At 64.2% G+C, this 56732-nt stretch carries 47 protein-coding genes and 4 tRNA genes (2 of these 51 cut by a window edge); 35 read left to right on the top strand and 16 right to left on the bottom strand.

Translation table 11 applies throughout. The annotated features are described in order from the left end of the window. The 14 genes from truA to ACLEJW_RS14960 all read left to right on the top strand — a co-directional run. On the top strand, window positions 1–634 hold the 3' portion of the coding sequence (truA, locus tag ACLEJW_RS15025) for a tRNA pseudouridine(38-40) synthase TruA (protein WP_440777827.1). It extends 221 nt beyond the left edge of the window; the window shows 634 of its 855 coding nt (coding positions 222–855); its start codon lies beyond the left edge, outside the window; its stop codon occupies window positions 632–634. A 60-nt stretch (window positions 635–694) separates the two neighbouring features. Next, entirely contained in the window at window positions 695–1315 is a 621-nt protein-coding gene (locus ACLEJW_RS15020) for a phosphoribosylanthranilate isomerase (protein ID WP_440777826.1), read from the top strand. Between the two features lie 214 nt (window positions 1316–1529). Next, window positions 1530–2423 carry an acetyl-CoA carboxylase, carboxyltransferase subunit beta gene (gene accD, locus ACLEJW_RS15015; RefSeq protein WP_145193191.1) on the top strand — a complete coding sequence of 298 codons (894 nt, stop codon included), beginning with the start codon at window positions 1530–1532 and terminating at the stop codon, window positions 2421–2423. Next, window positions 2423–3709, top strand: a complete 1287-nt coding sequence (folC, locus tag ACLEJW_RS15010) for a bifunctional tetrahydrofolate synthase/dihydrofolate synthase (RefSeq protein WP_440777825.1) — start codon at window positions 2423–2425, stop codon at window positions 3707–3709. Before accD ends, folC begins: the two co-directional genes overlap by 1 nt. 4 nt (window positions 3710–3713) lie before the next feature. Then, window positions 3714–4367, top strand: coding sequence for an SPOR domain-containing protein (locus ACLEJW_RS15005; RefSeq protein WP_145193194.1), 654 nt, complete (start codon window positions 3714–3716; stop codon window positions 4365–4367). A 167-nt stretch (window positions 4368–4534) separates the two neighbouring features. Beyond that, window positions 4535–5092, top strand: coding sequence for a CvpA family protein (locus tag ACLEJW_RS15000; RefSeq protein ID WP_145193196.1), 558 nt, complete (start codon window positions 4535–4537; stop codon window positions 5090–5092). A 42-nt stretch (window positions 5093–5134) separates the two neighbouring features. Further along, entirely contained in the window at window positions 5135–6640 is a 1506-nt protein-coding gene (gene purF / locus ACLEJW_RS14995; RefSeq protein WP_145193198.1) for an amidophosphoribosyltransferase, read from the top strand. Window positions 6641–6656: 16 nt separating this feature from the next. Beyond that, the gene (locus ACLEJW_RS14990) at window positions 6657–7868 is read left to right on the top strand and encodes an O-succinylhomoserine sulfhydrylase (protein ID WP_145193200.1); all 1212 of its coding nucleotides are present in this window, start codon (window positions 6657–6659) and stop codon (window positions 7866–7868) included. Next, window positions 7868–8638: an SDR family oxidoreductase gene (locus ACLEJW_RS14985; protein WP_178108388.1), complete on the top strand. Its 771-nt coding sequence runs from the start codon at window positions 7868–7870 to the stop codon at window positions 8636–8638. The genes ACLEJW_RS14990 and ACLEJW_RS14985 overlap by 1 nt, the downstream gene beginning before the upstream one ends. A 200-nt stretch (window positions 8639–8838) precedes the next feature. Then, window positions 8839–8914, top strand: a tRNA-Val gene (locus ACLEJW_RS14980). Window positions 8915–8981: 67 nt separating this feature from the next. Further along, window positions 8982–9058 (top strand) — tRNA-Asp (locus ACLEJW_RS14975). 99 nt (window positions 9059–9157) lie between these two features. Beyond that, window positions 9158–9234: transfer RNA gene (locus ACLEJW_RS14970), tRNA-Asp, on the top strand. Window positions 9235–9371: 137 nt separating this feature from the next. Beyond that, a tRNA-Asp gene (locus ACLEJW_RS14965) sits at window positions 9372–9448 on the top strand. Window positions 9449–9639: 191 nt separating this feature from the next. Then, on the top strand, window positions 9640–10500 hold the full coding sequence (locus tag ACLEJW_RS14960; protein ID WP_313300921.1) for a DUF2242 domain-containing protein: 861 nt from the start codon (window positions 9640–9642) through the stop codon (window positions 10498–10500). A gap of 235 nt (window positions 10501–10735) precedes the next feature. Here ACLEJW_RS14960 and ACLEJW_RS14955 read toward each other — a convergent pair whose 3' ends face one another. Together ACLEJW_RS14955 and ACLEJW_RS14950 are read right to left on the bottom strand one after the other, a co-directional pair. Beyond that, window positions 10736–11821, bottom strand: a complete 1086-nt coding sequence (locus tag ACLEJW_RS14955; RefSeq protein WP_313300918.1) for an AraC family transcriptional regulator — start codon at window positions 11819–11821, stop codon at window positions 10736–10738. Between the two features lie 2 nt (window positions 11822–11823). Continuing rightward, window positions 11824–12942: a nitrilase-related carbon-nitrogen hydrolase gene (locus ACLEJW_RS14950; RefSeq protein WP_440777824.1), complete on the bottom strand. Its 1119-nt coding sequence runs from the start codon at window positions 12940–12942 to the stop codon at window positions 11824–11826. A gap of 184 nt (window positions 12943–13126) precedes the next feature. On the opposite strand from ACLEJW_RS14950, the gene ACLEJW_RS14945 reads away from it, so the two are divergent. Further along, entirely contained in the window at window positions 13127–15163 is a 2037-nt protein-coding gene (locus ACLEJW_RS14945; RefSeq protein ID WP_440777850.1) for an oxidoreductase, read from the top strand. Window positions 15164–15209: 46 nt separating this feature from the next. After that, window positions 15210–16109, top strand: a complete 900-nt coding sequence (locus tag ACLEJW_RS14940; RefSeq protein WP_440777823.1) for a 1-aminocyclopropane-1-carboxylate deaminase/D-cysteine desulfhydrase — start codon at window positions 15210–15212, stop codon at window positions 16107–16109. On the opposite strand, the gene ACLEJW_RS14935 is transcribed toward ACLEJW_RS14940, so the two are convergent. Together ACLEJW_RS14935 and ACLEJW_RS14930 are read right to left on the bottom strand one after the other, a co-directional pair. Next, window positions 16100–16645, bottom strand: a complete 546-nt coding sequence (locus tag ACLEJW_RS14935; RefSeq protein ID WP_313646665.1) for a cytochrome b — start codon at window positions 16643–16645, stop codon at window positions 16100–16102. The two genes, ACLEJW_RS14940 and ACLEJW_RS14935, sit on opposite strands and share 10 nt — an antisense overlap. Window positions 16646–16768: 123 nt before the next feature. Continuing rightward, window positions 16769–17704 carry a DUF1853 family protein gene (locus ACLEJW_RS14930; protein ID WP_440777822.1) on the bottom strand — a complete coding sequence of 312 codons (936 nt, stop codon included), beginning with the start codon at window positions 17702–17704 and terminating at the stop codon, window positions 16769–16771. An 86-nt stretch (window positions 17705–17790) separates the two neighbouring features. Between ACLEJW_RS14930 and ACLEJW_RS14925 the strand changes: the two genes are divergently transcribed. From ACLEJW_RS14925 to ACLEJW_RS14880, 10 genes are all read left to right on the top strand, one after another. Next, on the top strand, window positions 17791–18681 hold the full coding sequence (locus tag ACLEJW_RS14925) for an NAD(+) kinase (RefSeq protein WP_145181530.1): 891 nt from the start codon (window positions 17791–17793) through the stop codon (window positions 18679–18681). Continuing rightward, on the top strand, window positions 18681–19652 hold the full coding sequence (locus tag ACLEJW_RS14920) for a metallophosphoesterase (protein ID WP_145181532.1): 972 nt from the start codon (window positions 18681–18683) through the stop codon (window positions 19650–19652). The genes ACLEJW_RS14925 and ACLEJW_RS14920 overlap by 1 nt, the downstream gene beginning before the upstream one ends. Continuing rightward, window positions 19649–20515: a rhomboid family intramembrane serine protease gene (locus ACLEJW_RS14915; protein ID WP_145181534.1), complete on the top strand. Its 867-nt coding sequence runs from the start codon at window positions 19649–19651 to the stop codon at window positions 20513–20515. The genes ACLEJW_RS14920 and ACLEJW_RS14915 overlap by 4 nt, the downstream gene beginning before the upstream one ends. Before the next feature lie 13 nt (window positions 20516–20528). Next, window positions 20529–20789 (top strand): YeaC family protein, encoded by a 261-nt coding sequence (locus tag ACLEJW_RS14910; protein WP_313459411.1) that lies wholly within the window; start codon window positions 20529–20531, stop codon window positions 20787–20789. Continuing rightward, on the top strand, window positions 20786–21616 hold the full coding sequence (locus ACLEJW_RS14905; protein WP_440777821.1) for a DUF2797 domain-containing protein: 831 nt from the start codon (window positions 20786–20788) through the stop codon (window positions 21614–21616). Before ACLEJW_RS14910 ends, ACLEJW_RS14905 begins: the two co-directional genes overlap by 4 nt. Window positions 21617–21628: 12 nt before the next feature. Continuing rightward, window positions 21629–24286, top strand: coding sequence for an aminopeptidase N (pepN, locus tag ACLEJW_RS14900; RefSeq protein ID WP_440777820.1), 2658 nt, complete (start codon window positions 21629–21631; stop codon window positions 24284–24286). Window positions 24287–24512: 226 nt separating this feature from the next. Next, a complete protein-coding gene (locus ACLEJW_RS14895) occupies window positions 24513–25535 on the top strand; it encodes a WD40/YVTN/BNR-like repeat-containing protein (protein ID WP_409520681.1) in 1023 nt (340 codons plus the stop codon). Continuing rightward, entirely contained in the window at window positions 25532–27928 is a 2397-nt protein-coding gene (locus tag ACLEJW_RS14890) for an efflux RND transporter permease subunit (protein ID WP_313300886.1), read from the top strand. Before ACLEJW_RS14895 ends, ACLEJW_RS14890 begins: the two co-directional genes overlap by 4 nt. Before the next feature lie 60 nt (window positions 27929–27988). Further along, window positions 27989–28279 carry a DUF5629 family protein gene (locus tag ACLEJW_RS14885; protein WP_145181546.1) on the top strand — a complete coding sequence of 97 codons (291 nt, stop codon included), beginning with the start codon at window positions 27989–27991 and terminating at the stop codon, window positions 28277–28279. Beyond that, entirely contained in the window at window positions 28233–29375 is a 1143-nt protein-coding gene (locus tag ACLEJW_RS14880) for a lactonase family protein (RefSeq protein ID WP_440777819.1), read from the top strand. Before ACLEJW_RS14885 ends, ACLEJW_RS14880 begins: the two co-directional genes overlap by 47 nt. 15 nt (window positions 29376–29390) lie before the next feature. Here ACLEJW_RS14880 and ACLEJW_RS14875 read toward each other — a convergent pair whose 3' ends face one another. The 10 genes from ACLEJW_RS14875 to ACLEJW_RS14830 all read right to left on the bottom strand — a co-directional run bounded on the left by ACLEJW_RS14875 (window position 29391) and on the right by ACLEJW_RS14830 (window position 42258). Further along, window positions 29391–29990, bottom strand: coding sequence for a glutathione S-transferase (locus ACLEJW_RS14875; RefSeq protein WP_440777818.1), 600 nt, complete (start codon window positions 29988–29990; stop codon window positions 29391–29393). Next, the gene (locus ACLEJW_RS14870; protein ID WP_440777817.1) at window positions 29987–33631 is read right to left on the bottom strand and encodes an AAA family ATPase; all 3645 of its coding nucleotides are present in this window, start codon (window positions 33629–33631) and stop codon (window positions 29987–29989) included. The genes ACLEJW_RS14875 and ACLEJW_RS14870 overlap by 4 nt, the downstream gene beginning before the upstream one ends. Then, entirely contained in the window at window positions 33628–34863 is a 1236-nt protein-coding gene (locus tag ACLEJW_RS14865; RefSeq protein WP_440777816.1) for an exonuclease SbcCD subunit D C-terminal domain-containing protein, read from the bottom strand. Before ACLEJW_RS14865 ends, ACLEJW_RS14870 begins: the two co-directional genes overlap by 4 nt. Window positions 34864–34968: 105 nt before the next feature. Continuing rightward, a complete protein-coding gene (locus ACLEJW_RS14860) occupies window positions 34969–36594 on the bottom strand; it encodes a BatD family protein (RefSeq protein ID WP_440777815.1) in 1626 nt (541 codons plus the stop codon). Beyond that, entirely contained in the window at window positions 36591–38309 is a 1719-nt protein-coding gene (locus tag ACLEJW_RS14855) for a tetratricopeptide repeat protein (RefSeq protein WP_313645852.1), read from the bottom strand. Before ACLEJW_RS14855 ends, ACLEJW_RS14860 begins: the two co-directional genes overlap by 4 nt. Beyond that, window positions 38306–39382, bottom strand: a complete 1077-nt coding sequence (locus ACLEJW_RS14850) for a vWA domain-containing protein (RefSeq protein ID WP_145181561.1) — start codon at window positions 39380–39382, stop codon at window positions 38306–38308. Before ACLEJW_RS14850 ends, ACLEJW_RS14855 begins: the two co-directional genes overlap by 4 nt. After that, the gene (locus ACLEJW_RS14845; protein ID WP_145181563.1) at window positions 39375–39869 is read right to left on the bottom strand and encodes a DUF4381 domain-containing protein; all 495 of its coding nucleotides are present in this window, start codon (window positions 39867–39869) and stop codon (window positions 39375–39377) included. Before ACLEJW_RS14845 ends, ACLEJW_RS14850 begins: the two co-directional genes overlap by 8 nt. Continuing rightward, window positions 39866–40810, bottom strand: coding sequence for a DUF58 domain-containing protein (locus tag ACLEJW_RS14840; RefSeq protein WP_145181565.1), 945 nt, complete (start codon window positions 40808–40810; stop codon window positions 39866–39868). The genes ACLEJW_RS14845 and ACLEJW_RS14840 overlap by 4 nt, the downstream gene beginning before the upstream one ends. 3 nt (window positions 40811–40813) lie before the next feature. Beyond that, a complete protein-coding gene (locus ACLEJW_RS14835; RefSeq protein ID WP_145181567.1) occupies window positions 40814–41773 on the bottom strand; it encodes an AAA family ATPase in 960 nt (319 codons plus the stop codon). Between the two features lie 131 nt (window positions 41774–41904). Further along, window positions 41905–42258, bottom strand: a complete 354-nt coding sequence (locus tag ACLEJW_RS14830; RefSeq protein WP_145181569.1) for a hypothetical protein — start codon at window positions 42256–42258, stop codon at window positions 41905–41907. A gap of 278 nt (window positions 42259–42536) precedes the next feature. On the opposite strand from ACLEJW_RS14830, the gene ACLEJW_RS14825 reads away from it, so the two are divergent. Then, the gene (locus ACLEJW_RS14825) at window positions 42537–47402 is read left to right on the top strand and encodes an NAD-glutamate dehydrogenase (RefSeq protein WP_440777814.1); all 4866 of its coding nucleotides are present in this window, start codon (window positions 42537–42539) and stop codon (window positions 47400–47402) included. A gap of 85 nt (window positions 47403–47487) precedes the next feature. Here ACLEJW_RS14825 and ppsR read toward each other — a convergent pair whose 3' ends face one another. Then, window positions 47488–48306 (bottom strand): posphoenolpyruvate synthetase regulatory kinase/phosphorylase PpsR, encoded by an 819-nt coding sequence (gene ppsR, locus ACLEJW_RS14820; RefSeq protein ID WP_145181572.1) that lies wholly within the window; start codon window positions 48304–48306, stop codon window positions 47488–47490. Between the two features lie 190 nt (window positions 48307–48496). Between ppsR and ppsA the strand changes: the two genes are divergently transcribed. The 8 genes from ppsA (at window position 48497) to ACLEJW_RS14780 (ending at window position 56559) form a co-directional block, all read left to right on the top strand. Beyond that, window positions 48497–50872: a phosphoenolpyruvate synthase gene (ppsA, locus tag ACLEJW_RS14815; RefSeq protein ID WP_145181574.1), complete on the top strand. Its 2376-nt coding sequence runs from the start codon at window positions 48497–48499 to the stop codon at window positions 50870–50872. A 103-nt stretch (window positions 50873–50975) separates the two neighbouring features. After that, window positions 50976–51968: an alpha/beta fold hydrolase gene (locus tag ACLEJW_RS14810; RefSeq protein ID WP_440777813.1), complete on the top strand. Its 993-nt coding sequence runs from the start codon at window positions 50976–50978 to the stop codon at window positions 51966–51968. An 85-nt stretch (window positions 51969–52053) separates the two neighbouring features. Further along, window positions 52054–52545 (top strand): ribonuclease E activity regulator RraA, encoded by a 492-nt coding sequence (gene rraA / locus ACLEJW_RS14805; protein ID WP_145181577.1) that lies wholly within the window; start codon window positions 52054–52056, stop codon window positions 52543–52545. A gap of 27 nt (window positions 52546–52572) precedes the next feature. Further along, window positions 52573–53568: a zinc transporter ZntB gene (locus ACLEJW_RS14800; protein WP_145181579.1), complete on the top strand. Its 996-nt coding sequence runs from the start codon at window positions 52573–52575 to the stop codon at window positions 53566–53568. 69 nt (window positions 53569–53637) lie between these two features. Then, on the top strand, window positions 53638–53901 hold the full coding sequence (locus ACLEJW_RS14795) for a CrfX protein (RefSeq protein ID WP_145181581.1): 264 nt from the start codon (window positions 53638–53640) through the stop codon (window positions 53899–53901). 2 nt (window positions 53902–53903) lie between these two features. Then, window positions 53904–54728 carry a mechanosensitive ion channel family protein gene (locus tag ACLEJW_RS14790; protein WP_145181583.1) on the top strand — a complete coding sequence of 275 codons (825 nt, stop codon included), beginning with the start codon at window positions 53904–53906 and terminating at the stop codon, window positions 54726–54728. A gap of 113 nt (window positions 54729–54841) precedes the next feature. Further along, window positions 54842–55408: an RNA polymerase sigma factor SigX gene (gene sigX / locus ACLEJW_RS14785; RefSeq protein ID WP_145181585.1), complete on the top strand. Its 567-nt coding sequence runs from the start codon at window positions 54842–54844 to the stop codon at window positions 55406–55408. 110 nt (window positions 55409–55518) lie between these two features. Next, a complete protein-coding gene (locus tag ACLEJW_RS14780) occupies window positions 55519–56559 on the top strand; it encodes an OmpA family protein (RefSeq protein ID WP_145181586.1) in 1041 nt (346 codons plus the stop codon). An 87-nt stretch (window positions 56560–56646) separates the two neighbouring features. Here ACLEJW_RS14780 and ACLEJW_RS14775 read toward each other — a convergent pair whose 3' ends face one another. Next, on the bottom strand, window positions 56647–56732 hold the final stretch of the coding sequence (locus ACLEJW_RS14775; protein ID WP_440777812.1) for a protein kinase domain-containing protein. Its footprint extends 1570 nt past the window's final position; 86 of the gene's 1656 nt are visible here — the last part of the coding sequence; its start codon lies off the right edge, out of view; the stop codon is at window positions 56647–56649.

Here is a 56732-nt window from a genome sequence, read left to right as displayed (position 1 = left end):
TGGCCAAGTCGTGCATTTCGACACACGCGCCGTGCGTGACGAGCGTGCCTGGACACTGGGGACCAATTTCAACCTGCCGCACGATATCAGTGTGGTCTGGTCGCGGCCGATGCCCAGCGACTTCCATGCGCGCTTCAAGGCCTGTGCCCGGCGTTACCGCTACGTGATCTACAACGACCCGATCCGCCCGGCGCACCTGGCCGAAGAGGTGACCTGGAACCATCGCCCGCTGGATGTCGAGCGCATGGCCCAGGCCGCCCAGCACTTGCTCGGCACCCACGATTTCAGCGCGTTCCGCGCCAGCCAGTGCCAGGCCAAGTCGCCGATCAAGCACATTTACCACCTGCGCGTGACCCGCCACGGCCGAATGATCGTGCTGGATGTGCGTGCGACCGCATTCCTGCACCACATGGTGCGCAACATTGCTGGCGTGCTGATGACCATCGGCGCGGGCGAGCGCCCAGTGCAATGGGCCGCTGAAGTGTTGCTAGGCCGCGACCGCCGCGCCGGTGGCGTGACCGCGCATCCCTACGGCTTGTACCTGGTGCAGGTGGAGTACCCCGAGGCGTACCCCTTGCCCGAGCGTTACATTGGCCCACACTTTCTCAGCGGTTACGAGGCCCTGGCCGACTGACGCATCAGGCGTCATTTGTTACCATCTGGGCCCTCACTTGCCACCCAAGGTCTGTACTCCATGCACACTGTTCGCAGCAAGATCTGCGGCATTACCCGCATCGAAGACGCCCTGGCAGCCGCCGACGCGGGCGCCGATGCCATCGGTCTGGTCTTCTACGCCAAGAGTCCGCGAGCGGTAGATGTACGTCAGGCGCGGGCGATCATGGCCGAGTTGCCGCCGTTCGTGACCACCGTCGGCCTGTTCGTAAACGCTTCACGCTGCGAGCTTAACGAGATCCTCGAGGCGCTGCCGTTGGACCTGCTACAGTTCCACGGCGACGAGACACCGGCCGAGTGCGACGGTTATCAGCGCCCCTGGATCAAAGCCCTGCGTGTACGTCCCGGCGATGACCTGGAGGCCGCTTGCCAGCACTACGCCAACGCCCGTGGCATCCTGCTCGACACGTATGTGCCGGGTGTGCCGGGGGGGACTGGCGAGGCCTTCGACTGGTCCCTGGTGCCGCAGCGGCTGAGCAAGCCGATCATTCTCGCCGGCGGCCTTTCGGCCGCCAATGTCGGCCAGGCGATCAGTGAGGTTCGGCCTTTTGCGGTGGATGTCAGTGGCGGGGTCGAACAGGCCAAGGGCGTCAAGGATGCAGCCAAGATCGCAGCCTTCGTTCGGGCCGTGAAGCAGGCGTGATGGCAGATGTGACGGCTGGCGGCGCGCCATCGTCCATAGCTTGCGCAGCCCTGCGGGGTGGCCGGCGGCACGTTCCGCGGCCTGCACACATATTGAAGACGGCGCGCTGCGCAGGCATGCCCTGCAGCCGGGCCGTCATCGTTTCATAAAAGAGTTAAGGGCAGGGCATGGCCGGCCGACCGGCCCCCGTCCGCCAATACTGGAGAGAGAAAGCATGAGCAACTGGTTAGTCGACAAACTGATCCCTTCGATCATGCGTTCCGAGGTGAAGAAGAGCTCGGTGCCGGAAGGTCTGTGGCATAAATGCCCAGCGTGCGAGGCCGTGCTGTATCGTCCGGAGCTGGAAAAGACCCTCGATGTCTGCCCCAAGTGCAATCACCACATGCGCATCGGTGCCCGCGCGCGCATCGACATCTTCCTCGATGAAGAAGGCCGCGCCGAGCTGGGCGCCGACCTGGAACCGGTCGACCGCCTGAAGTTCCGTGACGGCAAGAAGTACAAGGACCGCCTGACCGGTGCACAAAAGCAGACCGGCGAAAAAGACGCCCTGATCTCCATGAGCGGCACCCTGATGGGCATGCCGATCGTGGTCAGCGCCTTCGAATTCTCCTTCATGGGCGGTTCCATGGGCGCCGTGGTCGGCGAGCGCTTCGTGCGCGCGGCCAACTATGCGCTGGAAAACCGCTGCCCGATGATCTGCTTCTCGGCCTCCGGCGGTGCGCGCATGCAAGAAGCGCTGATCTCGCTGATGCAGATGGCCAAGACCTCGGCAGTGCTGGCGCGCCTGCGTGAAGAGGGTATTCCGTTCATCTCCGTGCTTACCGACCCGGTGTATGGCGGCGTCTCCGCCAGCCTGGCAATGCTCGGTGACGTCATCGTCGGCGAGCCGAAGGCACTGATCGGCTTCGCCGGCCCTCGGGTGATCGAACAGACCGTGCGCGAGAAACTGCCCGAAGGCTTCCAGCGCAGCGAATTCCTGCTCGAGCACGGCGCGATCGACCTGATCATCTCCCGTGGCGAACTGCGCCCGCGTCTGGCCCGCCTGCTCGCGCAGATGACCGGCCAGCCGACGCCAGAGCAGGCCCGCGAGGCGGCTGCGGTCGCGTGATGAGCCAACGCACCCTGGGCGAGTGGCTCGCCTACCTCGAGCAACTGCATCCCTCGGCCATCGACATGGGGCTTGAGCGCTCGCAACAGGTGCTGGCCCGGCTGGCGCTGGGCAAATTGGCGCCGCGCATCGTGACGGTGACGGGCACCAACGGCAAGGGGTCCACCTGCGCCTTCGTGGCCTCGTTGTTACGCGCCCAGGGCTTGAAAGTGGGCGTGTACAGCTCGCCGCACCTGCTGCGCTACAACGAGCGGGTGCTGATCGATGGACGAGAAGCCAGCGACGCGCGCCTGTGCGAAGCATTCGCCGCCGTCGAAGCGGCGCGTGGCGATACTTCCCTGACCTACTTCGAAATGGGCACCTTGGCTGCGTTCTGGCTGTTCGAGCAGTCGCAACTCGATGTCGTGGTGCTCGAGGTGGGTCTGGGTGGCCGGCTGGATACCGTGAATGTGGTCGATGCCGATATGGCCCTGGTGACCAGCATTGGCGTCGATCACGTCGATTATCTGGGCGATACCCGGGAAAAGGTGGCGTTCGAAAAAGCCGGGATCTTCCGCCCCGGCAAGCCTGCACTGTGCGGCGACCTTGATCCACCCAAGCCATTGCTGGACAAGGCCAAAGCACTGGCGGCGCCACTGTCGCTGCGCGGCCGTGATTTCGAGCTGAGTGTTGCCGAAGCGGCCTGGCACTGGCGCGGGACCGCCGCCGACGGCACCGAGGTCGCGTTGCGCGATCTGCCGTTGCTGGATCTGCCAATGGAAAATGCGGCCCTGGCCTTGCAAGCCTATCTGTTGATGGGCCTGTCCTGGGACCCGGTCCAGATCAGCCAGGCACTGCGCGACACCCGCATCGTCGGGCGTCTGGATCGGCGCCAGGTGATGTGGCAGGGCAGGGCGGTGGAGTTGCTGCTCGACGTGGGGCACAACCCGCATGCGGCGCAGTATCTGGCTCGCCGTCTGGCGGCTCGGCCGCTGAAGGGGCGTCGCTTGGCGGTGTTCGGTCTGCTGTTCGACAAGGACCTCGACGGGGTCATCGAACCGTTGCATGGGCTGATCGACGACTGGGCGGTTGCACCGCTGGACACGCCGCGCAGCCGCACGGCCGCCGAGCTTGCCAACGCCTTGACGAACCATGGCGCAACCGTGAAGTCTTATGCCAGCGTCGACGCGGCCCTAGAAGGGCAATGCGCGCTGGCGACGGCGGATGACCAGATCCTGCTGTTCGGTTCGTTTTTCTGCGTCGCCCAAGCCCTGGAATGGCTGGAGCGGCAAGCCCTGGAGGGGTGATCAAATGGCAGTGCTGGACAAAGGGGTGAAGCAGCGCATGGTCGGTGCGTTGGTGCTGGTGGCGCTGGCGGTGATCTTCCTGCCCATGTTGTTCACTCGCCAGGACGAAATGCGCCAGGTACAGGTCGATGCGCCGCAAGCGCCGGCCATGCCCAGCTTGCCAGAAGTCAAGGTCGACCCGGTTGCCGTTCCTGAGCCCCAGCCATTGCCAAGCGAGCCTGAGCAAGCGCCGGTGGTCGTCGATGAGTCCAGTGCGCCTGCAACTCGGCCTAGTCAGCCGATCACGCCATCGCCACAGACCCAGGCGCAAGCTCCAGCTCAACCGCAGGCGCAATCCCAGCAAGCTGCGCCATCCGCGCCCAAGTCCACGGCAGCCACCGCCACAGCGAATGCGCCGTCGAAGATCGATGCCAATGGCCTGCCGGTCAGCTGGTCGGTCCAACTGGCCAGCCTGTCCAGCCGCGCGGGTGCCGAAAACCTGCAGAAAACCCTGCGCAGCCAAGGCTACAACGCCTACATTCGCACTGCAGGTGGGCTCAATCGGGTGTTCGTAGGGCCGCTGATCGAGCGCGCCGAAGCGGACAAACTGCGCGAAACGCTCAATCGCCAGCAGAAACTCAATGGCTTCGTGGTGCGTTTCCAGCCGGAAAAAGGCTGACGTACCGGTTGCGCCACACCGTTGGCACTGGCAGATCAGTGCCAACACCTTCACCTAGCTGAGTGAGCAGGATCTGCATGACGGCGAGCAAACCAGCCGACATTCCGCTTACTCCCAGCCTTTCCCTCTGGTAAAATGCGCCGCCTCAAATACCTGCAGGCAGCACCGTGGCCTTTACCCTGGTTGATTGGGCGATCATTGCGATCATCGCCGTCTCCACACTGATCAGTCTCAAGCGCGGCTTCGTCAAAGAAGCGCTGTCGCTGCTTATCTGGATCGTTGCGGGCGCGGTCGCCTGGATGTTCGGTGGCTCGCTTTCGGTGTACCTTGAGAGCTACATCCAGACGCCGTCGATGCGGGTCATCGCCGGTTGCGCCATTCTTTTCGTCGCCACCTTGCTGGTCGGCGCCATGCTCAACTTCCTCATCGGTGAGTTGATCCGGGTGACGGGCTTGTCGGGTACCGATCGTTTCCTGGGCATGGCCTTCGGTGCTGCGCGGGGTGCGTTGCTGGTGGTAGTGGCGGTTGGCCTGCTCAGTCTGGGGCCTGTGCAACAGGATGCCTGGTGGCAGGAATCGCGGCTGATTCCACAGTTTCTTCTGATCGCTGACTGGTCGAAAAACCTGATCCTGGGTTTCACCGGTCAGTGGGCTTCCAGTGGGGTGATCAGCGCTCCGGCTGATCTTCCATTCAAGGAGCAGTTACTCGGGCCGGCTAAGCCCTGAGCACTGTTCGTTCAAGTTTCATCAAAGTAGGGGTTGCGTCGCATGTGTGGCATCGTCGGTATCGTCGGTAAGTCGAACGTCAATCAGGCGCTGTATGACGCGCTTACGGTCCTCCAGCACCGCGGCCAGGATGCTGCCGGTATCGTGACCAGCCACGACGGCCGGTTGTTCCTGCGCAAGGACAATGGCCTGGTGCGCGATGTCTTCCAGCAGCGTCACATGCAGCGCCTGGTGGGCAACATCGGCATCGGCCATGTGCGCTACCCAACGGCAGGCAGTTCCACCTCGGCCGAGGCGCAGCCGTTCTACGTCAACTCGCCGTACGGCATCACCCTGGCGCACAACGGCAACCTGACCAACGTCGAGCAGCTGGCCAAGGAGATCTACGAGTCCGACCTGCGCCACGTCAACACCAATTCCGATTCGGAAGTGCTGCTCAACGTGTTCGCCCATGAACTGGCGGTACGCGGCAAGCTGCAGCCGACCGAGGAAGACGTATTCGCTGCGGTGTCCCATGTGCACAGCCGCTGCGTCGGTGGCTACGCGGTGGTGGCCATGATCACCGGTTACGGCGTAGTCGGTTTCCGTGATCCGAACGGCATTCGGCCAGTGGTCTTCGGTCAGCGCCACACCGACGAAGGCGTGGAATACATGATCGCTTCTGAAAGCGTGGCCCTGGACGTGCTCGGCTTCACCCTGATCCGCGACCTGGCGCCTGGCGAAGCCGTCTACATCACCGAAGGCGGCCAGCTGCACACCAAGCAGTGCGCGAGCGCCTCGAAACTGCAACCGTGCATTTTCGAACACGTATACCTGGCCCGTCCCGACTCGATCATCGACGGCATCTCGGTATACAAGGCGCGTCTGCGCATGGGTGAAAAGCTTGCCGACAAGATCATGCGCGAGCGCCCTGAGCACGACATCGACGTGGTCATCCCGATTCCGGATACCAGCCGCACGGCCGCACTGGAACTGGCCAACCGGCTGGGCGTGAAATTCCGCGAAGGCTTCGTCAAGAACCGCTACATCGGCCGTACCTTCATCATGCCTGGCCAGGCCGCACGCAAGAAATCGGTGCGCCAGAAGCTCAATGCCATCGAACTGGAATTCCGCGGCAAGAACGTGATGCTGGTGGACGACTCGATCGTCCGCGGTACCACCTGCAAGCAGATCATCCAGATGGCGCGCGAAGCCGGCGCCAAGAATGTCTACTTCTGCTCCGCTGCCCCTGCGGTGCGTTACCCCAACGTCTACGGCATCGACATGCCGAGTGTCCACGAACTGATCGCCCACAACCGTACCACCGACCAGGTGGCCGAGTTGATCGGCGCCGACTGGCTGGTCTACCAGGATCTGCCGGACCTGATCGATTCGGTCGGTGGCGGCAAGATCAAGATCGATCACTTCGATTGCGCAGTGTTCAACGGTGAATACGTCACCGGTGACATCGACGAGGCTTACCTCGATCGTATCGAGCAGGCCCGTAATGATCTGGCCAAGGTCAAGAACCAGGCTGTCAGCGCGATCATCGACCTCTACAACAACTGATTTTGGGAGCGACGGCATGACGGACCAATGGGATGCCGGTCGACTGGACAGCGACCTCGAGGGTGTCGGCTTCGACACCCTGGCGGTGCGCGCCGGTCAAAACCGTACACCGGAAGCAGAGCATAGCGAAGCGCTGTTTCTGACCTCCAGCTATGTATTCCGCACGGCAGCCGACGCTGCAGCGCGGTTCGCCGGTGATACGCCGGGCAATGTCTACTCGCGCTACACCAACCCCACGGTGCGCGCCTTCGAGGAGCGTCTGGCAGCGATGGAGGGCGCCGAGCAGGCCGTGGCAACCTCCACCGGCATGTCGGCATTGCTCGCCGTGGTGATGTCGCTGTGCAGTGCCGGCGATCATGTGCTGGTCTCGCAAAGCGTGTTCGGCTCGACCATCAGTCTGTTCGAGAAATACCTCAAACGCTTCGGTTTGCAAGTGGACTACGTGCCGCTGGTCGAGCTTGGCGGTTGGGAAAAAGCGATCAAGGCCAACACCAAGCTGCTGGTCGTCGAATCGCCGTCCAACCCGTTGGCAGAATTGGTCGATATCGCCGGGCTCGCCGAAGTCGCTCACGCCCGCGGTGCCATGCTGGTGGTGGACAACTGCTTCAGCACTCCGGCGCTGCAACAGCCGCTCAAGCTGGGCGCCGACATCGTGTTCCACTCAGCCACCAAGTTCATCGACGGCCAAGGTCGTTGCATGGGCGGGGCGGTGGCGGGCCGCGCCGAGCAGATGAAAGAAGTGGTTGGTTTTCTGCGTACTGCGGGGCCGACCCTCAGCCCGTTCAATGCCTGGATCTTCACCAAGGGTCTGGAAACCCTCAAGCTGCGCATGCGCGCGCATTGCGAGAGCGCCCAGCGCCTGGCCGAATGGCTGGAGCAGCAACCGGGCGTCGAGAAAGTGCACTACGCCGGCCTGCCGAGCCACCCGCAACACGAGCTGGCCAAGCGCCAGATGAGTGGTTTCGGTGCGGTGGTGAGCTTCGAGGTCAAAGGTGGCAAGGAAGGCGCCTGGCGCGTCATCGACGCCACCCGTGTGGTGTCGATCACGACCAACCTGGGCGACAGCAAGACCACCATTGCCCACCCGGCAACCACCTCCCACGGCCGCCTGTCGGCGCAGGAGCGTGACGCCGCAGGCATTCGCGACAGCCTCATCCGCGTTGCCGTAGGCCTGGAAGACGTTGCCGACCTGCAGGCGGACCTCGCCCGTGGACTGGCCGCGCTGTGATGGAAATCAGGGGCGGGGCGCCAGGCCATAACGGACGGGTCGCCCTGGTCACCGGCGCCGCTCGCGGTATCGGCCTGGGGATCGCCGCCTGGTTGATCTGCGAGGGCTGGCAAGTGGTGCTCAGCGACCTTGATCGCCAACGCGGTGCCAAGGTAGCCAAGGCGCTGGGTGACAATGCCTGGTTCATCAGCATGGACGTTGCCGAAGAGGCCCAGGTCAGTGCCGGGGTGTCGGAGGTGCTGGGCCAGTTCGGTCGCCTGGATGCGCTGGTGTGCAATGCGGCCATCGCCAACCCGCATAACCAGACGCTGGAGAGCCTGAGCCTGGCACAGTGGAATCGGGTGCTGGCAGTCAATCTAAGTGGCCCGATGTTGCTGGCCAAGCATTGCGCGCCGTACCTGCGTGCGCACAATGGGGCCATCGTCAACCTGACCTCGACCCGAGCGCGGCAGTCGGAGCCGGACACCGAGGCCTACGCAGCCAGCAAGGGCGGCCTGGTGGCATTGACCCATGCCCTGGCCATGAGCCTGGGCCCGGAAATCCGAGTCAATGCGGTGAGCCCCGGCTGGATCGATGCTCGTGACCCTGCGCAACGCCGTGCCGAGCCCTTGAGCGAAGCCGACCACGCCCAGCACCCGACGGGCAGGGTAGGGACGGTAGAAGATGTCGCTGCCATGGTCGCTTGGCTGCTGTCGCGCCAGGCGGCGTTCGTCACCGGCCAGGAATTCGTGGTCGACGGCGGCATGACGCGCAAGATGATCTACATGTAAGCCACAAGCTGCAAGTTGCAAGAGGGGACCGCAGGGTCCCTTCGTTATTTTCAGGCTTTCACGACCGCGCAAGCCCTGCGCGCTTTTTTCTGGCAGCTTGCAGCTCCTAGAAAAAAATCCAATGGGGCTATTGACTTAGCGCTGACACCTGCGTAAATTTCGCGGCCTCAGGGAAGCAAACGCAACAAGCAACATCGCGAGGGTGATTAGCTCAGCCGGGAGAGCATCTGCCTTACAAGCAGAGGGTCGGCGGTTCGATCCCGTCATCACCCACCACTTCCTGAGACTGTTTCTAGTGTCGCGGTCTTTTGATGAAGACTACGGCCGGAGAGAAACGCACTGCGCAGCGGTAGTTCAGTCGGTTAGAATACCGGCCTGTCACGCCGGGGGTCGCGGGTTCGAGTCCCGTCCGCTGCGCCATTTTTCAGTACCAGATGGGTGCCTGGCACCGGTCTGTAGCCAAGGGCGAAATGCCCGAGGCTGATCCCAGTTTCAATCAGGCGCAAGCCTGAACGATACGCAGCGGTAGTTCAGTCGGTTAGAATACCGGCCTGTCACGCCGGGGGTCGCGGGTTCGAGTCCCGTCCGCTGCGCCATCTTCGTTTCAAGGTCCCAAGAACACTTTGAAGCACACACAAATGACGCGATCTATGTCGTTTCTTTTGTGCCTGCCCTGGGCTTGTTTGCCACAGGGGAGACCCAAGTTTCAATTGGGCGTAAGCCCGAATGATACGCAGCGGTAGTTCAGTCGGTTAGAATACCGGCCTGTCACGCCGGGGGTCGCGGGTTCGAGTCCCGTCCGCTGCGCCATCTTCGCCTCGAGGTACCTGAACGCCTCGGAGCTACAAAAAAGCGACCTTTGGGTCGCTTTTTTCGTTTCAGCGGTTTGCTTGTTTACCGTTTTACTCGAACCTAACAGCCTCTTCACCGATCTACGGTTCCTGTGACCGGCTGCTGTGTTGCACAATAGGCGCCCTCTCTTGACTCAACCGGAATTCGCAATGGCCAGATCATCCGTCTTCGCTGCGCTCGGGGTAGCCCTGATGCTGGCAGGCATGACCGGCTGCTCTTCGAAAAAAGCCGCCATCTACGAGCACGAGAACTTCGACGACTCGGGCACCTACTCGCGCAGCTTCCCGGTGAACGACGCCGGTTCCTGTGAGGCTGCCCGACGCGCCTTGCTCAGCCAAGGCTACATCATCACCAGCAGCGGTCCCAACCAGGTGATGGGTAACAAGAGCTTTCAGCAGAACAGCGACAATCACCTGCAGATCAGCTTCAACGTGACATGTGCGCCTGACGTGAACGATGACCAGCGTTCGACCATGTTCGCCAACGCCCTGCAGGACCGCTATGGCCTGAAGAAATCCAATAGCTCGGCGAGTCTGGGGGTTGGCGTGCTCGGCTCGGTCTCGATGCCGATCGGCTCGAGCGACGATTCGATGGTCAAGGTCGCCAGCGAGACCGTGACAGCGGCGCAGTTCTACGACCGCTACTTCGCCTTGGTGGAAAGCTACCTGCCTAAAGCCCGCAAGGCTGCCAAGGCCAAGGTGGAACAGCCAGCCGCCAAGCCTGAGCAAACCGCGCCCGCGTTGGGCTTGCCTGAGCAGGCGTTGGTCGCCCCTGCCGCTGCGGCGCCAGCGCTGCAAGCGCCTGCGTCGGCTGAGGCCGCAATGCCAGAGTCAACGTCGGCCACGCCTGGCGCAATGACACCCGCAGCGTCTGCACCCGCCAGCGAGGCAGGTGCACCGGTGCTCGATGACAGCCAAGGCTCGCAGCCAATCGCCCCGCCAGCGGAAGCGGCGCCAATCGAGGTGCAGCAGCAAGCCCAGCCATTGGAAACTCCACCTCCAACGCCGTAAGCAGCTTGCAGCGTTTCCTGGCGCTGAATTGCGCACCTCACCCAAGGTGCGCACACGCTCTGTTACAGACGCACCCGCATAACTTCCTGAACGCCTGCTACGTTTACCACTCATAAGCTTGTCATCATCGCTTCACACGCCACCCCTAGGCTCAAGCGATGACGATTGAAGATCAATGAGAAACAGGACGCAGGGCTATGGACGACTATCAGGAAGAGCTGCTCGAATTTCAGGCTTACGAGCTGGATCCACCGGAGCCGGCTGAAGACGCCACCGAGCTTTGACCCTCTCGCCGCTGGCTGCGGCGAAACTCCCCCGGTGTGAGGCTGGTCCAGCGCTTGAATGCGCGCTGGAAGGCCTCGGCCGATGCAAATCCTAACAAATAGGCGATCTCGCCGAACGTCAGCTCCGTATCGCGGATGTAGGTCTCGGCGAGATCGCGTCGCGTGTCGTTGAGCAGGTCGCGAAAACGCGTGCCTTCTTCGGCCAGTTTGCGCCGCAAGGTCCAGGGCGGCAGTTGCAGGCGCAGAGCGACTTCTTCGAGGTCCGGCTCGCGCCCACCGCTGAGCAGCGGGCCGAGCAGGTGAGTGATGCGCTCGCCCACGCTGCGCACGCGGGTGCGTTGCGACAGCTCGCTTTCGCAGAGCTGCAGCAAATGCTGGTAGGTGCTCGGGCAATGTTGCGGGTTGTTCAGTGACAGGGTGGCGCGGCTCAAGCGCAAGCGGTTGGCCTCGGCGCCGAACTGTACGGGGGAGGTACACAGCGGCTGGTAATCGTCGGCGTAGGCGGGGGCGGTGAATTCCACCTCGAGCCGTTCGGCGAGCACCGGGCGATCGACCATCGCCGTGAGTTGCGCCAACCAACCTGACAGCAGCGAATCGACCACGAAGCGGTTGTAGGCGTTGTAAGGGCTGATCGAATAGAACGCCAGCCAGGCGCCGTGAGCGTCTTCCTGGTAGCGAGAATGGCCCCGGTAGTTGGCGGCATACAGCGCCTCGAAGCGCAATAGCGTGCGCGCTGCCTCGCCCAGGGTTGGCGCCTGGGCAGCGGCGACGCCGGCAAGGCCTGCCTGCGACAGCAGGCTCCAGCGCCCCATGCGCAGCCCTAGCGCAGGCTCTGCGCAGAGCTCGATGGCCGCGTGGCCCAGATGCATGTAGCGTGGAATCGACAAGCGCGCACCCGCTTCGGCCAAGCGCGCCTCATTCAGGCCATAGCGCGTAAGCAGCGGCGCTGGATCGTGGCCCAGTTCGCGCAAAGCCTGGGCCAGCGGTTGGACAAAGCCTACCGACAGCTCGCCGAGGCGCACGCGCGGGCGGGTCATGCCTACAGCCACACATTCAATAGACGGGCGCCGGGGCTAGGCGGCCCAGCCAGCAGTTCACCGCCCTGGTGAGCGAAACCCTGTCCGTCGCCGGCCTGTTCCCAAAATTGTCCGCGCATGAACACGCTCAAGCTGCTGACACCAGCAGCCACAGGCTGAGTCAGCTGTTGCCAAGCCGTCTGCTCATCGACCTGGCCGCGCGCAAGCGGCAGGAGCTGCGCCGCATCCTGGTGGCGATTGCCTCGCCACGGTGCCGCCCAGCTGTGCTTGCCGCTGAGAAATACGGGATTGACGATCAGTTGCGCCTGCTGCTGCTCAAGCTGACGCTGATTCCGTGGATACCAACTGTCACTGCCGATCAATACACCCAGGCGCCCGGCCGGGGTCTGCAGCACTTGCAATGGGGCCTGGCGGCCGTGATGCACATAGCGGCGCACCTCGCTGTCCGGATACTGCTGGCGCTGCGGCTGGCCCAGCACCGAGCCATCGCCTGCGAACACCAGGCTGCTGTTGAACAGCGGCCCGCGCCCGACGCGCAGCACGCCGTGTTCGACATACGGCGCCGGTAACACGATGGAGCCGGCTACCAGGGTCACGCCGAACTCTTTGGCCAGGCCGCCGAACACCTCCTGGTAGTCGCTGGCCATCTGCTCGGCCTTCATGCGCAGGTGGGCATCGGCGCGGCGGTCATCGCCAGTGGCAGCGAGCATCGCCAGGCCATAGCGCAGCGGGTTGCTCAGTTCCAGCCACTGTTCGGCCTCGCGGCTACGGGTGACCTGGTACAGGGCGTTCTTCTCACCACGCGCCCACAGCCAGGTGCCGATGTGCTCCGGGAGCACCACGACCGTTCGTGGCCCCACCAGGCCCTGCTCGCGAGCCTGTTGCAGGTAGGCGGACAACTTGCGGTGCAGGCGCTGCAGGTTTTGGTAATCGCTTGGGAACAACAGCGGCTCCACGCCCAACACGTTGCCATGCTCGCCTGGGGCGCCGTGGTTGAGCGCCAGCTCGATGCGCAAGTCGGAAAGGTAGTGGCCTTCTGGGCGCTGTTGGGTCCAGAAGCCGTAGCCGCAGAGCGCGGCGATCATCACCAGCGCCAGCGCGCTTGCCAGTAGTTTTCGCATGTAGCGGTGCAGCGCCTTGGCAACAAAGATTTTCTAGGGTAGTCCGGCTGTACGCCAGGATCAATAAGTTGTCAGTTTCGATCATTGAGCGCGTTCGAACGGCTGTTTAATGTCGCCTACAGACAAACGACGGGACCCGCCGAGGCGCCCGCATTCCGTGATCACGCTACCTGAGAACCGTACCATGGCTGCCGACCGTTACCCGCATTTGCTGGCCCCGTTGGATCTGGGCTTCACCACCTTGCGCAACCGCACCCTGATGGGTTCGATGCACACGGGGCTGGAGGAGCGTCCCGGCGGTTTCGAGCGCATGGCGGCGTACTTCGCCGAGCGCGCCCGGGGCGGTGTCGGTCTGATGGTGACCGGCGGCATCGCGCCGAACGATGAAGGCGGCGTCTATTCCGGCGCCGCCAAGCTCAGCACCGCCGAGGAAGCCGAGCAGCACCGTATCGTCACCCAGGCCGTGCACCAGGCTGGTGGCAAGATCTGCCTGCAGATCCTGCATGCCGGGCGCTATGCCTACAGCCCCCGGCAGGTCGCACCCAGCGCGATTCAGGCACCGATCAACCCGTTCACGCCCAAGGCGCTGGACGAGGCGGGCATCGAGAAGCAGATCGCCGACTTCGTCAACTGCGCCGTGCTGGCGCAGCAGGCGGGTTACGACGGCGTCGAGATCATGGGTTCGGAAGGTTACTTCATCAACCAGTTCCTCGCCGCTCATACCAACCACCGCACCGACCGCTGGGGCGGCAGCTACGAAAACCGCATGCGCCTGGCGGTACAGGTCGTCACCCGCGTGCGCGAGGCGGTGGGGCCGAACTTCATCGTCATCTTCCGGTTGTCCATGCTCGACCTGGTCGAGGGCGGCAGTACCTGGGACGAGATCGAGTTGTTGGCCAAGGCCATCGAGGGCGCCGGCGCGACCCTGATCAACACCGGGATCGGCTGGCATGAAGCGCGGATCCCGACCATCGCCACCAAGGTCCCGCGCGCGGCCTTCAGCAAGGTCACCGCCAAGTTGCGCGGTGCGGTCAGCATCCCGTTGATCACCACCAACCGCATCAACACCCCTGAAGTGGCCGAGGCCGTGCTCGCCGAAGGCGATGCCGACATGGTGTCGATGGCCCGGCCGTTCCTGGCCGATCCAGACTTCGTCAACAAGGCGGCCGCTGGCCAGGCCGAACTGATCAACACCTGCATCGGTTGCAACCAGGCCTGCCTGGACCACACCTTCGGTGGCAAGCTGACCAGTTGCCTGGTCAACCCGCGGGCCTGTCACGAAACCGAACTCAACTACCTGCCCGTGCGCGCGGTCAAGCGCATTGCCGTGGTCGGTGCCGGCCCCGCAGGGCTGGCTGCGGCCACGGTTGCGGCCGAACGTGGGCATACGGTGACGCTGTTCGACGCCGCGAGTGAGCTTGGCGGGCAGTTCAACGTCGCCAAGCGCGTCCCGGGCAAGGAAGAGTTCTACGAGACCCTGCGCTATTTCCGCCACAAGGTCGAAAACACCGGCGTGCAGCTGCGCTTGAATACCCGGGTGGGCGTTGCCGACCTGCTCGAAGGTGGCTTCGACGAGGTTATCCTGGCCACCGGCATCGCTCCGCGCACGCCGGCCATTGCCGGCATCGAGCACGCCAAGGTGTTGAGCTACCTGGATGTGTTGCTCGAACGCAAGCCGGTGGGTAGCGCGGTTGCGGTGATCGGGGCTGGCGGCATAGGTTTCGATGTGTCCGAGTACCTGGTGCATCAGGGCACGGCGAGCAGCCAGGACCGTGACACGTTCTGGAAGGAGTGGGGCATCGACACTGACCTGGAGGCGCGCGGCGGCGTTGCCGGGATCCAGCCCCAGCCGCATGCGCCTGCCCGCCAGGTTTACCTGTTGCAGCGCAAGGCCAGCAAGGTCGGCGACGGCCTGGGCAAGACCACCGGCTGGATTCACCGTACCGGGCTCAAGAACAAACGGGTGCAGATGCTCAACGGCGTCGAGTACCTGCGCATCGACGATGCTGGCCTGCACATTCGCGTGGGCGGCGGCGAACCGCAGGTGCTGGCGGTAGACAACGTCGTGATCTGCGCCGGCCAGGAGCCGCTGCGTGAGTTGCACGATGGCCTGCTGGCAGCCGGTCAGTCGGTGCACCTGATCGGCGGTGCCGATGTGGCGGCCGAGCTCGATGCCAAACGCGCAATCAACCAAGGCTCGAGGCTCGCCGCCGAGCTTTGAGCGCGACGCCATAGGGCCTGCAGCGGTTGTCGGGTAAGCTTGGGCGATGCGCACTTCATTCCTGACCCTCCCGCAGGCACCTCTGCAAGCTTTCAGGCTGCCCTGGCTTGCCGCCGCGCAAGTCGAGGCGGCCATCTTGCGCCTGGACCTGATCGATCCGCTGATCAGCGGCAACAAGTGGTTCAAGTTGCGCGGCCACCTGGCGCACGCCCACGCCAACCGGGCGCCGGGCCTGATCAGCCTGGGCGGCAATCACTCCAATCACCTGCACGCCCTGGCCGGTGCCGGCAAGCGCTTCGGTTTCGCGACCGCAGGGCTGCTGCGTGGCGAGCCACAGGACACGCCGACGGTGCGTGATCTGCAGCGTCTGGGCATGACCCTGCACTGGTTGGGTTATGGAGGCTACCGGGCGCGGCACCAGGCGGATTTCTGGGCGCCGTGGCAAGCGCGCTATCCGGGCTGGCAGTGCATTCCCGAAGGCGGTGGCACGGCCGATGGGGTCCAAGGCTGTGCATCGATCGTCGAGCAGGCACAGGCGCAGCTTGCGGCATTGGGCTGGGCGGACTACGACGCCTGGTGGCTGGCAGCCGGCACCGGCACTACCCTGGCCGGGCTGGTAGTGGCCGAGGCCGGGGCGCACGCCGTGCATGGTGCGCTGGCGGTGCCGCGCGGGCACGGGGTAGGGCAGACTGTCGAGCAGCTTGCCGGCTCCGTCGGTTACCAATTGCACGACGCCTGTCGTGGCGGCTTTGGCAGATTCGATGACGAACTACTGGCCTTCGTCGCGCGCAGCGAGCGACACAGCGGCGTGCCGCTGGAGGCGCTGTACACTGGCAAAGCCTTGCTCGCGCTGCACGAACAGGTCGAAGCCGGGGCGTTCGCGCCAGGCACCCGGCTGATCTTTCTGCACACCGGCGGGCTGCAAGGGCGTCGCGGCTACTTGTAGGGCAGCATGCGCAGCAGTGTGTTGTCGCGCCGCACATAGTGGTGGTAAAGCCCGCCGATGGCGTGCAGGCCGATCAACCAGTAGCCCCAGGTGGCGATCCGTTCGTGCCAGCCCTTGATGAACTTGGCCAGGTCCGGGTCGGGCGCGATCAGGTGCGGCAGTTCCAGGCCGTAGAACGGCACTGGCTTGTCGGCGGCGCTTAGAATCGACCAGCCGGCCAGGGGCAAGCCGATCATCAGCAGGTACAAGGCCAGGTGCACAAGATGCGCAAGGCCGGTCTGCCAGGCCGGCGGGCGCGGCACGATCGGTGGTGTCGGGCGGCTCAGGCGCACCGCCAGGCGCAGCCATACCAGGACGAAGACGCTCAGCCCAAGCATGAAGTGCAAGTCTTTCATCAGGTTGCGTTCAGCGCTGTCCTTGGGAAACACGCCGCGAAGTTCGATGCAGGCGTATACGGCGGCGAGCAGCACCAGCATCAGCCAGTGCAAGGCGATCGACAAGCGTGCGTAATGGGGCGTTGAGGTCGACAAGACCATGGCAGTTCCTCGTCATCAGGTCGAAGTGGCGCTCTGGGGGCGCTGTTCCTTAACTGTATGCGCTTTGGCGATGCGCGTTTTGCTCCAGGTCGATGAAAGGGGTTTTGCTGACCCAGGGCCACCTCAACGCTCGGGCAGATGCGGCCACCGATCGGCGACCAGGAACACCCGCTCGACTTCCTGCCAGGCACCGCTGCCGTCCGGCTCGAGCCTGGCCAGCAACTGCGCCGGCGCCTGCGCATCGAGCGCTGCCAGCCAGGCCTGGAACTGCCCCGCGCTCCAGGATTGGCCTGCCTCGACACGCGCCGGTGCCAGCCAGGCGTGACGCGCTAACGGCTGCCATCGCTGCTGCCCGGTCACCGGCCAGTCGCGTCGGCGTATCCAGCGCCCGCGCAGGTGTGCAGGGTTGGCGCCTGTCGGGCTGTCACTGTGGCCTGGCCAGGGGTAGAACAGATAGCCCGCGAGCCACAGGTGCGCCTGCACCGGGCCTACGCCCAAGGCCGCCAGCGCCTGGGCACCGTCGCTGGCGGCCGACATCGGCAGTTGGTGACCGCTCAGGTGCGCAAGCTTGCTGCCCAGGCGGTCCTCGCAGCCTGGCCCCAGCCACTGCGCAGGGTCGCGTGCAGCCTGACTGACCGGGCCCAGGTACAGCTTGATGGCCAATTCCAGATGATGGGTGCCGTGCGCGTCTTGCAGCACGATATCCAACTCGCCCAGGGTGCGCCCGCCTGCCCGGATGGCCAGGTTCGAGGCCAGCAGCTCGACGCCCGGCGCATGCTGCAAGGCAAACTGCCAAAGGCTCTCGTAATACAGCCCCAGACGGCGACTGGTGCGTGTTGCCAGCCATTGCTGCAGTGCCCGGTCGTCGCCGTCGAGCGCTTGCAGCCAGGCCTGCAAGCGCTGCGGGTCGTCGGCCCAGGCGCTGCCTGCCAGGGGGTGACGCTGGGGGCACGGCGGGGCGCTCAGCAGCGGCGGCGACAGCAGCGTCCAGGCCAGGTCACGCACGGCGGGGCTGCTCAGCTGGCGTGGCAGCCTGTGGAGTTCGGCAAAAGGCGTCATGCTGCGAGCATAGCCGGTTTGCCGCTGCCCGGCGGTTTCGCCATAATCGCGCCATAGTCACCGCCGCAACGCTTTGCAGGAGCCCCATGGAGCAATTTCGCAATATCGGTATCATCGGCCGCCTTGGCAGCTCCCAGGTGCTCGACACCATTCGCCGACTGAAAAAATTCCTCCTCGAACGCCACCTGCACGTGATCCTCGAGGACACCATCGCCGAAGTGCTGCCTGGCCACGGCCTGCAGACATCGACGCGCAAGCTGCTGGGCGAAGTCTGTGACCTGGTCATCGTGGTCGGCGGCGACGGCAGCCTGCTCGGTGCCGCTCGCGCCTTGGCCCGGCACAACGTCCCGGTGTTGGGGATCAACCGCGGCAACCTGGGCTTTCTCACCGACATCCGTCCGGATGAGTTGGAACAGAAAGTCGCCGAGGTGCTGGACGGCCACTACCTGGTGGAAAACCGCTTCCTGTTGCAGGCCGAAGTGCGGCGTCATCATGAGGCCATCGGCCAGGGCGATGCGCTCAACGACGTCGTTCTGCACCCCGGCAAATCGACGCGCATGATTGAATTCGAGATCTACATCGACGGCCAGTTCGTCTGCAGTCAGAAGGCCGACGGCCTGATCGTCGCTACCCCGACCGGCTCCACTGCCTACGCCCTGTCGGCTGGCGGCCCGATCATGCATCCCAAGCTCGATGCCATCGTCATCGTGCCGATGTACCCGCACACCCTCTCGGGCCGCCCGATCGTGGTCGATGGCAACAGCGAGCTGAAGATCGTGGTGGCCAAGGACCTGCAGATCTACCCGCAAGTGTCCTGCGATGGCCAGAACCACTTCACCTGTGCGCCTGGCGACACCATCACGGTGAGCAAGAAGCCGCAGAAGCTGCGCTTGATCCACCCGCTGGACCATAACTACTACGAGGTGTGCCGCACCAAGCTCGGCTGGGGCAGCCGCCTGGGCGGCAGGGACGACTGATGCTCGATCCGGCGCGTAGTTTCGACATCATCGGCGACGTGCACGGTTGCGCACAGACCCTCGAACGCCTGCTCGACGCCCTGGGCTACCAACGCATCAAGGGCGTATGGCGTCATCCGCGGCGCCAGGCGCTGTTTCTTGGCGACATCGTCGACCGTGGCCCGCGCATCCGCGAGGCCCTGCACATCGTGCACGACATGGTCGAAGACGGGCAGGCGTTCTGCATCATGGGCAATCATGAATACAACGCCCTGGGTTGGGTCACCCCAGCCTTGCCTGGCAGCGGCAAGTCGTTCGTGCGCGAGCACACGCCACGCCACGCCCGCCTGATCGACGAGACCCTCACGCAGTTCGCCCAGCACCCTGCGGACTGGCATGACTTCGTGCAATGGTTCTTCGAGCTACCCCTGTTCCTTGACGCAGGTCGCTTTCGCCTGGTCCACGCCTGCTGGGACAAGCAACTGATCGAGCCGCTGCGTCAGCAGTATCCAGACGGGCGCATCGACGCGCACTTCCTGCAGGCCTCGGCGGTTTCCGGCAGTTTCGCTGCGAACGTGTGCAACCGCTTGCTGCGCGGCACCGACATGCGCCTGCCCGATGGCCTGACCCTGACCGGGGGCGACGGGCTGACGCGCGCGTTCTTCCGCACCAAGTTCTGGGAAGACGATCCGCAGACTTACGGCGATATCGTCTTCCAGCCCGATGCGTTACCCGACGACGTCGCCCGTACCCCGCTGAGCCATACCGAGAAAAATGCCTTGTTGCGCTACGCCGAGGACGAGCCGCTGCTGTTCGTCGGCCATTATTGGCGCAGCGGGCGTCCGGCGCCGATCCGCGCGAACCTCGCCTGCCTGGACTACAGCGCCGTGCTGTACGGCAAGCTGGCAGCCTATCGGCTGGATCATGAAACCTGCATCGACCCGCGCAAGTTCGTCTGGGTCGATGTCGAACGCCCGCAGGCCAATCCATGACGATCATCGAGGTGATGCGCTTGCCGCTGTCGGTCGACCTCAGCGGCTTCGTCGACCTGTTGCAGCGCCTGCAGGTCCCGCACAGGGTCAGCGAGGAGGGTGACGAGCAGGTGCTCTGGGCGCCCGCTGACCTGGCCGGGGACGTGCGCGAGCTTTACCAGCGGTTCCCCGATGGCAACGCCGAAGTCGCCGCCGAGCAGCCCGCGCCTGCGCCCGCTCAATCATCCCTGGCCGAGCAGGCCAAGGCCTGCAAAGTCACTGCTGGCGTTTTACTGCTCTGTGTGATCGTCGCCGGCCTTACCGGCCTGGGTGACAACCTCAACGCCATCAGCTGGTTCACCTTTCTGGATTTCCGCGTGCAGGGTGAATACCTGCATTTCACCCCGTTGGCCCAGGGCCTGGCCGAAGGCCAGTGGTGGCGCCTGGTGTCGCCCATGCTGCTGCACTTCGGCGTGCTGCACCTGGCCATGAACGGCCTGTGGTATTGGGAACTGGGCAAGCGCATCGAGCTGCGCCAGGGCCCTTGGCAGTTGCTGGGCCTGACCCTGCTGTTCAGCCTGGTGTCCAACCTGGCCCAGCACTACACCAGCGGCCCAAGCCTGTTCGGCGGCCTGTCCGGGGTGCTGTACGGCCTGCTCGGCCACGTCTGGCTGTACCAGTGGCTGGCGCCGAACCGGCATTTCACGCTGCCCAGGGGCGTCCTGGCGATGATGCTGGTCTGGCTGGTGGTGTGCCTGACCGGCGTGGTGGGCCAGCTCGGCCTTGGCCAGATCGCCAACGCCGCCCACGTGGGCGGTCTGCTCATCGGATGCCTGACCGGGCTCTTGGGTGGGGCGCTGGCCCGGCGTAAACTGTCGGCTTGAATCAGGAGACACTATGTCCACTTTCGCGCAAATGATCGAAAACATCACACCCGAGATCTACCAGAGCCTGAAGCTGGCGGTAGAGATCGGCAAATGGTCGGATGGGCGCAAGCTCACCGCCGAGCAGAAGGAGCTGTCCTTGCAGGCGCTGATCGCCTGGGAGATGAAGAACCTGCCCGAAGAGCAGCGCACCGGTTACATGGGCCCGCAGGAATGCGCCTCGAAGTCCGCACCGATCGCCAACATTCTGTTCAAGTCGGACTCGGTACATTGATCGAACTCGCTCGTGGCTCTCTGAGCAAGATGGCCGTCAGCCTGCAGGCGCCGGTGGTCCAGTACAGTTTTCGCCTGGGTGAAACCCAGGTTCCGGTGAACCCGCTGATCGGCCAGCGCCTGCGCCTGGAATACCTTGGCGCGATTCATTGCAGCCATTGCGGCAAGCGCACCAAGACCAGCTTCAGCCAGGGTTATTGCTACCCTTGCATGACCAAGCTGGCACAGTGCGACATGTGCATCATGGCCCCGGAACGCTGCCATTACGATGCAGGCACCTGCCGCGACCCGGCCTGGGGCGAGCAGTTCTGCATGACCGACCATATCGTCTACCTGGCCAACTCGTCCGGGATCAAGGTCGGCATCACCCGCGCCACCCAGCTGCCCACGCGCTGGCTGGACCAGGGCGCCAGCCAGGCGCTGCCGATTCTGCGCGTGTCCACTCGCCAGCAATCGGGCCTGGTCGAAGACCTGCTGCGCAGCCAGGTGCCAGACCGCACCAACTGGCGCGCCTTGCTCAAGGGCGATGCGCAAGCGCTCGACCTTGCCGCCGTGCGCGATCAGATCTTCGATGCCTGCGCCGAAGGCCTGCGTTTGCTGCAAGGCCGCTTCGGCCTGCAGGCGGTCCAGCCGCTGCCAGATGCCGAGGTGGTGCAGATGCGCTATCCAGTCCAGGCCTACCCGACCAAGATCGTCAGCTTCAACCTCGACAAGAATCCCGTCGTCGAAGGCACGTTGCTGGGTATCAAGGGCCAGTACCTGATCTTCGATACCGGCGTGATCAATATTCGCAAGTACACCGCCTATCAATTGGCCGTGCTCCAGTAAAAGGATCTGCACATGCGTACCGAACAACCGCAAGTGATCTACCTCAAGGATTACCAGGCGCCCGAGTACCTGATCGACGAGACGCACCTGACCTTCGAGCTGTTCGAGGACCACACGCTGGTCCACGCGCAACTGGTGATGCACCGCAATCCGGCGCGCGGCGCCGGCCTGCCACCCTTGGAACTCGACGGTCAGCACCTTGAGCTGCTGCGCGCCGCCCTGGACGATCAGCAACTGCAAGCGGGCGACTACCAGCTCGATGCCGACCGCCTGATCGTGCAGCCCAAGGCCGAGCGTTTCACCCTCGATACCAGCGTGAAGATCCACCCCGAGCGCAACACCGCGCTCGAGGGCCTGTACAAGTCGGGCAAGATGTTCTGCACCCAGTGCGAGGCCGAGGGCTTTCGCAAGATCACGTATTACCTCGACCGTCCCGATGTGATGAGCACCTTCACCACCACGGTGATCGCCGAACAACATCGCTACCCGGTGCTGCTGTCCAACGGCAACCCGATCGGCAGCGGCCCGGCCGAAGACGGCCGGCACTGGGCGACCTGGGAGGACCCGTTCAAGAAGCCGGCCTACCTGTTCGCCCTGGTCGCCGGCGACCTGTGGTGCGTGGAAGACCGCTTCACCCGCCAGTCCGGACGCGACGTGACCCTGCGCATCTACGTCGAGCCGGAGAACATCGACAAGTGCGACCACGCCATGGTCAGCCTGAAGAAGTCCATGCGCTGGGACGAAGAAGTCTATGGCCGCGAGTACGACCTCGACATCTTCATGATCGTCGCGGTCAATGATTTCAACATGGGCGCCATGGAAAACAAGGGCCTGAACATCTTCAACTCGAGCTGCGTGCTGGCCCGCGCCGAGACCGCCACCGATGCCGCCCACCAGCGCGTCGAGGCGGTGGTAGCCCATGAGTATTTCCACAACTGGTCGGGCAACCGGGTCACCTGCCGCGATTGGTTCCAGTTGTCGCTCAAGGAAGGCTTCACGGTGTTCCGCGACGCTGAATTCAGTGCCGACATGAACTCGCGCACGGTCAAGCGCATCGAGGACGTCGCCTACCTGCGCACGCATCAATTCGCTGAAGACGCAGGGCCGATGGCGCACCCGGTACGCCCGGACAGCTTCATCGAGATTTCCAACTTCTACACCCTGACGGTGTACGAGAAGGGTAGCGAAGTGGTGCGCATGGTGCGCACGCTGCTGGGCGCCGAAGGGTTCCGCAAGGGTAGCGACCTGTACTTCGAGCGCCACGATGGCCAGGCGGTGACCACTGACGACTTCATCAAGGCCATGGAAGACGCCAACGGTGTCGACCTGACGCAGTTCAAGCGCTGGTACAGCCAAGCCGGTACGCCGCGCCTGGAGGTCAGCGAAGCCTACGACGCGGCCGCGCAGACCTACAGCCTGACCTTGCGCCAGAGCTGCCCGCAGACCCCTGACAAAGCCGAAAAATTGCCATTCGTGATCCCGGTGGAGCTGGGCCTGCTGGATGCCGCCGGGAACGACCTGCCGCTGCAACTGGCTGGCGAGAGCTCGGCTGGCGGCACCAACCGCGTGCTGTCGGTGACCGAAACCGAGCAGACCTTCACCTTCCAGGGCATCGCCGCCAAGCCGCTGCCGTCGTTGCTGCGCGGTTTCAGTGCGCCGGTCAAGCTCAGCTTCCCCTACGACCGCGACCAGTTGATGTTCCTCATGCAGCACGACAGCGACGGTTTCAACCGCTGGGAAGCGGGCCAGCAGCTGTCGGTCCAGGTGCTGCAGGAACTGATCGGCCAGCACCAGCGCGGCGAGGCGCTGAAGCTCGACCAGCGCCTGATCACCGCGCTTGGCACCGTGCTGGGCAACCAGTCGCTGGACCCGGCCATGGTCGCCGAAATGCTCTCGCTGCCAGGTGAGGCCTACCTCACCGAGATCAGCCAGGTGGCCGACGTGGATGCGATCCACGCTGCCCGCGAGTTCGCTCGCCAGCAGATCGCCGAACAGCTGTTCGACGCCCTGTGGGCGCGTTACCAGGCCCACCGTGAGGTGTCGCGCACCACCGCCTACGTGGCCGCCGCCGAACACTTCGCTCGCCGCAGCCTGCAGAACATCGCCCTGTCGTACCTGATGCTGAGCGGCAAGCCGCAGGTGCTGGAAGCGACCCTGGAGCAGTTCGAGCACTGCGACAACATGACCGAGCGCCTGACTGCGCTGGCGGTGCTGGTCAATTCGCCGTTCGAGGCCGAACGTGCCAAGGCGCTGGAAATCTTCGCCGAGCACTTCAAGGATAACCCGCTGGTCATGGACCAGTGGTTCAGCGTGCAAGCCGCCAGCCCGCTGCCGGGCGGGCTGGCGCGGGTCAAGGCGTTGATGCAGCACCCGGCCTTCACCCTGAAGAACCCGAACAAGGTTCGAGCACTGGTGGGTGCATTCGCCGGGCAGAACCTGGTCAACTTCCACGCCGCCGATGGTTCAGGCTATCGCTTCCTGGCCGACCTGGTCATTGAGCTGAATGGGTTGAATCCGCAGATCGCCTCGCGTCAACTGGCACCCCTGACCCGCTGGCGCAAATATGACGCGGCGCGCCAGGCGTTGATGAAGGCCGAGCTGGAGCGGATTCGCGCGTCCGGCGAGCTGTCCAGCGACGTCTACGAAGTGGTCAGCAAGAGCCTCGCCTGAGCCTCAAGCGGCAAGCTGCAAGCTGAAAGCAAAAGCAGATCTGCTTCTGCTTGCAGCTTGCAGCTTGCAGCTTGCCCCCCAGGGCGGTTAACAAAACATAACGTGCAGCGCGTTGTCATCGCGCAACGTTCCCCGATACGATCCCTCCAGGCCTCTAACGCAGGCTTTTCACAGCACAGACCCACCAACAAGAACACAACAGGGGATGGTCATGATGGAGCGGGTGATGACGCAGGCCAGGCGTGCGGCCTGGCCGTTGGCGGCCGGCGCGATGCTGGCGCTGGCATTGGGGATGGCAAGCGGGGTGCAGGCCGCGCCAGCCGACGAATATTCGACCGAATCGGCCAAGGCCAGTCAGAGCCTGTTGATCGACGCCGTCCACGCCGGTAAACGGCTCGTGGTGGTGGGCGACCGGGGGCATATCCTGTTTTCGGACGACCAGGGCCACACCTGGACCCAGGCACGTGTGCCGACCCGGCAACTGCTCACCGCAGTGTTCTTCCTCGACGACAAACGCGGCTGGGCCGTCGGTCACGATGCGCAGATCCTCGCCAGCACCGATGGCGGTGCCACCTGGACCAAGCAGTTCGAAGACCTCGCCCGCGAAGCGCCGCTGCTCGACATCACCTTCCTCGACGCCCAGCACGGCTTTGCCGTGGGCGCCTATGGCGCACTGCTGGAAACCCGCGACGGCGGCCAGCATTGGCAAGACGTCGCCGAGCGCCTGGACAACCCTGATCAGTTGCACCTCAATGGCATCAACAAAGTCCGTGATGCGGGTTTGTTCATCGTCGGCGAGCAGGGCGGCATGTTCCGCTCCAGCGACGACGGCCAGACCTGGGACAGCGTCCAGGGCCCCTACGAGGGCTCACTGTTCGGTGTGATCGGCACCGCCCAGGCCAATACGCTGCTGGTGTATGGCCTGCGCGGCAACCTGTTCCGTTCCGGCAACTTCGGTGACACTTGGCAGCCCATCGCCCTCACTGCAGCGCGCGGGACGCTCGAATTCGGCCTGGCAGGCGCAACCCTTGCAGACGATGGCAGCCTGATCCTGGTGGGCAACGGTGGCAGCGTGCTGCGCAGCGACGATGATGGTCAGACCTTCAGCATTTACAACCGCAGCGACCGCATCGCCTTGGCCGGTGTCAGTGGCCTGGCCGATGGCGGACTGCTGTTGGTCGGGCAGGGCGGTATTCACCTGGCTGATGCGAAAGGCGCCGATCAGCCTGCCCAGGAGGTGCGTCCATGACCAGCCGGGAGAGCATCGACATGCCCCACAACCAGGACAAGGCGACCCTGCTCGAACGCCTGATCTTCAACAACCGCCCGGTCGTCATCGCCTTGTGCGTGTTGGTCAGCATTTTCCTGTTCTGGCAGGCCACCCAGATACGGCCCTCCACCAGCTTCGAGAAGATGATCCCGCTGGAGCATCCCTTCATCGAGCAGATGATGGAGCACCGCAATGACCTGGCCAACCTGGGCAACACCATCCGCATCTCGGTCGAAGCGGTGGATGGCGACATCTTCGACAAGCACTACATGGAAACCCTGCGCCAGATCCATGACGAGGTGTTCTACATCCCCGGTGTCGACCGCGCCGGCCTCAAGTCGCTGTGGAGTCCCAGCGTGCGCTGGAGCGAGGTGACCGAAGAGGGTTTCTCTGGCGGTGAAGTCATCCCCAATACCTACGACGGCTCCCAGCAAAGCCTCGATACCTTGCGCGACAACGTGCTCAAGTCTGGCCAGGTCGGCCGTCTGGTGGGCAACAACTTCAGGTCCAGCATCGTCGATGTGCCGCTGCTGGAAAGCTTCCCCGACCCGCAGGACCCCGGCAAGCAGGTCAAGCTGGATTACCAGCAGTTTTCCCACCAACTGGAAGAAAAGATCCGCGACAAGTTCCAGGCGCAGAACCCCAACGTGAAAATCCACATCGTCGGCTTCGCCAAGAAGGTCGGCGACCTGATCGACGGCCTGGTGATGGTGGCAATGTTCTTCGGCGTGGCCCTGATCATCACCTGGATCCTGCTGTACTGGTTCACCTGGTGCATCCGCAGCACCATCGCCGTGCTCATCACCACCCTGGTCGCGGTGGTCTGGCAGCTGGGCCTGATGCATGCGGTCGGCTTCGGTCTGGATCCCTACTCGATGCTGGTGCCGTTTCTGATATTCGCCATTGGCATCTCCCACGGTGTACAGAAGATCAACGGCATCGCCTTGCAGTCCAGTGACGCCGACAACGCCCTGACTGCGGCGCGGCGCACCTTCCGCCAGTTGTTCCTGCCGGGCATGATCGCCATTCTGGCCGATGCCGTAGGCTTCATCACCTTGCTGATCATCGACATCGGCGTGATCCGCGAACTGGCCATCGGCGCTTCGATCGGCGTAGCGGTGATCGTCTTCACCAACCTGATCCTGCTGCCGGTGGCGATCTCCTACGTCGGCATCAGCAAGAAAGCCATCGAGCGCAGCAAGAAAGACGCGACCCGCGAGCATCCGTTCTGGCGCCTGCTGTCGAACTTCGCCAGCGCCAAGGTCGCGCCGGTGTCCATTGCCCTGGCCCTGATCGCTTTTGCTGGCGGCCTGTGGTACAGCCAGAACCTCAAGATCGGCGACCTCGACCAGGGCGCTCCGGAGCTGCGTCCGGATTCGCGCTACAACCAGGACAACAACTTCATCATCAGCAATTATTCGACCAGTTCCGATGTGCTGGTGATCATGGTCAAGACGCCTGCCGAGAGCTGCTCGATTCACTCGACCATGGCGCCGATCGACGAGCTGATGTGGACCATGCAGAACACCCCCGGGGTGCAATCGGCGATCTCACTGGTCACGGTGTCCAAGCAAGTGATCAAGGGTATGAACGAGGGCAACCTGAAGTGGGAAACCCTGTCGCGCAACCCGGACATCCTCAACAATTCCATCGCCCGTGCCGACGGCCTGTACAACGGCGACTGTTCACTGGCGCCGGTGCTGGTGTTCCTCAACGACCACAAGGCCGAAACCCTGGAGCGCGTCACGGCAGCAGCCAAGGCGTTCGCCGACAGCCACAACAAGGACGGCTTGCAGTTCCTCCTGGCAGCGGGCAACGCCGGTATCGAGGCGGCCACCAACGAGGTGATCAAGTCGGCAGAGCTGACCATCCTGGTATTGGTGTACATCTGCGTGGCGGTGATGTGCATGATCACCTTCCGCTCATTCGCCGCTACCCTGTGCATCGTCCTGCCATTGGTGCTGACCTCGGTGCTGGGCAACGCGCTGATGGCGTTCATGGGCATTGGCGTCAAGGTCGCTACCTTGCCAGTGGTGGCCTTGGGCGTGGGGATCGGGGTGGACTACGGCATCTACATCTACAGCCGCCTGGAAAGCTTCCTGCGTGCCGGCCTGCCGTTGCAGGAAGCCTATTACCAGACCCTGCGCTCGACCGGCAAGGCGGTGCTGTTCACCGGTCTGTGCCTGGCGATCGGCGTCTGCACCTGGATCTTCTCGGCCATCAAGTTCCAGGCCGACATGGGCTTGATGCTGACCTTCATGCTGCTGTGGAACATGTTCGGTGCGTTGTGGCTGTTGCCGGCCCTGGCGCGGTTCCTGATCAAGCCTGAAAAGATGGCCGGCAAGCAGGGCGGTTCGATCTTCGCCCACTGACTGCACGTGCTTGCCAATGAGCCGGCTATACTGCCGGCTCATTTTTTTCACGGTATCGCCATGTCTCCTCTCGCCACTGCGCTCGCCTCCTGCGACATGCTCCTGATCGATGGCCTGCACGCCTTCGACTTCACCTGCGACGAATCCGGCCTCAGCATCGAGTGCATGGACGGCCGCCAACTGCGGCGCTGGTCGTTTACCCCCGAGCAGATCGCTGCCGCCGTTGGCGAGCACGACCAATGGCAACTCGCCGATGAACAGGGCGAGCATCGGCTAGTCTGTATGAGTGCCTTTCGCGCCCCGGATGAAGATGATGAAGAAGTGGACCCAAACCTGCCTGCTGAGCGTTAGCCTGATGAGTACGATGATCCCCGCGCAGGCTGCAACCTTGCTGGTGGGCAGCTACACCGATGGCCAGAGCCAGGGCATCTACCGCTACCAGTTCGACAGCAAGCGCGGCAAGATCGAGCCGACGCCGCTGCAGGTGGTCAAGAGTGTCAGCCCGTCGTGGCTGGTGCTGTCGGCCGACCAGCGCCAGCTGTTCAGTGTCAATGAAACACCCGACGGCAAGGTGAGCAGTTTCAGCCTCAGCAGCAACGGCGAGATCAAGCCGCTCAACCAGGTCGGCAGCCGCGGCGACGAGCCCACCCACGCCAGCCTCAGCCGCGATCAGCGTTACCTGTTCGTCGCCAACTATGCCGTTGCGCCCGATCCGGGTGGCAGTCTGGTGGTGATTCCGGTGGCCAAGGACGGCACGCTCAAGCCAGCGGTCCAGCAGCTGCGCCATACGCCCAGCGGCGTGAACCCCGAACGCCAGGCCAGCGCCCATGTGCACTCGTTGGTGCTCTCACCCGATGGCCAGCATGTCTATGCCAGCGACCTGGGCGCTGACAAGGTGTTCATCTACCGCTATGACGGAGCCAGTGCCGATCGCCCGTTGAGCCCTGCCATCCCGGCTTCGGTCGACTTGCCGCCAGGCAGCGGGCCGCGCCATCTGTTGTTCGATGCCAAGGGACGCCATGCTTACCTGACCCTCGAGATGAGTGGCGAAGTCGTCATGTTCGAGGTCAAGGACGACGCCCTGCAGCAGCGTCAGCGCCTGGCCTTGACCGACCAGGCGGATGCGGCTGCCAAGGCGTCCGGTGGCCTGCACCTCTCGGCGGATGGGCGGTTCCTGTACGTCAGCAACCGCGGCACGGCCAACGAAATCGTGGTGTTCAGCGTAGGCCAGGACGATGGCCAGCTGACCCTGTTGCAACGGCGCACGGTCGAGGGCGATCATCCCCGCGAGTTCGCCCTGGATCCCACTGATCATTTCGTCCTGGTAGCCAACCAGAAGAGCAACCAGATCGTCGTCATGCGCCGTGATCCGCGCACCGGCAAACTGGGGGAGACGGTACAGACCTTCAATCAGCCAGCACCGTCGGATTTGAAGTTTCTCGACTGAGTCGGCCTGCGCACGTCACTGGGGTTTCGCCATCACCGCGGTGAACAGGGGCGAGGCCAACCAGGCCTGCAACCAGTCGCGCAAGCGCGGGTAGGGGGCCTGGGCGAACCACTGCGGTTCCACCCCGGCGAATTGGCGCATCAACGGCAGCAGCGCTGCGTCGGCCAGGCTGGGATGCTCGGCCAGCAGGTAGGGGCGCGCCGCCAACAGCTGCTCCAGTTCCGCCAGCCAGGCTTCTGCCTGCTGGCGGTAAAACCCGCGGCTGTGCTGGGGGTGGCGCTCGGCATACTTGTAGAGGTTCACCTGCGCCTTGAACGTGCTGTCGTTGCGCGCGATCAGCGCATCACCCTGTTGCGCTGCCTGCGGGTCGCCGGTCAAGCGCCAGTCCTGCGGGTCGTTGCATGCCAGCGCCCAGCGCATGATATCCAGGCTTTCCTCAAGAACTTCGGTGCCGGTGTCGAGCACCGGCACCGTGCCCTTGGGCGAGAGGGCCAGCAAGTGCGCCGGCTTGTTCTTCATCGCCACCTCGCGAATCTCGACCTCACAGCCGGCGTAGCGCAGCGCCAGGCGCGCGCGCATGGCCCACGGACAGCGGCGGAACGAATAGAGGATCATCCACACACCTGTACATCGCTCAGGCCGTTGCCTTGACGGCGCACCTGGATCTGCACCGGAATACGCTCATGCATCTCCTGCACGTGAGAGATCACCGCGACCTTGCGGCCTTGGGCCTGCAGGCCGTCCAGCGCGTCCATGGCCAACTGCAGCGACTCCGGGTCCAGGCTGCCGAAGCCTTCATCGATGAACAGCGACTCGATGCGCAGGGTGCTCGACGCCATCGACGCCAGGCCCAGGGCCAATGCCAGGGAAACCAGGAAGGTCTCGCCACCCGACAGCGAATGCACCGAACGCAGCTCATCGCCCATCTCGGTATCCAGCACCAGCAGGCCCAGGGCGCTGCCGCCGCGTTTGAGGCGATAGCGGCGGGCCAGCTGGCGCAGTTGGGCATTGGCATGGTGCAGCAGCAGATCGAGGTTATAGCCCTGGGCGATCTTGCGGAATACATCACCCGACGCTGAGCCGATCAGCGCGTTCAGTCGCGCCCAGCGTTGCCACTGCTGATTGGCCTGTTCGATGTGCGCCGCCAGTTCCTCGCTGGCTTGCTGTCGGCGCTGATCATCGGCTTGTTGGGCGCGCAGTTCGGCGCAGTGCTGCTCTTGGCTGGCGAGCCGCTCACCCAGCGCGAGCAGTGCCTGTTCGAGGTCTTCGACCGAAGCTTCGACGTTCATCTGGGCCGCATGTTGCTGCACGCGCTGCTCGCGCTCCGCGAGCAGCACACGGCCTTGCTCGATGGCTCTTTCGGCGCCCTGCAGGTGCTGGCGCAAGGTGACCATCTGCTGCTCATCGATAGCCAGCAGCCGATCGAGCCCGGCGTCATCGAGCTCAGGATGCGCTGCACGCCATCGCTCGATGTCGCCCTGTAGCTGCTGGCACTCAGCGCCCAGCGCTTGCAGTTGCTGGGTGTTGGCCTTGAGCTCGCTGCTCAGCTGTACGCCGTCGGTCTGCAGCGCTTGCAGGCGCTGGGCGGTATCGGCCTCCAGGGCGCGGGCCTGCTCGAGCTGGCTGTCCAGGTGCAGCTGCCAGGCGTCTGCGCTGGGCTGCTCGCCCAGCAACTCGGCAAGCGACGCCTGGGCGTGCTGGCGCTGGCCGTCGAGTGTGGCCAGCTGCTGCTGCAGCTGCTGCAGCTGCTGATCGCGGGCCTGCTGTTGATCGCGCAGCTTGTCCAACTGCAGCTGGCGGGCTTGTTGCTCCTGGGCTTCGTCACGGCGCTGCTGCAACTGCTGCAGGCGCTGGGCAATCTGCTGATCGAGGGCCAGAAACGCGGTGGTAGGATCGTTGCTCAGCGCGTCGAGGACATCGGCCGGCAATACCTCTGCCAGATCGGCCAGCCCGCGCTCGAGCTGCTGCTGATCGCTGGCCAAGGCTTGATGCTGCTGCTCGAGTTGGCGCTGCGCCTGCTGCTGCGCTTGCTCTGCTGCCTGCAGCTGCTGAGCCAGGCGCGCGGCGTCTTTTTGCAAGGTGAGCAGGGCGCTTTGGCGTTTTTCGTCCGCGCCGATCTCTTCGTCAAGGCGCCGCAGCTGGCTATCGAGCCAGGCGTTGCGGCCCTGGTCATCCTGCGTGGCGAGGGCAGGCCAGAGGCTGTGAGCCTGCAATTGCGAGGTCGCCGCCTGCAACTGCTCGCTCAGGTGCTGCTGATGCTGCTGGGCATCCTTGAGCTGGGCGTTGACCACGCCCAATTGGGTGCGCAGTTCGACCAAGTTGCCGTTGAGCGTTTGCACCTGCTGCTGCGCCGCCTGCTCTTCGGCCTGGTCGTGCCGGCCGAGGCTCTGCAGCAACGCTTCAGGTTGATGAAACGGGTGCTCGGCGCTGCCGCACACCGGGCACGGTTCGCCATCGCGCAACTGGCTGCGCAGTTCTTCGACACTGGTGTTGCGCGCCAGGCGCTGGCGTTCCAGCAGCTGGCGCGTGAGCTTGAGGGCCTGCTCGGCCGTCTCGAGCTCGGCCTTGGCCGCGGTGCCTTGGGCGATCAGTTGCTTACGTTGCTGCATGCCCTGCTGCTGGCGCTGCTGCAGGGCGTCGAGCTGCTGGCGCAGTTCGAGTTCGCGCCCATGCAGGCGCGAAGCCTCTTCGACGGCGCGATGCTGCTTGCGGTTGTCCTGCAACATGCTGCCCAGCAGGTCGATCTGTTCGGCCAGCGCTTGCGGTTCGGCCTTGGCCTCGCGAAACAGCACATCGAGTTGGTCGCGCTGGGCCTGCCACTGGGCATTGGCCTGGCTGGCGCGCGCTTGCAGGCTCGGCAGTTCCTCGCGACCCTTGGCCAGGCGGCCGCCCACCAGCATTACCTGTTTGAGCTGCGGCAGATAGGCTTGCCAGGCGTTGGCCAGTTCCGCCAGGTGCTGGCTGTCGGCCAGGGCGGTGTCGATCTGCAACAGCTGCTGTTCGCTGCGCTGTTGTTGCTGTTCGGTGCCCTGCACGTGCTGCTGAGCCTCGGCCAGTGTCGCCTGCGCCTGCTCGACGCGGCTGCGCTGGCTCGCCAGCTCCTGCTCCAGACGCGCCAGCGTGTCCTGCGTGGCGAAGGCCTGACGCAGCCGTGGCGCGTTTTCGCCCTGCATGGCCTGGCACTGCGCCAGGGCTGCGCGGGCGGTTATCAGCGCCTGTTCCGACTCGTGGCTCTGGCCTTGCAGCGTGGTGAGCAGGCGCTGCTGCTCGGCAATGTGCGCGGCCAAGGGCGTCATTTGCGCGGTGAGCACCTGCTGGCGATGGAGCTGATGACGCTGCGGGGCAAGCCGTTCCAGGCGCTGCAAGTCGGTGCGCTGTTCGGCCAATTGCTGCCATTGCTGCTCGGCCGCGTGCAAGGCTGCTTGTGCTTCGCTGAGCTGGGCGTGCAATTGGCGTCGTTGCTCGAGCCACGTGCGTTGCGCCTGCAACTGGCGCTCGCCGGCCTGGTCGGCCTTGAATTGCTGTTGCGCCTGCTCCAGGCGCTGATCGAGCTCGGCGCGGGCCTCAGGCGGCATCGGCAGCAGATGACTGGCGCGCTCCTTGAGGGCGCTGTGCGCCTCTCCAGCCTCGCGGCTCTTGCTGAAGGCGCGCTGGCCGAGGCGGGTATAGATGGCCGTGTTGGTGAGCTTTTCCAGCAATTCGCTGCGGTCTTTGTCATCGGCCTTGAGAAACGCGCTGAACTCGCTCTGGGCGAGCATCACCGCCCGGGTGAACTGCTCGAAGTTCAGGCCCAGGCGCGCTTCGATCAGCTGCTTGTACTCTTGCTTGCCACTGCCCAGCAGCTGTTCACTGTCCAGGTCGTACAGGCTCTGACGGCTCAGTTGCAGCTTGCCGCTGGCCTTGTCACGCGCTCGGTTGGCTTCCCAACGCGCGCGGTAGCGGTGGCCGTCGATGCCGACGAAGTCGACCTCGGCAAACCCGTTGCCAGTGCCGCGGCGCAGCAAGTTGCGTGGATCGGAGGTGGGAATGTCGCCCTCGGCGTCCGGCACCTTGGCTTCACGGCCGATGGCGTTGAGCCGTGGCACGGTGCCGAACAGGGCCAGGCACAAGGCATCGAGCAGGGTACTCTTGCCGGCGCCGGTGGGGCCGGTGATGGCGAACAGCCCGGCACTGGCCAGCGGTTCGGCAGTGAAGTCGATGTCCACTGGGCCGGCGAGTGAGGCCAGGTTCTTCAGGCGGATGGCGAGAATCTTCATGGCTGCTCCTCCTGCAACTGGACGTCTTGCAGCAACAAGGCGAAGTCGGCCAGTGTTTGTTCATCCACTGGGTTGCCGTAAGCCTGCTCCCAGGCTCGGCTGAATAGGTCCTGCGGGGTCATCTGCGCCAGTTCGACGAACTCCAGCGCCTGCTCGCCAAGGCCCGCGCCGGCATACTCGGCGCTGATGCGCACCAGGCGCACCGCCTTGCCCTGCAGCGCCGCTTCGATCTGCTGACGCAGGTCTGGTTGCGGCTCATCCAGGCGCACCCGGACTTCGAGCCAGGGCTGGCGGTTGGGGTCCTCGAGCAGATCGACCACCGGCAGCTCGGCCAGTTGTTCGAGCAGCTCGCCCAGTGGCGCGGGCCCGAGGCGCTGCAGCGCGACGGCACGGGGCACCGGGCGGGCTTCGACGCTGAGCAGTTCACTGCCTTGCAGCTCCACCTCCAGCACCTGATGCGGGTAATTGATCTCGGCGAACGACAGCGGGATCGGCGAGCCGCTGTAGCGGATACGGCTCTCGCGGTTGACCTGCTGCGGCTTGTGCAGATGGCCGAGGGCGACATAGCTGATGGCTGGGTCGAACAGCTTGGCCGGCAACGCTTCGGCATTGCCAATGATCAGGCTGCGTTCGGAGTCCTCGGACACCGCACCGCCAGCCATGTGCGCATGGCTGATGGCGATCAGTGCCTGGTCCTTCTTGCGCTTTTGCAGCGCCGCGCCAATAAGCTGCTGGTGCACCTGGGTGATGCCTTGCAGGTAATCATCGCCCAGCAGCGGCCCAGTGACTTCCGCCGGCCGCAGGAACGGCAGGGCCAGGCACCAGGCGGCGACCTTGCCGCGACCATTGGTCAGCGGGATCAGCAGGCGCTCGGCATCCAGTCGGCCTTCATCCAGCCAATGCACCCGGCCCAGCGCGTGGGTCCGCAAGCGGCGCATGAGCGCGGCGGGCAATTCGATGCGCGAGCCGGAATCGTGGTTGCCGGCGATCATCACGATGTCCAGCTTGGGCTGCTGCTCGTGGGCCTGGACAATGAACTCGTACAGCCGCTCCTGGGCTTTGACCGGCGGGTTGACCGTGTCGAAGATGTCACCCGCGATCAGCAGCGCGTCAGGCTGGCGCAGCTGTAGCTGGCCCAGCAGCCAGTCGAGAAAGCAGGCGTGTTCGAAGTCGCGCTCCTGGCCGTGCAGGCTTTGGCCCAGGTGCCAGTCGGAGGTGTGAAACAGACGCATGGAGAACCTGTTGGAAGAGCCGGTTTAGTGGGGCGCTATGGTAGCGCAAGTGGGCAGGGAGGGGTTGTGGGCGCCGCTGGGTAACGGCGCGAGCCACTGCGCCGCTCATTTCGGATAGAGCGGCGGCAAGCTGCCGCCCTCACTGACCGGCAGCTCGACCTGCTCGGCGGGCGGAATGGTGCCGATTGCTCGCCACAGGTCCTCGCCTTGCCAGTACTGCCCGCTTTCGCTGTACAGCGCCCCGTTCAGGCCATCCAGTGCATCGGACAGCGGCACGAAGCGCGCGGCCATCTCGGCCAGCGTCTGCGGTTGCTGGCGCGCCCAGGCATCGAGCGCCTGACGTGTGGCTTGCGGGTCGTTGGCCTGGCAGGCGCGCTTGAGGTCGTCGAGCAGCGTGCGCGGGCTCGGCCCGCTGTGCGCGGCGCGCAACACCGCCGGCTGCGAGCGGGCGCGCCACCATAGGCCAAAGCCCAGCAGCGTGGTCAGGGCCAGCAGCAGGGTGGCCAGCTGCCACGGCCAGAGCAGGGACGGCGTGCCGCTGCTGTCGCCCACCGGCGCCTGCGCGCTCAATGCCGGGTTGTCCTGCACGTTCAGGGTGCGCGCTGGCAAGCTGCTGTGCTCCAGGTGATCCTCCCGGGTGTTCCACCAGGTCACTTCCAGCGATGGCAGGGCCAGTGCGCCGCTGTGCACCGGCACCAGCGCTTCGCGTTCCTCGCGGTTGGCGGTCATGCCGCGCTCGCTGATTTCGTTGCGCAGCAGCGGTTGGTCCGGGTAGCGCCGCAAGCCGGCGATTTCGGTGGCCGGCAACTGCGGCAACTGGGTGCTCGACAGGCCCTCGGCGCGCAGCGTGACGCGGCGGGTCAACGAGTCGCCGATCTGCGGTTGCTGGCTTGCTGGGTCGGGGCTCCAGTGCTCCTCCAGGCTCAGGCTGCGGGCCGGTAGCCAGGGCGCGTTGGCCGGCCACGCTGGCGGAATCGGCCGCACCGTCAGGCGCAGCGGCAGCGAGCGGACTTGCACCTGCCGGCCCACGCGCGAGCTGCCGGCGGGTTGTTGGGCCGTGTCGGCGGCGGTGGCCGTGAAGGTCAGCGACGGCACATCGAGGCTGCCGCTCTGCTGCGGATACAGCGCATAGCGGGTTTCGATCACCCCATGGCGCACCCCGTTGATTTCCTTCTCGTAGGTGCGCGATTCACCCAGCGGTTCGACCTTGGCGTTGTCCAGCTGCAGGGGGCTGAGGTTGCTGTCGTCGTACAGCGACACCGAGTGATAAATACGCAGGGTCAGGACAGCCTGGGCCTGGACGTAGACTTCCTGCGTATCGAGCGTTGCCTCGATGAAGACTTGCGAGGCGCTGTCCGCACGGCTGGGGTCGGCCTGCATCACCTGCAAGTCGATGGCCTGGCTACGCGATTGCCCCAGCTGCAACTCGGGGATGCGCAGGCTGCCACTGCGCCGTGGCAGCAGCGTGATGATCCAGCGGGTGCTGGCACGGGTTTCACCATCGAGGGTGTGCAGGCTGTTCAGCTGGCGTGTACCGCGAACCTCGAAATCGCCTTCGAGCGCGCTCAGGTCGGGCTTGCCGAACTGCGTGACGTCCTGGCTTTCGAGCGTCAATTCGAGGGATTCGCCGGCCTCTACGCGGGTGCGGTCGACGCTGGCCTGCAGGGTCGGGAGCGCCTGGGCCATCAAGGTCCATAGCAGGCTCAAGAGAAAGACGACGAGGCGACTCATGGTGGGGTTCCCTGTTGCAATTGCTGTTCATACCAGAATTTGCGCCGCAGCAACTGCGCCGGGTTGTCTGGGATCTCGCGCAACCATTGTTCCAGCGCCTGGCGCTGTTCGGCGTCGAGGCTGGTCGAGGCCGGGCGCTGCGGCGGCTGGGTGAGGCTGTCATCGTCGCCGGCCTGGTTACCCGGCGCGCCCTGGCTCTTGCCATTGCCGTCGCCAGCCTGTTCGGCATTGGCCGCGCTTTGCTCGCCTGGACTGCCAGGCGCGGCACTGCTGGCCGAGCTGCTGTTGCCATCGGTGTCATTGCCGGGCGAACCTTGGGCGTCGCCGTTGGCCGGTTGCTCTTGTGCCTCGCCCTGACGCTGCAGCAGCAGTTGCTCGACCAAGGCCTGGTTGGCCAACGCCGGTTGTAGATCGGGTTGGCGCTCCAGCGCCTGCTCATAGGCATCCAGCGCCGCTTCCAGTTCACCGCTGCGGGCCAGGGCATTGCCCCGATTGTAGTGCGCGGCGGCGCTGTCGGTCTGCGCGAACGCCTCGGCGGCTCCCGCATAGTCACCGGCCTGGTACAGCGCCACACCACGCCATTGCGGATCGTGAAAGCGCTCGGCTGCCCGGGCCGGTTGCTGTTGCGACAGCAGGCGCTGGCCTTGCTGATCGGGGCGTAGCCACAGGTCTGCGAGTTCAAAGGCCTGGCTTGGCTGCGGCAGGGCCAGCAGCAATGGCAGGCAGAACAGCCAGCCGCGACGTCCGGCACAGGCCGCCAGCAGCAGCAGCGGCAACAGCAGCCAATAGCCTTGGTCGGCCCAGCTGTCCAGTTGCAGGGTCTGCCCGGCGTCGCGCAATTGGCGCGGGTTATCGAACAGGCCCAGGCCGCGCAGGTCGAGGTCATCGAGGCGGGCATGGCGGTAACGACCGCCGGTGGCATTGACGAAGGCTTTGAGCCCAGCGCCGTCGAGGCGGGGCACGAGGATGTCACCTTGATCATCCTTGAGGTATTCACCACTGGCCTGGCGCACCGGAGCGCCATCACGGGTGCCGATGCCCAGCATCAATAGGCTCGGTCCATGGCGCCCCAGGGCCTGGCTGATGCCCTGCCGCTCGCCTGCGCTGAGCGCCGAGGCGACCAGCAGCAAGCGGCCCTGGCCCAGGCCACTCTGGGCCAGCAGCGCCAGGCCCTTCTGCACCGCCAGATCGGCGCGTTGGCCTGCCTTGGGCATGATCGATGGGTCGATCGACTCCAGCAGGTTGCGCGTGGTGCCCAGGTCATCGGACAGCGGCACCACCGTATGTGCGCTGCCGGCGTAGACGATCAGCGCAGTCTGGCTATCGCGGCGGTGTTCGAGCAGGTCGAGGATCTTGCGCCGGGCCTGTTGCAGGCGATTGGGGGCGACGTCCTCGGCGAGCATCTGCGGGGTCAACTCCAGCAGAATCACCAGCGGGTCAGCCGGGCGCTGGCGGGTTTCTTCCAGGCGCTGCCAGCTGGGTCCGAGCAGCGCCAGCACGATCAGCAGCCAGGCCAGCCCCAGGGCGACCCACGGCAGTTTGTTCTGGTTGCCGCTACCACCGCCCAGCAGCACCGGGTGGAACGCCACCGGCAGAATCACCTGCCAGCGCCCGGCGCGTTTGCGGCGGTGCCAGAGCTTGAACAGCAGCCAGCCCAGCAGCGGCACAGCCAGCAGCCACAGCGGGCGCAACCATTGCGGCCACAGGTCGATCATCGCCGCCTCCGCAGGCGCAGGCGTTTGAGACGCTGCCGCCATTCTGGATGGGGTTGCAGGAAGCGGGGCTTGCGCATGGCCTTGAGCAGCAGGTTGTCCGGCCACTGCACCGCCGCCACCAGCAGCACACTGAGCAGCAGGGCCAGGGCCAGCGGCCAGGCGTACAGTGCCTTGGCCGTGCGCGCCTGGGTCGGCTGCTGGGCGACCGGCTCGAGGCGATCGAGGGTGTTGCCGATCGCATCCAGTTCGGCGCCGTCGTGGGCCCGGAAGTAAGCGCCCTGGGTGATGTCGGCGATCTCCTTGAGCGAGGCTTCGTCCAGGTCCAGGCTCGGGTTCAGCCCAAGCAAGCCCGGGGTGCCGCTGGCTTCGGGGTTGGCGCCGATGCCGATGGTGTAGATGCGCACGCCTTCCTGGGCCGCCAGGCGGGCAGCGGTCAGCGGGTGAATCTGCCCGCCGTTGTTGGCGCCGTCGGTGATCAACACCAGCACCCGGCTTTGCGCCGGCCGTTCGCGCAGGCGTTTGACCGCCAGGCCGATGGCGTCGCCGATCGCCGTGTTCTTGCCAGCGATGCCGATCTGCGCCTGATCGAGGAAGGTGCGCACGGTACGCCGGTCAAAGGTCAGCGGGGCTTGCAGGTACGCCTGGCTGCCGAACAGGATCAGGCCGACCCGGTCGCCTTTGCGCTCTTGCAGAAAATCGCCCAGCAGCGCCTTGACCAGGTCCAGGCGGCTGATGTCCTCGTCATGCCACTGCATGTCGGGAAAGTCCATCGAGCCTGAGACATCCACCGCCACCATCAGGTCGCGGCCGCTGGCGGCCACCGGCACCGGCTCGCCCAGCCACTGCGGGCGCGCTGCAGCCACCAGCAATAGCAGCCAGATCAGCACGTACGGCGCCTGTTGGCGCAAAGTCGGCAAGTTCAGGCGGGCACGGCGCCCGGCCAGGCCTTCGAGCTCGTCGAGAAAGCCCACCTTGAGCACCGGCTCGCCACTGTCGGCAGCGGGCAGCAGCAGGCGTGCCAGCCAGGGCAGGGGAAGCAGCACGAAGATCCATGGCCAGGCCAATTCAAACATGTTTGCGAATCCAGGTTTCCACCGCCTGGCTGAGCCCGGCGATGGCCTTGTCGTCCAGCTTGCACTCGGGCTTGTAGGCGCCCTCGACCAGTACCATCCAGCGAGTCAGGCCAGCGGCGGGGCAGCGGTTGTCGAGAAACGCCAGCCACTGCCGACCGTTGAGCGTATGGCTGTTGGCGCCGGGGTAATGATTACGGCACAGGCGCTTGAGCAATGCATTGATCTGTTGCAGCCAAGCGCCGGCCGGCGCCCCGTCGAAGGGGCGGGGCAGGCGGGCAAGCTCGGCCAAGGCTTCGGCGCGCACCGGGTCGAGCGGCAACTCGCTGCGCACCACTGGGCGCTTGCCAGGGCGCCAGCGCCGCAGCCGCCACAGCCCCCAGCCCAGCACCGGCAACAGCGCCAGCAGCAACCACCAGCCCGGTGCCGGCGGCCAGAGGCCGATCGGCGCTGGCTCGATCAGGGGTTGCAGTTGGTCCAACGGGTTCATTGGGCATTTCCCGGGCGCTGGGCGTTGAGGTATTCGCGCAGCTGTTCGAGCATCTCGCTCTGGGTGCTCAGCGGCATCAGCAGTACCCGCAGCTTCTGCGCCATCAGCTCCCAGCGCTCGACGCGCGCTTCGGCCTGTTGCCGGTAGGCCTGGCGCAGACTGGCATCGAGGGTATCGAGCTCCAGCTGTGCACCGCGCTGGGCGAAACGCAGCAGGCCGGCCGCGGGCAGCGCATGGTCGAGGGGGTCGGACACCGGCATCAGCAGCAGGTCGCAATGGCGCGAAAGCATGGCCAAGTGCTGTTCGGCCTGGGCACTCAAGGAACGCTCGTCACAAATGACGATGGCCAGGCTGCCGGGGCGCAGCACCTCGCGCGCCCGGCGCAGGGCCAGGCCGAGGCTGTCGGCCTGAGGCGTGGCTTCGGTGTGCAAGGCCTGATTGACCTTGGCCAGACGGTTGAGCAGCTGCAGCAAACTTTGCTTGCTGCGCCGTGGCTTGATCTCGTGGTGTTCGTTGTCGCCAAACACCAAGCCGCCGATCCGGTCGTTGTGGCCCAGCGCGGCCCAGCCGAACAACGCGGCCGCCTGGGCGACCAGCACCGACTTGAATACCTGGCCGGAGCCGAAGAACAGGCGCTGGCTCTGCTCGACAAGGATGAAGATCGGCCGCTCGCGCTCTTCATGGAACAACTTGGTGTGCGGTTCCTGGGTGCGCGCGGTGACCCGCCAGTCGATGTTGCGCACATCGTCGCCAGCTTGGTAAACCCGCACCTGGTCGAAGTCCACGCCGCGCCCACGCAGCTTGGAGTGGTGCAGGCCCACCAGCGGGCTGCGCTGGCCGGGCCGTGAAAACAGCTGGATCTCGCGCACGCGGTGGCGCATGTCGATCAGCTCGGCCAGGCCGATGCGGATGCCGGGTTCGGCCTGCGGGCGAGTGGGCATGGCTCAGGCGACGGCAACGACGTCGAGGATGCGCTGGACCACGCGGTCCTGGTCGACGCCTGCTGCTTCGGCTTCGAACGACAGGATGATGCGGTGGCGCAGTACGTCGAACAGCACCGCCTGGATGTCCTCGGGGCTGACGAAGTCGCGCCCGGCCAGCCAGGCGTGGGCGCGCGCGCAGCGATCCAGGGCGATCGAACCGCGTGGGCTGGCGCCGTAGGCGATCCAGTCGGCCAACTCGGCATCGAACTTGGCCGGCGTGCGCGTGGCCATGACCAGTTGCACCAGGTATTCCTCCACCGCGTCGGCCATGTACAGGCCAAGGATTTCCTTGCGCGCAGCGAAGATCGCCTGCTGGCTGACACGGCGCTCGGGCTTGACCTCGCCACCCAGGGCTTCGCCACGGGCCTGGGCGAGGATGCGTCGCTCCACGGCCGCGTCGGGAAAGCCCATCTTCACATGCATCAGGAAGCGGTCCAGTTGTGCCTCGGGCAGTGGGTAGGTGCCTTCCTGCTCGATGGGGTTCTGCGTCGCCATCACCAGGAACAGCGGCGACAGGTCGTAGGTGCTGCGCCCGACACTGACCTGACGTTCGGCCATGGCCTCGAGCAGCGCGGACTGCACCTTCGCCGGCGCCCGGTTGATCTCGTCGGCCAGAACCAGGTTGTGAAAGATCGGCCCCTGCTGGAACACGAAGCTGCCGGTTTCCGGACGGTAGATCTCGGTACCGGTGATGTCGGCTGGGAGCAGGTCGGGGGTGAACTGGATGCGGTGAAACTGCGCCTCGATGCCTTCTGCCAGCTCTTTGATGGCCTTGGTCTTGGCCAATCCCGGCGCGCCCTCGACCAACATGTGGCCGTCCGCCAGGAGCACGATCAGCAGCCGCTCGACCAGTTTCTCCTGGCCTAGGATCTGGGAGGAAAGAAAGGTGCGTAGCGCATTGAGCGCTTCACGGTGTTCCATCGGCGACGGTTCCTGGGTCTGCGCCAGGGTGCGGGCAGCCTGGCAGGGGAGCCTACTTTAATCTATCCGCGATGCCGCGTCGAAATCTGCGCGTGACCTTTGCCGGGTTGCCTGCCGGCGGTCGAGCGTGCTTACAGCTCGCTGACGAACGTGCCGGTGCCGTCGAGAATGTTGCGCAAGGTCAGCGCTACCTCCTCAAGGTCGGTCGCCGCCGAGGTGAGGAGGATCTCCAGGGTTTCATCACCCTTGAGCGCATCGCGATCACCGGCCGCCACCTCGATCAGCAGCCGCTGGGCGCTCAAGGTCGCTTTCAAGCCGTCCAGCGTCGAGGGCTCATCGTCCAGGGTCAGGTCCACGGTGTCCTCGTCGGGGTAGCGGGTGAGCAGGAACATCTGCCCCTTGTCGCTGTGGCAGCACAGCGTCGCCATGTTGTCTTCCTCATCATCGCAAGGGGTGGCGAACAGCACGGCGGTGTGGATTTGCATGGCTACGACTCGGGTTTTCTGTGATGGGAGGGAATTCTGACAGCCTTGCGGGCATCCATAAACGTAAAGTTGCCAGCCCTTGACCGAAATTGTCGCAGCCTCGCAAGCGGTAATGACCGCTCAGTCGTTAAGCTTCGGCGAGCCCTGAACGTGCCTGGCACGCTCAACGTCTGGTTTTTCACCGTTCGCCCTGGCACGGCTTGGCTATCGTTGACCCGTGACCATGGCGCACGCGCGCGACGCTTCAACTATTACAAAGCCCAAGCGGAGTACCACAGATGGCGTTCTTCACCGCAGCCAGCAAAGCCGACTTCCAGCATCAACTGCAAGCGGTCCTGGCCCAGCACATCAGCGAACAGTCCCTGCCACAAGTGGCACTGTTCGCCGAGCAGTTCTTCGGCATCATCCCTCTGGACGAACTCACGCAGCGCAGGCTCTCTGACCTGGCCGGTTGCACCCTGTCGGCCTGGCGCATCGTCGAGCGCTTCGACCCCGAGCACCCGCAGGTCCGGGTCTACAACCCCGACTACGAACGCAACGGCTGGCAGTCGACCCACAGCGTGGTCGAAGTGCTGCACCACGACCTGCCGTTTCTGGTCGACTCCGTACGCACCGAGCTGAACCGTCGCGGCTACAGCATTCACACCCTGCAGACCACGGTGCTGAGCGTGCGCCGTGGCGCCGATGGCCAATTGCTCGAGCTGCTGCCCAAGGGCAGCCAGGGCGAGGGTGTTGCCCATGAATCGCTGATGTACCTGGAAATCGACCGCACCGCCAATGCCGCCGAGCTGAACGTGTTGGCCCGCGAGATCGAGCAGGTGCTGGCCGAAGTGCGCGTGGCAGTCGCCGATTTCGAACCGATGAAGGCCAAGCTGCGTGAAGTCGTCGCGCTGGTGGAAGACACCGCCTACGGCCCGGCCCAGCATGAGAAGGGCGAGGTCAAGGCGTTCCTCGAGTGGCTGCTGGACAACCACTTCACCTTCCTCGGCTATGAAGAATTCACCGTCCAGGCCGACAGCGCCGGCGGCCAGATGGTGTATGACGAACAGTCCTTCCTGGGCCTGCCACGGCGCCTGCGCGCAGGCCTGACGGCCGAAGAACTGCGTATCGAAGACTACGCCGTGGCCTACCTCAACGAGCCGTTGCTGTTGTCGTTCGCCAAGGCCGCACTGCCCAGCCGCGTGCATCGTCCGGGCTATCCGGACTACGTGTCGATCCGCCAGCTCGACAGCGCCGGCAAGGTCATCAAGGAACATCGCTTCATGGGCCTGTACACCTCCACGGTGTACGGCGAAAGCGTGCACGCCATCCCCTACATCCGCGTCAAGGTCGCCGAGGTCGAGCGCCGCTCCGGGTTCGACGCCAAGGCGCACCTGGGCAAGGAGCTGGCCCAGGTGCTTGAAGTGCTGCCGCGCGACGACCTGTTCCAGACCCCGGTCGATGAGCTGTACACCACGGTCATGGCCATTGTGCAGATTCAGGAACGCAACAAGATTCGCGTCTTCCTGCGCAAGGATCCCTACGGGCGCTTCTGCTACTGCCTGGCCTACGTGCCGCGCGAGATCTACTCCACCGAGGTGCGGCAGAAGATCCAGCAGGTGCTGATGGAGCGCCTGAAAGCCAGCGATTGCGAGTTCTGGACATTCTTCTCCGAGTCGGTGTTGGCGCGCGTGCAGCTGATTCTGCGGGTCGACCCGAAAAACCGTATCGACATCGACCCTCAGCAGCTGGAAAAAGAAGTCATCCAGGCCTGCCGTTCCTGGCAGGACGACTACTCGGCGCTGGTCGTCGAGAACTTTGGCGAGGCCCAGGGCACCAACATCCTCGCTGGTTTCCCCAAAGGCTTCCCGGCCGGTTACCGCGAGCGCTTCCCGGCGCATTCGGCCGTGGTCGACCTGCAGCACGTGGTTGCACTGTCCGACAGCAAACCACTGGCGATGAGCTTCTACCAGCCGCTGACCCGCCTGGGTGAGCGCCTGCTGCACTGCAAGCTGTACCATGCCGACACGCCGCTCGCCTTGTCGGACGTGCTGCCGATCCTGGAAAACCTGGGCTTGCGCGTGCTTGGCGAATTCCCCTACCGGCTGCGCCACGCCAATGGTCGCGAGTACTGGATCCATGACTTCGCCTTTACCTACAGCGAAGGCCTGGACCTGGATATCCAGCAGCTCAACGACACCCTGCAAGATGCCTTCATCCATATCGTCCAGGGCGACGCCGAGAACGACGCGTTCAACCGCCTGGTGCTCACTGCCGGCCTGCCGTGGCGCGATGTGGCGCTGCTGCGCGCCTATGCGCGCTACCTCAAGCAGATCCGCCTGGGCTTCGACCTGGGCTACATCGCCAGTACCCTGAACAATCACACCGATATCGCTCGCGAGTTGACGCGGCTGTTCAAGACCCGTTTCTACCTGGCGCGCAAACTGACCAACGACGACCTGGACGACAAGCAGCAGCGTCTGGAGCAGGCGATCCTCAATGCCCTGGACGAGGTCCAGGTGCTCAACGAAGACCGCATCCTGCGCCGCTACCTGGACCTGATCAAGGCCACCTTGCGCACCAACTTCTACCAGCCTGACGCCAACGGCCAGAGCAAGTCGTACTTCAGCTTCAAGTTCAACCCGCGGTTGATCCCGGAGCTGCCCAAGCCGGTGCCCAAGTTCGAGATCTTCGTCTACTCGCCACGGGTCGAGGGCGTGCACCTGCGCTTCGGCAATGTTGCCCGTGGTGGTTTGCGCTGGTCGGACCGTGAAGAGGACTACCGCACCGAAGTGCTGGGTCTGGTCAAGGCCCAGCAGGTGAAGAACTCGGTGATCGTGCCGGTCGGTGCCAAAGGCGGCTTCCTGCCACGCCGCCTGCCACTGGGCGGCAGCCGCGACGAAATCGCCGCCGAAGGCGTGGCGTGCTACCGCATCTTCATCTCCGGCTTGCTCGACATCACCGACAACCTCAAGGAAGGCGGCGTGGTGCCGCCGGCCAACGTGGTGCGGCATGACGATGACGATCCGTACCTGGTGGTCGCCGCCGACAAAGGCACTGCGACCTTCTCCGACATCGCCAACGGCATCGCCATCGACTACGGCTTCTGGCTCGGTGATGCCTTCGCTTCCGGCGGTTCGGCCGGTTACGACCACAAGAAGATGGGCATCACGGCCCGCGGTGCCTGGGTTGGCGTGCAGCGCCATTTCCGCGAGCGCGGCATCAACGTGCAACGAGACCCGATCACCGTGATCGGCGTCGGCGACATGGCCGGTGACGTGTTCGGCAACGGCTTGCTGATGTCCGACAAGTTGCAACTGGTGGCGGCCTTCAACCACCTGCACATCTTCATCGACCCTAATCCGGATCCGGCCACCAGCTTCGCCGAACGCAAGCGCCTGTTCGATCTGCCGCGCTCGGCCTGGACCGACTACGACAGCAGCATCATGTCCGAGGGCGGGGGTATTTTCCCGCGCAGCGCCAAGAGCATTGCCATCAGCCCGCAGATGAAGCAGCGCTTCGCCATCGAAGCCGATCGGCTGACCCCGACCGAACTGCTGCACGCACTGCTCAAGGCCCCGGTCGACCTGCTCTGGAACGGCGGCATCGGCACCTATGTCAAGGCCAGCAGCGAAAGCCACGCCGATGTCGGCGACAAGGCCAACGACGCGTTGCGCGTCAATGGCAATGAGCTGCGGTGCAAAGTGGTGGGCGAGGGCGGCAACCTCGGGATGACCCAGCTCGGCCGCGTCGAGTTCGGCCTCAATGGCGGCGCCACCAACACCGACTTCATCGACAACGCCGGTGGCGTGGACTGCTCCGACCACGAGGTCAACATCAAGATCCTGCTCAACGAAGTGGTGCAGGGTGGTGACATGACCGAGAAGCAGCGCAACCAGCTGCTGGGCAGCATGACCGACGAAGTCGGCGCCCTGGTGCTGGGCAACAACTACAAGCAGACCCAGGCGCTGTCGCTGGCGCACCGCCGTGCCCGCGAACGCATCGCCGAATACAAGCGCCTTATGGCTGACCTCGAAGGCCGAGGCAAGCTCGACCGCGCCATCGAGTTCCTGCCTTCGGAAGAGCAGTTGGCCGAGCGCCTGGCGGCAGGCCATGGCCTGACCCGTGCCGAGCTGTCGGTACTGATCTCCTACAGCAAGATCGACCTCAAGGAACAGTTGCTCAAGTCGCAGGTACCGGACGACGACTACCTGACCCGCGACATGGAAACCGCGTTCCCGCCGTCACTGGTCAGCAAGTTCGCCGAGGCCATGCGTCGCCACCGCCTCAAGCGTGAGATCGTCAGCACCCAGATCGCCAACGACCTGGTCAACAACATGGGCATCACCTTCGTGCAGCGGCTCAAGGAGTCCACGGGCATGAGCCCGGCCAATGTCGCCGGGGCCTATGTGATCGTGCGCGACATCTTCCATTTGCCGCACTGGTTCCGCCAGATCGAGGCCCTGGACTATCAGGTGCCCGCAGAAATTCAGCTGACCCTGATGGACGAGCTGATGCGCCTGGGCCGCCGCGCCACCCGCTGGTTCCTGCGCAGCCGCCGCAACGAGCAGGATGCCGGTCGCGACAGCGCGCACTTTGGGCCGAAGATCGCGCAGTTGGGCCTGAAGCTCGACGAGCTGCTCGAAGGCCCGACTCGCGAGCGCTGGATGGTGCGCTATCAGAGCTTCGTCGATGCCGGTGTGCCTGAGTTGCTGGCGCGCATGGTGGCCGGCACTACCCACCTGTACACGCTGCTGCCGATCATCGAAGCCTCGGATGTCACCGGCCATGACCCGACGCAGGTGGCCAAGGCGTTCTTCGCCGTTGGCAGCGCCCTGGACCTGACCTGGTATCTGCAGGAGATCAGCAACCTGCCGGTGGAGAACAACTGGCAGGCCCTGGCCCGTGAGGCGTTCCGCGACGACATCGACTTGCAGCAGCGTGCCATCACCATCTCTGTCCTGCAGATGGCCGACGCCCCGCAGGACATGGACGCGCGCGTGGCCTTGTGGGCCGAGCAGCACCGGGTGATGGTCGAGCGCTGGCGCGCCATGCTCGATGACCTGCGCAACGCCACGGGCAATGACTACGCGATGTACGCAGTGGCCAACCGCGAGCTGGTCGACCTGGCGATGAGTGGGCAGGCGGCGGTCGTGCCTTCCTGAGCCATTGGCAGCTAGCTGCCGATGGCTAGCTGCACGCTGCAAGCTGACCCTGTGGGTTTTGCTTGCAGCTTGCAGCTTGCCGCTGCTACTTGAACCTGCGTTCCACGCCTTTCTCGACCAGGATCTTCGCTGAAATCTCTTCCACGGAAAAATGCGTGGAGTTGATGTTGGGGATGTTTTCGCGGCGGAACAGGTTCTCGACCTCGCGCACTTCGAATTCGCACTGGGCAAAGCTCGAATAGCGGCTGTTGGGCTTGCGTTCGTGGCGGATGGCGGTCAGGCGGTCGGGGTCGATGGTCAGGCCGAACAGCTTGTGCTGGTACTTCTTCAGCACCGCCGGCAATTGCAGACGCTCCATGTCGTCCTCGGTCAACGGGTAGTTGGCCGCACGGATGCCGAACTGCATCGCCATGTACAGGCAGGTCGGGGTCTTGCCGCACCGCGACACGCCAACCAGGATCAGGTCGGCCTTGTCGTAGTAGTGGGTACGCGCGCCGTCGTCGTTGTCCAGCGCGAAGTTCACCGCCTCGATGCGCTCCATGTAATTGGAATTGCCACCGATCGAGTGGGATTTCCCCACCGAATAGGAAGAATGGGCGGTCAGTTCCTGTTCGAGCGGCGACAGGAAGGTCGAGAAGATGTCGATCATGAACCCGTTCGAGGTGGCCAGGATCTCGCGGATGTCCTGGTTGACGATGGTGTCGAAGATGATCGGTCGCATGCCGTCGCGCTCGGCGGCAGCGTTGATCTGCTGCACCATGGTCCGCGCCTTGTCCGGCGAGTCGATGTAGGGACGGGTGAATTTATTGAATGGAATGCTCTCGAATTGAGCGAGCAAGCTCTGACCCAGGGTTTCGGCAGTGATACCGGTGCCATCGGAGATGAAGAACGCGGTTCGTTTCATTTGCGATCTGGGCCTTAAGCTGATGACGTTTCTTGGATATGATAAGTTCGCTTTGCCGAATGCGGCAGTTTGCATTCTGCCATATTTTACGAACCTAATTTCCAGGTACAGGCCACAAGCGTCCGGCCCAGTCAGATCAGGCAGGCGGGCGCCCTTGAGCTTTTCCAATACAGTTAGTGGAGAGATCACCTTGGTAGAGTACGTAGTTTCCCTCGATAAGCTCGGCGTCCACGATGTGGAGCATGTGGGGGGCAAGAATGCATCCCTGGGCGAGATGATCAGCAACCTTGCCGGTGCTGGTGTATCGGTGCCGGGCGGCTTTGCCACTACGGCTCAGGCGTATCGTGATTTCCTCGAACAAAGTGGCCTGAACGACCAGATCCATGCCGCGCTCGATGCGCTGGACGTCGACGATGTCAACGCCCTGGCCAAGACCGGCGCGCAAATCCGCCAGTGGGTGATGGAAGCGCAGTTCCCGGCGCGCCTGGATGCCGAGATCCGCAGCGCGTTCGCCGAAATGGCCCAAGGCAACGACAACATGGCGGTGGCCGTGCGCTCGTCGGCCACCGCCGAGGACCTGCCGGACGCCTCGTTCGCCGGTCAGCAGGAAACCTTCCTCAACATCCGTGGCGTCGACAACGTGATCCGCGCGGCCAAGGAAGTGTTCGCCTCGCTGTTCAACGACCGCGCCATCGCCTACCGCGTGCACCAAGGCTTCGACCACAAGCTGGTGGCCCTGTCGGCCGGCGTGCAGCGCATGGTCCGCTCAGAAACCGGCACTGCCGGCGTGATGTTCACCCTCGATACCGAATCGGGCTTCCGCGATGTGGTGTTCATCACCGGCGCCTACGGCCTGGGCGAAACCGTGGTGCAGGGTGCGGTCAACCCTGACGAATTCTATGTCCACAAGCAGACCTTGCAGGCCGGTCGCCCGGCGATCCTGCGCCGCAACCTGGGCAGCAAGGCGATCAAGATGGTCTACGGCGACGAAGCCAAGGCCGGCCGCTCGGTCAAGACCGTCGAGGTCGACCGCGCCGAACGTGCGCGCTTCTGCCTGAGCGACGAGGAAGTCAACGAGCTGGCCAAGCAGGCGATGATCATCGAGCAGCACTATCAGCGCCCGATGGACATCGAGTGGGCCAAGGACGGTGACGACGGCAAGCTGTACATCGTCCAGGCACGTCCCGAGACGGTCAAGAGCCGCGCCAGTGCCAACGTCATGGAGCGCTACCTGCTCAAGGAAAAAGGCACCGTGCTGGTCGAAGGCCGCGCCATCGGCCAGCGCATCGGCGCCGGCAAGGTCCGCGTGATCAACGATGTGTCCGAGATGGACAAGGTCCAGCCAGGCGACGTGCTGGTGTCGGACATGACCGACCCGGACTGGGAGCCGGTGATGAAACGCGCCAGCGCCATCGTCACCAACCGTGGCGGGCGTACGTGCCACGCGGCGATCATCGCCCGTGAGCTGGGCATTCCCGCCGTGGTTGGCTGCGGCAACGCCACCCAGGTGCTCAAAGACGGCCAGGGCGTGACCGTTTCCTGCGCTGAAGGCGACACCGGGTTCATCTTCGAGGGCGAGCTGGGCTTCGACGTCAAGCAGAACTCGGTCGATGCCATGCCCGAGCTGCCATTCAAGATCATGATGAACGTCGGCAACCCCGACCGCGCCTTCGACTTCGCTCAGCTGCCCAACGCAGGCGTGGGTCTGGCGCGCCTGGAGTTCATCATCAACCGCATGATCGGCGTGCATCCCAAGGCGCTGCTGAACTACGCCGGCCTGCCGGCCGACCTGAAAGAAAGCGTCGACAAGCGCATCGCTGGCTACGACGACCCGGTCGGCTTCTATGTCGAGAAGCTGGTCGAAGGCATCAGCACCCTGGCGGCGGCCTTCTACCCGAAAAAGGTCATCGTGCGCCTGTCGGACTTCAAGTCCAACGAGTACGCCAACCTGATCGGCGGCAAGCTCTACGAGCCCGAAGAAGAAAACCCGATGCTGGGCTTCCGCGGTGCCTCGCGTTACATCAGCGAATCGTTCCGCGATTGCTTCGAGCTCGAGTGCCGTGCGCTCAAGCGCGTGCGCAACGAGATGGGCCTGACCAACGTCGAGATCATGGTGCCGTTCGTGCGCACCCTGGGCGAGGCCAGCCAGGTCGTCGACCTGCTCGCCGAGAACGGCCTGGCCCGTGGCGACAATGGCCTGCGTGTGATCATGATGTGCGAGCTGCCGTCCAACGCCATCCTCGCCGAAGAGTTCCTCGAGTACTTCGACGGCTTCTCGATCGGCTCCAACGACCTGACCCAGCTGACCCTGGGCCTGGACCGCGACTCGGGGATCATTGCGCACCTGTTCGACGAGCGCAATCCTGCGGTCAAGAAGCTGTTGGCCAACGCCATTGCCGCGTGCAACAAGGCGGGCAAGTACATCGGCATCTGCGGCCAGGGCCCGTCGGACCACCCGGACCTGGCCAAGTGGCTGATGGAACAAGGCATCGAAAGCGTGTCGCTGAACCCGGACTCGGTGCTCGAAACCTGGTTCTTCCTGGCCGAAGGCCCAGGCGCAGCGTGATACGGTGAAATGCGAGGGTGCATCTGGCGCACCCTCGCCTGGTTTTTTTCCAGGGCGAGCTCCAGTAATGGAACCCGCCCTTTTTTGTGCGTTAAGCAAGCTTATGCAAAGCAGTAGCAACTTGTTTCCCGTGGCCCTGCTCAGTGCCGAGCGTCGCGGTGATCTCAGTGAAGATGTCTATCGAATCAAGGCCGGCAATGCTGCCGACCCCAGTGTCGAGCTGGCCGTAACCCGTCTGGGCCTGGCCGACCAGGAGCAGCCCCAGGGCGTGCCGGTGATCTTGTTGCACGGCAGTTTCTCCAACCGGCGTTTCTGGTACTCACCCAAGGGGATTGGCCTTGGCGCGTACCTGGCGCGCGCCGGTTTCGATGTGTGGATCGCCGAAATGCGCGGCCACGGCCTGTCGCCGCGCAACCAGCAATGGCAGCGCAATTGCGTCGCCGACTACGCCCGTGACGATCTGCCGGTGATCGGCGCATTCGTGCGTGAGCAATCGGGCCAGGCCCCGCACTGGATAGGTCACTCGCTGGGCGGAACGACGCTGGCGGCGGCGTTGGGTGGTGGGTTCCTGGGCGAGCAACTGGTCGCCAGCGTGGCGCTGTTCGGGACCCAGGTGAGCCGCAGGTACTGGCCGCTGAAAGTGCCACCACTGGTGTGGGGGGCGAAACTGATCCTCAAGCGCTGGGGGCAGATTTCCGGGCCGCGCTTCAAGCGCGGGCCAGAAGACGAACCCCTTGGCCTGGCGTTCGAAAGCCTGCGTTGGCACGGGCTGTTCGGCCGCTTCGGCGACACGCGCAACGACTGGTGGGCGGGCCTTGCGCAGGTGTCCACGCCGCTGCTGGCGGTGGCTGGCGCCGGCGATGCGCAAGACCCGGTGTGGGCGTGTCGCAAGCTCTATGAACAGTGGGGCGGGGCGTGCAAGCAGTTCTTGCGCTTGGGCCGCGAAGAGGGCTTCGAGGCGTTTGGCCATGTCGACATGCTTGTCAGCAAAGCGGCCCAGGTGCAGGTATGGCCACTGGTCGAGCGCTGGTTGCGCGAGCCTGCGCTGGCCGTGCATGCCGCCACGGCGCGGGACCAACCGCTGGCGGTGAACTGACTGAACGGTCTCGGATGACTGCAACGACCTGGACGGTGTAGCCTTGGCCCATAACCGCTTTCGTTATGACTGACAGGAGCTTGCCATGCAGCATTACGTAACGCCCGACCTGTGCGATGCCTATCCTGACCTGGTTCAGGTGCTCGAACCGATGTTCAGCAACTTCGGTGGCCGTGATTCGTTCGGTGGTCAGATCGTCACCATCAAGTGCTTCGAGGACAACTCACGGGTCAAGGAGCAGGTCGAGCTCGATGGCAAGGGCAAGGTCCTGGTAGTCGATGGCGGCGGTTCGCTGCGCCGTGCCCTGCTCGGCGACATGCTCGCGCAAAAAGCCGCCAGCAACGGCTGGGAAGGCCTGCTGATCTACGGCTGCGTACGTGATGTCGATGTGCTGATCCAGACCGACGTCGGCGTCCAGGCCCTGGCCAGCCATCCGATGAAGACCGACAAGCGCGGCGTTGGCGACCTCAACGTGGCGGTCACGTTTGCCGGCGTCACCTTCCGCCCTGGCGAGTACCTGTATGCCGACAATAATGGCGTGTTGGTCTCGCCCAGCCCGCTGGCTATGCCGCAGTAGTGCGCCGCATGCGCTGATGGAGTGTTGATGTTAGAGGAAGACAACGCGCAGTGGGGGCTGGTGCATGCCCTGGTGCTCGATGGCCAAGGCGGCGCGCGTCCGCTCGCCAGGACCGCGCTGGCCGATTTGCACCTGCAACCCCATGAAAGCCTCTGGCTGCATTGGGATCGTAGCCACCCACAGACGCGCAGCTGGCTGTTGCAGCAAAGTGGCCTGAGTGAATTCGCCTGCGACCTGCTGTTGGAGGAAAACACCCGGCCACGCCTGCTGCCTCAGGCGGGCGAGCAATTGTTGCTGTTTTTGCGCGGGGTCAACCTCAACCCCGGCGCCGAACCCGAAGACATGGTCTCGGTGCGCATTCACGCGCAGGCGCAGCGGGTCATTTCGCTGCGCCTGCGGCCGTTGCGGGCCAGTGACGAGATCTTGCAGCAGCTGGAGGAGGGCCGAGGGCCCAAGTCGGCGTCCGAGCTGTTGTTGCTGATGGGCGAGTTGCTCACCGAGAAGGTTCAGGGGCTGGTCAGCGATCTGGCCGAGTGGGTCGACCTCGAAGAAGAAAAGGTCGAGTCCGACGAGCGCTATACCCCCGAGCAGGGAAGCTTGCAGCAGATCCGCCGCCGAGCTGCCGGCTTGCGGCGTTTTCTGGCCCCGCAGCGCGACATCTATGCGCAATTGTCGCGCAGCAAATGGAGCTGGTTCTGCGACGCCGACGCCGACTACTGGAACGAGCTGAACAACAGCCTGATCCGCTACCTCGAAGAGCTCGAGCTGGCCCGTGAGCGCGCGGCGTTGGTGCTCGAGAGCGAAGACCGCCGCCGCAGCGAGCGTATGAACCGCACCATGTATCGGTTCGGCATCATTACCTGCATCTTCCTGCCGATGAGCTTTGTCACCGGGTTGCTTGGCATCAATGTCGGCGGTATCCCCGGTGCGAGCAGCCCGTATGGCTTTCTGGTCGCCTGCCTGATCGTGCTGGCGCTGGCGGTCGGGCAATGGTGGATGTTCAGGCGGCTGCGCTGGGTATGAAGACGGCGCTGCAGAGTGTGACCGATTGCTCGGCCACCTCGTCTCTGACTGACACTGCGTGAGGTGCCCATGCACGATCCGTTCGAAGAATCTTTGCGTGACCTGCTCAAGGCGTCGCCGTCCGGTGAGGATCGAGACGATGCCGCATGCCTGGGTCGCGTGCTGAAAACGGCCAACCGCCAGGTTGGCGTCGGCGATCTGTTCAGCCTGCTTGGCCGCTGGAGCCAGGCGTTGCTGATCGCCGTGAACAATGGCTCGGCGCATGTTGCGCCGGTGCGCCGACATTCCCCCCGCAACGCTGCCAGCGGCAGCAAAGCAGATAAGGCCGATTGAATATGGAACTCGATCTCTGGACCCAGAGCCTGGTCACCGCCATGACCGCCCTATGGACCAAGGTAGCCAACTTCATCCCCAACCTGTTCGGGGCCTTGGTCGTGGTGCTGCTCGGTTTCGTCGTGGCCAAGCTGCTCGACACCCTGTTGTCCAAGCTGCTGGCCAAATTTGGCCTGGACCGCCTGATGGCGGGCACCGGTTTGACCAAGATGCTCGGCCGGGTCGGCATCCAGGTGCCGATCTCGACCCTGATCGGCAAGATCGTCTACTGGTTCGTGCTGTTGATCTTCCTGGTTTCTGCCGCTGAGTCGCTGGGTCTGGAACGGGTCTCGGCCACCCTCGACATGCTGGCGCTTTACCTGCCCAAGGTGTTCGGCGCGGCGCTGGTGCTGCTGGCCGGCGTCTTGTTGGCGCAGGTCGCCAACGGCCTGGTGCGCGGCGCGGCAGAAGGCATTGGCCTGGAGTATTCGGCAGGGCTGGGGCGCATCACTCAAGGCCTGGTGATCATCATCAGTATCTCGGTGGCCATCAGTCAGCTCGAGGTCAAGACCGACCTGCTCAACCATGTGATCGTGATCGGCTTGATTACCGTTGGTCTGGCCGTTGCGCTTGCCATGGGCCTTGGCAGTCGCGAATTGGCCGGGCAGATTCTGGCGGGCATCTATGTGCGCGAGCTGTATCAGGTCGGCCAGCAGGTGCGTGTTGGCGAGGTCGAGGGCATGATCGAGGAAATCGGTACGGTCAAGACGACGCTGTTGACCGACGCGGGCGAGTTGGTTTCGCTGTCCAACCGCGTGCTCCTCGAGCAGCGCGTCGATAGCCGCTAACCGCACAAAGCTGTTAATGTATGCCGCCGCGAAATCGGCCCCGAGGGGGCTGAGCGGCGACATTGACCTGACTGTCGGCCAGATCCGTTTTGAATAAAGTGCATTCGCCGCCCATGCGTTACGACCCCCGCGAACTCACCGACGAGGAGTTGGTGGCGCGTTCGCATGAGGAGCTGTACCACGTGACCCGCGCCTATGAGGAACTCATGCGGCGCTACCAACGGACCCTGTTCAACGTCTGTGCACGTTATTTAGGGAACGACCGCGACGCTGACGATGTCTGTCAGGAAGTGATGCTGAAGGTGCTGTATGGCCTGAAGAACTTCGAGGGTAAGTCCAAGTTCAAGACCTGGCTTTACAGCATCACCTACAACGAGTGCATCACGCAGTATCGCAAGGAGCGTCGTAAACGCCGGCTGATGGATGCCTTGAGTCTGGACCCTATTGAAGAGGCGTCCGAAGACAAGGCACCGAAACCGGAGGAGAAAGGCGGGCTGGACAGGTGGCTTGTGCATGTGAACCCGATCGATCGGGAGATTCTGGTGTTGCGTTTCGTCGCAGAACTGGAATTCCAGGAAATCGCCGATATCATGCACATGGGCCTGAGCGCAACGAAAATGCGTTACAAGCGTGCGTTAGACAAGCTTCGCGAGAAATTTGCAGGTTTGGATGAAACTTAGTCCCTTGCAAATATCTCTAACGGATCGGTGAGTTCTGCTAGACTTGCCGTCGAGTTGTCCCCCAGGATTTGGTGGGACTGCTTAACTATCACCAGATGGGGATTTAACGGATGAAACTGAAAAACACCTTGGGCCTGGCCATTGGCTCGCTCGTCGCTGCTACTTCGTTCGGCGTTCTGGCTCAAGGCCAAGGCGCGGTCGAAATCGAAGGCAACGTCACCAAGCAGTACTACGACAGCAACCGTAACTTCAAGAACGACGGCACCAACCCTGGTGTTCGCCTCGGTTACTTCCTGACTGACGACGTTTCCCTGGACCTGGGCTACAACGAGACCCACAACGCTCGTGGCGAAGTCTTCAACAAAGACATCAAAGGTTCCAAGGCCAAGCTGGACGCCACCTACCACTTCGGTACCGTTGGCGACGCTCTGCGTCCGTACGTTTCGGCTGGTTTCGCTCACGAGAGCCTGGGTCAGGCCACTCGTAGCGGCCGTGACCACTCCACCTTCGCCAACATCGGCGCTGGCGCCAAGTGGTACATCACCGACATGTTCTTCGCCCGTGCCGGCGTTGAAGCCATGTACAACATCGACAGCCACCAGACCGAGTGGGGTCCAAGCGTGGGTGTTGGTCTGAACTTCGGTGGTAGCGGTGGCAAAGCACCAGCTCCTGCTCCAGCTCCAGTTGCTGAAGTTTGCTCCGACTCCGACAACGATGGCGTGTGCGACAACGTCGACAAGTGCCCAGACACCCCAGCCAACGTAACTGTTGACGCTGATGGCTGCCCGGCTGTTGCCGAAGTCGTTCGCGTTGAGCTGGACGTCAAGTTCGACTTCGACAAGTCGGTCGTCAAGCCTAACAGCTACGGCGACATCAAGAACCTGGCTGACTTCATGAAGCAGTACCCACAAACCACCACCGTGGTTGAAGGTCACACTGACTCCGTAGGTCCAGACGCTTACAACCAGAAGCTGTCCGAGCGTCGTGCCAACGCTGTCAAGCAGGTTCTGACCCAGCAGTACGGCGTAGAATCGAGCCGTGTTGACTCGGTTGGCTACGGCGAAACCCGTCCAGTTGCCGACAACGCCACTGAAGAAGGCCGTGCTGTCAACCGTCGCGTTGAAGCTCAGGTCGAAGCCCAAGCCAAGTAATTTGGTTTAAAGCTTCCACAGAAAAACCCGGCTCCGGCCGGGTTTTTCTTTGCCTGCAATTTAGCCTGTACCGGTTTGGCCATCACCTCAAACGATCAGCAGCAGCAGATTGATCAGCAGTGATACCAGCGCTACCGTGCGCCACACCCTTAACGGCTCGCGTTCCAGCAAAG

Source organism: Pseudomonas sp. SMSB3, assembly GCF_052041965.1.
GTDB lineage: Bacteria > Pseudomonadota > Gammaproteobacteria > Pseudomonadales > Pseudomonadaceae > Aquipseudomonas.
The sequence above is the reverse complement of the archived record's forward strand: the minus strand, read 5'-3'. Positions and strand labels throughout refer to the sequence as shown.

Bases quoted from the DNA above. Each gene is read 5' to 3' on its own strand.
- ACLEJW_RS14870 (WP_440777817.1), bottom strand. From the start codon at position 33,631: ATGAAGATTCTCGCCATCCGCCTGAAGAACCTGGCCTCACTCGCCGGC.
- ACLEJW_RS14845 (WP_145181563.1), bottom strand. From the start codon at position 39,869: ATGAACCCGTTGGACCAACTGCAACCCCTGATCGAGCCAGCGCCGATC.
- ACLEJW_RS14950 (WP_440777824.1), bottom strand. From the start codon at position 12,942: ATGCGAAAACTACTGGCAAGCGCGCTGGCGCTGGTGATGATCGCCGCG.
- ppsR (WP_145181572.1), bottom strand. From the start codon at position 48,306: ATGAAACGAACCGCGTTCTTCATCTCCGATGGCACCGGTATCACTGCC.
- ACLEJW_RS14985 (WP_178108388.1), top strand. From the start codon at position 7,868: ATGGAAATCAGGGGCGGGGCGCCAGGCCATAACGGACGGGTCGCCCTG.
- ACLEJW_RS14945 (WP_440777850.1), top strand. From the start codon at position 13,127: ATGGCTGCCGACCGTTACCCGCATTTGCTGGCCCCGTTGGATCTGGGC.
- ACLEJW_RS14790 (WP_145181583.1), top strand. From the start codon at position 53,904: ATGGAACTCGATCTCTGGACCCAGAGCCTGGTCACCGCCATGACCGCC.
- ACLEJW_RS14895 (WP_409520681.1), top strand. From the start codon at position 24,513: ATGACGCAGGCCAGGCGTGCGGCCTGGCCGTTGGCGGCCGGCGCGATG.
- ACLEJW_RS14885 (WP_145181546.1), top strand. From the start codon at position 27,989: ATGTCTCCTCTCGCCACTGCGCTCGCCTCCTGCGACATGCTCCTGATC.
- ACLEJW_RS14955 (WP_313300918.1), bottom strand. From the start codon at position 11,821: ATGACCCGCCCGCGCGTGCGCCTCGGCGAGCTGTCGGTAGGCTTTGTC.
- ACLEJW_RS14940 (WP_440777823.1), top strand. From the start codon at position 15,210: ATGCGCACTTCATTCCTGACCCTCCCGCAGGCACCTCTGCAAGCTTTC.
- ACLEJW_RS14800 (WP_145181579.1), top strand. From the start codon at position 52,573: ATGTTAGAGGAAGACAACGCGCAGTGGGGGCTGGTGCATGCCCTGGTG.
- ACLEJW_RS14930 (WP_440777822.1), bottom strand. From the start codon at position 17,704: ATGACGCCTTTTGCCGAACTCCACAGGCTGCCACGCCAGCTGAGCAGC.
- ACLEJW_RS15020 (WP_440777826.1), top strand. From the start codon at position 695: ATGCACACTGTTCGCAGCAAGATCTGCGGCATTACCCGCATCGAAGAC.
- ACLEJW_RS14780 (WP_145181586.1), top strand. From the start codon at position 55,519: ATGAAACTGAAAAACACCTTGGGCCTGGCCATTGGCTCGCTCGTCGCT.
- ACLEJW_RS14840 (WP_145181565.1), bottom strand. From the start codon at position 40,810: ATGCCCACTCGCCCGCAGGCCGAACCCGGCATCCGCATCGGCCTGGCC.
- rraA (WP_145181577.1), top strand. From the start codon at position 52,054: ATGCAGCATTACGTAACGCCCGACCTGTGCGATGCCTATCCTGACCTG.
- ACLEJW_RS14855 (WP_313645852.1), bottom strand. From the start codon at position 38,309: ATGATCGACCTGTGGCCGCAATGGTTGCGCCCGCTGTGGCTGCTGGCT.
- ACLEJW_RS14890 (WP_313300886.1), top strand. From the start codon at position 25,532: ATGACCAGCCGGGAGAGCATCGACATGCCCCACAACCAGGACAAGGCG.
- ACLEJW_RS14880 (WP_440777819.1), top strand. From the start codon at position 28,233: ATGAAGATGATGAAGAAGTGGACCCAAACCTGCCTGCTGAGCGTTAGC.
- sigX (WP_145181585.1), top strand. From the start codon at position 54,842: ATGCGTTACGACCCCCGCGAACTCACCGACGAGGAGTTGGTGGCGCGT.
- ACLEJW_RS14825 (WP_440777814.1), top strand. From the start codon at position 42,537: ATGGCGTTCTTCACCGCAGCCAGCAAAGCCGACTTCCAGCATCAACTG.
- purF (WP_145193198.1), top strand. From the start codon at position 5,135: ATGTGTGGCATCGTCGGTATCGTCGGTAAGTCGAACGTCAATCAGGCG.
- folC (WP_440777825.1), top strand. From the start codon at position 2,423: ATGAGCCAACGCACCCTGGGCGAGTGGCTCGCCTACCTCGAGCAACTG.
- ACLEJW_RS14910 (WP_313459411.1), top strand. From the start codon at position 20,529: ATGTCCACTTTCGCGCAAATGATCGAAAACATCACACCCGAGATCTAC.
- ACLEJW_RS14920 (WP_145181532.1), top strand. From the start codon at position 18,681: ATGCTCGATCCGGCGCGTAGTTTCGACATCATCGGCGACGTGCACGGT.
- ACLEJW_RS14875 (WP_440777818.1), bottom strand. From the start codon at position 29,990: ATGATCCTCTATTCGTTCCGCCGCTGTCCGTGGGCCATGCGCGCGCGC.
- ACLEJW_RS14830 (WP_145181569.1), bottom strand. From the start codon at position 42,258: ATGCAAATCCACACCGCCGTGCTGTTCGCCACCCCTTGCGATGATGAG.
- ACLEJW_RS14915 (WP_145181534.1), top strand. From the start codon at position 19,649: ATGACGATCATCGAGGTGATGCGCTTGCCGCTGTCGGTCGACCTCAGC.
- ACLEJW_RS14795 (WP_145181581.1), top strand. From the start codon at position 53,638: ATGCACGATCCGTTCGAAGAATCTTTGCGTGACCTGCTCAAGGCGTCG.
- ACLEJW_RS14860 (WP_440777815.1), bottom strand. From the start codon at position 36,594: ATGAGTCGCCTCGTCGTCTTTCTCTTGAGCCTGCTATGGACCTTGATG.
- ACLEJW_RS14850 (WP_145181561.1), bottom strand. From the start codon at position 39,382: ATGTTTGAATTGGCCTGGCCATGGATCTTCGTGCTGCTTCCCCTGCCC.
- ACLEJW_RS14865 (WP_440777816.1), bottom strand. From the start codon at position 34,863: ATGCGTCTGTTTCACACCTCCGACTGGCACCTGGGCCAAAGCCTGCAC.
- ACLEJW_RS14935 (WP_313646665.1), bottom strand. From the start codon at position 16,645: ATGGTCTTGTCGACCTCAACGCCCCATTACGCACGCTTGTCGATCGCC.
- ACLEJW_RS14960 (WP_313300921.1), top strand. From the start codon at position 9,640: ATGGCCAGATCATCCGTCTTCGCTGCGCTCGGGGTAGCCCTGATGCTG.
- pepN (WP_440777820.1), top strand. From the start codon at position 21,629: ATGCGTACCGAACAACCGCAAGTGATCTACCTCAAGGATTACCAGGCG.
- ACLEJW_RS15005 (WP_145193194.1), top strand. From the start codon at position 3,714: ATGGCAGTGCTGGACAAAGGGGTGAAGCAGCGCATGGTCGGTGCGTTG.
- ACLEJW_RS14810 (WP_440777813.1), top strand. From the start codon at position 50,976: ATGCAAAGCAGTAGCAACTTGTTTCCCGTGGCCCTGCTCAGTGCCGAG.
- ACLEJW_RS14925 (WP_145181530.1), top strand. From the start codon at position 17,791: ATGGAGCAATTTCGCAATATCGGTATCATCGGCCGCCTTGGCAGCTCC.
- ACLEJW_RS14835 (WP_145181567.1), bottom strand. From the start codon at position 41,773: ATGGAACACCGTGAAGCGCTCAATGCGCTACGCACCTTTCTTTCCTCC.
- ACLEJW_RS14990 (WP_145193200.1), top strand. From the start codon at position 6,657: ATGACGGACCAATGGGATGCCGGTCGACTGGACAGCGACCTCGAGGGT.
- accD (WP_145193191.1), top strand. From the start codon at position 1,530: ATGAGCAACTGGTTAGTCGACAAACTGATCCCTTCGATCATGCGTTCC.